The 57,548-nt window shown below is 57.3% G+C and carries 50 protein-coding genes and 7 pseudogenes (1 of these 57 only partly in view); 36 read left to right on the top strand and 21 right to left on the bottom strand.

Annotated elements, in window-relative coordinates; translation table 11 throughout:
• Positions 1-77 precede the first annotated feature (77 nt).
• Positions 78-668: pseudogene (locus AC6I8M_RS12830) on the top strand (LysR family transcriptional regulator); the annotation flags it as partial.
• 4 nt (positions 669-672) lie between these two features.
• On the opposite strand, the pseudogene AC6I8M_RS12825 reads toward AC6I8M_RS12830, so the two are convergent.
• The 3 genes and pseudogenes from AC6I8M_RS12825 to AC6I8M_RS12815 form a co-directional block, all read right to left on the bottom strand.
• A pseudogene (locus AC6I8M_RS12825) lies at positions 673-849 on the bottom strand (citrate-proton symporter); the annotation flags it as partial.
• Between the two features lie 9 nt (positions 850-858).
• Positions 859-1,143: pseudogene (locus AC6I8M_RS12820) on the bottom strand (autotransporter outer membrane beta-barrel domain-containing protein); the annotation flags it as partial.
• 447 nt (positions 1,144-1,590) lie between these two features.
• Entirely contained in the window at positions 1,591-1,929 is a 339-nt protein-coding gene (locus tag AC6I8M_RS12815) for an ESPR domain-containing protein (RefSeq protein ID WP_010617075.1), read from the bottom strand.
• A 515-nt stretch (positions 1,930-2,444) separates the two neighbouring features.
• Here AC6I8M_RS12815 and AC6I8M_RS12810 point away from each other — a divergent pair.
• Complete coding sequence (locus tag AC6I8M_RS12810) at positions 2,445-2,582, top strand: hypothetical protein (protein WP_010617074.1); 138 nt, start codon at positions 2,445-2,447, stop codon at positions 2,580-2,582.
• Between the two features lie 9 nt (positions 2,583-2,591).
• On the opposite strand, the gene AC6I8M_RS12805 is transcribed toward AC6I8M_RS12810, so the two are convergent.
• Positions 2,592-3,176 (bottom strand): TetR/AcrR family transcriptional regulator, encoded by a 585-nt coding sequence (locus tag AC6I8M_RS12805; RefSeq protein ID WP_010617073.1) that lies wholly within the window; start codon positions 3,174-3,176, stop codon positions 2,592-2,594.
• A 173-nt stretch (positions 3,177-3,349) separates the two neighbouring features.
• Here AC6I8M_RS12805 and AC6I8M_RS12800 point away from each other — a divergent pair, with 173 nt between their 5' ends.
• On the top strand, positions 3,350-3,796 hold the full coding sequence (locus tag AC6I8M_RS12800; protein WP_058948995.1) for a hypothetical protein: 447 nt from the start codon (positions 3,350-3,352) through the stop codon (positions 3,794-3,796).
• Positions 3,797-3,801: 5 nt separating this feature from the next.
• Positions 3,802-4,319 (top strand): annotated as a pseudogene (locus tag AC6I8M_RS12795) (RNA polymerase sigma factor).
• Between the two features lie 69 nt (positions 4,320-4,388).
• Here AC6I8M_RS12795 and AC6I8M_RS12790 read toward each other — a convergent pair.
• Positions 4,389-5,402 carry an MBL fold metallo-hydrolase gene (locus tag AC6I8M_RS12790; RefSeq protein WP_010617070.1) on the bottom strand — a complete coding sequence of 338 codons (1,014 nt, stop codon included), beginning with the start codon at positions 5,400-5,402 and terminating at the stop codon, positions 4,389-4,391.
• A gap of 215 nt (positions 5,403-5,617) precedes the next feature.
• On the opposite strand from AC6I8M_RS12790, the gene AC6I8M_RS12785 reads away from it, so the two are divergent.
• The 4 genes from AC6I8M_RS12785 to AC6I8M_RS12770 all read left to right on the top strand — a co-directional run bounded on the left by AC6I8M_RS12785 (position 5,618) and on the right by AC6I8M_RS12770 (position 8,877).
• The gene (locus tag AC6I8M_RS12785) at positions 5,618-5,959 is read left to right on the top strand and encodes a gamma-glutamylcyclotransferase family protein (RefSeq protein WP_010617069.1); all 342 of its coding nucleotides are present in this window, start codon (positions 5,618-5,620) and stop codon (positions 5,957-5,959) included.
• Positions 5,960-6,025: 66 nt separating this feature from the next.
• Positions 6,026-6,829 (top strand): MBL fold metallo-hydrolase, encoded by an 804-nt coding sequence (locus tag AC6I8M_RS12780; RefSeq protein WP_498013405.1) that lies wholly within the window; start codon positions 6,026-6,028, stop codon positions 6,827-6,829.
• 114 nt (positions 6,830-6,943) lie between these two features.
• A complete protein-coding gene (locus AC6I8M_RS12775; protein ID WP_022547128.1) occupies positions 6,944-7,753 on the top strand; it encodes a MetQ/NlpA family ABC transporter substrate-binding protein in 810 nt (269 codons plus the stop codon).
• 239 nt (positions 7,754-7,992) lie between these two features.
• Positions 7,993-8,877 carry an IS110 family RNA-guided transposase gene (locus AC6I8M_RS12770; protein ID WP_498013404.1) on the top strand — a complete coding sequence of 295 codons (885 nt, stop codon included), beginning with the start codon at positions 7,993-7,995 and terminating at the stop codon, positions 8,875-8,877.
• A gap of 115 nt (positions 8,878-8,992) precedes the next feature.
• Here AC6I8M_RS12770 and leuD read toward each other — a convergent pair whose 3' ends face one another.
• The 5 genes from leuD to leuL all read right to left on the bottom strand — a co-directional run bounded on the left by leuD (position 8,993) and on the right by leuL (position 13,845).
• A complete protein-coding gene (gene leuD / locus AC6I8M_RS12765; RefSeq protein ID WP_010615598.1) occupies positions 8,993-9,598 on the bottom strand; it encodes a 3-isopropylmalate dehydratase small subunit in 606 nt (201 codons plus the stop codon).
• 3 nt (positions 9,599-9,601) lie between these two features.
• On the bottom strand, positions 9,602-11,008 hold the full coding sequence (gene leuC, locus AC6I8M_RS12760; protein ID WP_010615599.1) for a 3-isopropylmalate dehydratase large subunit: 1,407 nt from the start codon (positions 11,006-11,008) through the stop codon (positions 9,602-9,604).
• Between the two features lie 4 nt (positions 11,009-11,012).
• A complete protein-coding gene (leuB, locus tag AC6I8M_RS12755) occupies positions 11,013-12,104 on the bottom strand; it encodes a 3-isopropylmalate dehydrogenase (RefSeq protein WP_010615600.1) in 1,092 nt (363 codons plus the stop codon).
• A 2-nt stretch (positions 12,105-12,106) separates the two neighbouring features.
• Complete coding sequence (gene leuA, locus AC6I8M_RS12750; protein WP_010615601.1) at positions 12,107-13,669, bottom strand: 2-isopropylmalate synthase; 1,563 nt, start codon at positions 13,667-13,669, stop codon at positions 12,107-12,109.
• Between the two features lie 92 nt (positions 13,670-13,761).
• On the bottom strand, positions 13,762-13,845 hold the full coding sequence (gene leuL / locus AC6I8M_RS12745; RefSeq protein WP_125308910.1) for a leu operon leader peptide: 84 nt from the start codon (positions 13,843-13,845) through the stop codon (positions 13,762-13,764).
• A 730-nt stretch (positions 13,846-14,575) separates the two neighbouring features.
• On the opposite strand from leuL, the gene ilvI reads away from it, so the two are divergent.
• The 21 genes from ilvI (at position 14,576) to secA (ending at position 39,849) form a co-directional block, all read left to right on the top strand.
• Positions 14,576-16,300, top strand: a complete 1,725-nt coding sequence (gene ilvI / locus AC6I8M_RS12740) for an acetolactate synthase 3 large subunit (protein ID WP_010615602.1) — start codon at positions 14,576-14,578, stop codon at positions 16,298-16,300.
• Positions 16,301-16,302: 2 nt separating this feature from the next.
• Positions 16,303-16,794 (top strand): acetolactate synthase small subunit, encoded by a 492-nt coding sequence (gene ilvN, locus AC6I8M_RS12735; protein WP_010615603.1) that lies wholly within the window; start codon positions 16,303-16,305, stop codon positions 16,792-16,794.
• A 197-nt stretch (positions 16,795-16,991) separates the two neighbouring features.
• On the top strand, positions 16,992-18,002 hold the full coding sequence (cra, locus tag AC6I8M_RS12730; protein WP_010615604.1) for a catabolite repressor/activator: 1,011 nt from the start codon (positions 16,992-16,994) through the stop codon (positions 18,000-18,002).
• Positions 18,003-18,494: 492 nt separating this feature from the next.
• Positions 18,495-18,953, top strand: coding sequence for a division/cell wall cluster transcriptional repressor MraZ (gene mraZ, locus AC6I8M_RS12725; RefSeq protein WP_010615605.1), 459 nt, complete (start codon positions 18,495-18,497; stop codon positions 18,951-18,953).
• A 2-nt stretch (positions 18,954-18,955) separates the two neighbouring features.
• A complete protein-coding gene (rsmH, locus tag AC6I8M_RS12720) occupies positions 18,956-19,897 on the top strand; it encodes a 16S rRNA (cytosine(1402)-N(4))-methyltransferase RsmH (protein WP_010615606.1) in 942 nt (313 codons plus the stop codon).
• Entirely contained in the window at positions 19,894-20,211 is a 318-nt protein-coding gene (ftsL, locus tag AC6I8M_RS12715) for a cell division protein FtsL (protein WP_010615607.1), read from the top strand. Before rsmH ends, ftsL begins: the two co-directional genes overlap by 4 nt.
• Positions 20,212-20,227: 16 nt before the next feature.
• A complete protein-coding gene (locus tag AC6I8M_RS12710) occupies positions 20,228-21,997 on the top strand; it encodes a peptidoglycan glycosyltransferase FtsI (protein ID WP_022547131.1) in 1,770 nt (589 codons plus the stop codon).
• Positions 21,984-23,471: a UDP-N-acetylmuramoyl-L-alanyl-D-glutamate--2,6-diaminopimelate ligase gene (gene murE / locus AC6I8M_RS12705; RefSeq protein ID WP_010618895.1), complete on the top strand. Its 1,488-nt coding sequence runs from the start codon at positions 21,984-21,986 to the stop codon at positions 23,469-23,471. The genes AC6I8M_RS12710 and murE overlap by 14 nt, the downstream gene beginning before the upstream one ends.
• Entirely contained in the window at positions 23,468-24,829 is a 1,362-nt protein-coding gene (gene murF / locus AC6I8M_RS12700; protein ID WP_010618896.1) for a UDP-N-acetylmuramoyl-tripeptide--D-alanyl-D-alanine ligase, read from the top strand. Before murE ends, murF begins: the two co-directional genes overlap by 4 nt.
• A complete protein-coding gene (gene mraY / locus AC6I8M_RS12695; protein ID WP_010618897.1) occupies positions 24,823-25,905 on the top strand; it encodes a phospho-N-acetylmuramoyl-pentapeptide-transferase in 1,083 nt (360 codons plus the stop codon). The genes murF and mraY overlap by 7 nt, the downstream gene beginning before the upstream one ends.
• A gap of 2 nt (positions 25,906-25,907) precedes the next feature.
• Complete coding sequence (gene murD / locus AC6I8M_RS12690; RefSeq protein ID WP_010618898.1) at positions 25,908-27,227, top strand: UDP-N-acetylmuramoyl-L-alanine--D-glutamate ligase; 1,320 nt, start codon at positions 25,908-25,910, stop codon at positions 27,225-27,227.
• Positions 27,227-28,441 (top strand): cell division protein FtsW, encoded by a 1,215-nt coding sequence (ftsW, locus tag AC6I8M_RS12685; RefSeq protein WP_010618899.1) that lies wholly within the window; start codon positions 27,227-27,229, stop codon positions 28,439-28,441. The genes murD and ftsW overlap by 1 nt, the downstream gene beginning before the upstream one ends.
• Positions 28,438-29,496 carry an undecaprenyldiphospho-muramoylpentapeptide beta-N-acetylglucosaminyltransferase gene (murG, locus tag AC6I8M_RS12680; protein WP_010618900.1) on the top strand — a complete coding sequence of 353 codons (1,059 nt, stop codon included), beginning with the start codon at positions 28,438-28,440 and terminating at the stop codon, positions 29,494-29,496. The genes ftsW and murG overlap by 4 nt, the downstream gene beginning before the upstream one ends.
• Positions 29,497-29,566: 70 nt before the next feature.
• Positions 29,567-31,042 (top strand): UDP-N-acetylmuramate--L-alanine ligase, encoded by a 1,476-nt coding sequence (gene murC / locus AC6I8M_RS12675; RefSeq protein ID WP_058948735.1) that lies wholly within the window; start codon positions 29,567-29,569, stop codon positions 31,040-31,042.
• Positions 31,035-31,955: a D-alanine--D-alanine ligase gene (locus AC6I8M_RS12670; protein WP_010618902.1), complete on the top strand. Its 921-nt coding sequence runs from the start codon at positions 31,035-31,037 to the stop codon at positions 31,953-31,955. Before murC ends, AC6I8M_RS12670 begins: the two co-directional genes overlap by 8 nt.
• 1 nt (position 31,956) lies before the next feature.
• Positions 31,957-32,796: a cell division protein FtsQ gene (ftsQ, locus tag AC6I8M_RS12665; protein WP_022547132.1), complete on the top strand. Its 840-nt coding sequence runs from the start codon at positions 31,957-31,959 to the stop codon at positions 32,794-32,796.
• The gene (gene ftsA, locus AC6I8M_RS12660; protein WP_010618130.1) at positions 32,793-34,049 is read left to right on the top strand and encodes a cell division protein FtsA; all 1,257 of its coding nucleotides are present in this window, start codon (positions 32,793-32,795) and stop codon (positions 34,047-34,049) included. The genes ftsQ and ftsA overlap by 4 nt, the downstream gene beginning before the upstream one ends.
• 71 nt (positions 34,050-34,120) lie before the next feature.
• On the top strand, positions 34,121-35,275 hold the full coding sequence (gene ftsZ, locus AC6I8M_RS12655; RefSeq protein WP_010618129.1) for a cell division protein FtsZ: 1,155 nt from the start codon (positions 34,121-34,123) through the stop codon (positions 35,273-35,275).
• Between the two features lie 101 nt (positions 35,276-35,376).
• On the top strand, positions 35,377-36,294 hold the full coding sequence (gene lpxC, locus AC6I8M_RS12650; protein ID WP_010618128.1) for a UDP-3-O-acyl-N-acetylglucosamine deacetylase: 918 nt from the start codon (positions 35,377-35,379) through the stop codon (positions 36,292-36,294).
• Between the two features lie 272 nt (positions 36,295-36,566).
• Entirely contained in the window at positions 36,567-37,067 is a 501-nt protein-coding gene (gene secM, locus AC6I8M_RS12645) for a secA translation cis-regulator SecM (RefSeq protein WP_041387019.1), read from the top strand.
• A gap of 76 nt (positions 37,068-37,143) precedes the next feature.
• Complete coding sequence (secA, locus tag AC6I8M_RS12640) at positions 37,144-39,849, top strand: preprotein translocase subunit SecA (RefSeq protein WP_010618126.1); 2,706 nt, start codon at positions 37,144-37,146, stop codon at positions 39,847-39,849.
• Positions 39,850-39,889: 40 nt separating this feature from the next.
• Here the strand turns inward: secA and AC6I8M_RS12635 are convergent, their stop codons facing one another.
• Positions 39,890-40,276: a winged helix-turn-helix domain-containing protein gene (locus AC6I8M_RS12635; protein ID WP_010618125.1), complete on the bottom strand. Its 387-nt coding sequence runs from the start codon at positions 40,274-40,276 to the stop codon at positions 39,890-39,892.
• Between the two features lie 185 nt (positions 40,277-40,461).
• Here AC6I8M_RS12635 and mutT point away from each other — a divergent pair, with 185 nt between their 5' ends.
• Positions 40,462-40,857, top strand: a complete 396-nt coding sequence (gene mutT / locus AC6I8M_RS12630) for an 8-oxo-dGTP diphosphatase MutT (RefSeq protein WP_010618124.1) — start codon at positions 40,462-40,464, stop codon at positions 40,855-40,857.
• A 26-nt stretch (positions 40,858-40,883) separates the two neighbouring features.
• On the opposite strand, the gene yacG is transcribed toward mutT, so the two are convergent.
• From yacG to coaE, 3 genes are read right to left on the bottom strand one after another with little or no spacing between them, the layout of a single operon-like run.
• The gene (gene yacG / locus AC6I8M_RS12625; protein ID WP_010618123.1) at positions 40,884-41,081 is read right to left on the bottom strand and encodes a DNA gyrase inhibitor YacG; all 198 of its coding nucleotides are present in this window, start codon (positions 41,079-41,081) and stop codon (positions 40,884-40,886) included.
• Positions 41,082-41,089: 8 nt separating this feature from the next.
• Positions 41,090-41,833 carry a cell division protein ZapD gene (gene zapD / locus AC6I8M_RS12620; protein WP_010618122.1) on the bottom strand — a complete coding sequence of 248 codons (744 nt, stop codon included), beginning with the start codon at positions 41,831-41,833 and terminating at the stop codon, positions 41,090-41,092.
• Between the two features lie 4 nt (positions 41,834-41,837).
• Complete coding sequence (gene coaE, locus AC6I8M_RS12615) at positions 41,838-42,446, bottom strand: dephospho-CoA kinase (protein WP_010618121.1); 609 nt, start codon at positions 42,444-42,446, stop codon at positions 41,838-41,840.
• 208 nt (positions 42,447-42,654) lie between these two features.
• Here coaE and AC6I8M_RS12610 point away from each other — a divergent pair.
• Positions 42,655-43,700 (top strand): annotated as a pseudogene (locus AC6I8M_RS12610) (GMP reductase).
• A 30-nt stretch (positions 43,701-43,730) separates the two neighbouring features.
• Here AC6I8M_RS12610 and hofC read toward each other — a convergent pair.
• The 4 genes and pseudogenes from hofC to nadC form a co-directional block, all read right to left on the bottom strand.
• Positions 43,731-44,928 (bottom strand): annotated as a pseudogene (gene hofC, locus AC6I8M_RS12605) (protein transport protein HofC).
• Positions 44,921-46,225, bottom strand: a pseudogene (locus AC6I8M_RS12600) (ATPase, T2SS/T4P/T4SS family). Before AC6I8M_RS12600 ends, hofC begins: the two co-directional pseudogenes overlap by 8 nt.
• The gene (ppdD, locus tag AC6I8M_RS12595) at positions 46,218-46,667 is read right to left on the bottom strand and encodes a prepilin peptidase-dependent pilin (RefSeq protein ID WP_010618116.1); all 450 of its coding nucleotides are present in this window, start codon (positions 46,665-46,667) and stop codon (positions 46,218-46,220) included. The pseudogene AC6I8M_RS12600 and the gene ppdD overlap by 8 nt, the downstream one beginning before the upstream one ends.
• 176 nt (positions 46,668-46,843) lie before the next feature.
• Positions 46,844-47,740, bottom strand: coding sequence for a carboxylating nicotinate-nucleotide diphosphorylase (gene nadC, locus AC6I8M_RS12590; RefSeq protein WP_498013403.1), 897 nt, complete (start codon positions 47,738-47,740; stop codon positions 46,844-46,846).
• Positions 47,741-47,922: 182 nt separating this feature from the next.
• Here nadC and ampD point away from each other — a divergent pair, with 182 nt between their 5' ends.
• Both ampD and ampE read left to right on the top strand, forming a co-directional pair.
• Positions 47,923-48,474 (top strand): 1,6-anhydro-N-acetylmuramyl-L-alanine amidase AmpD, encoded by a 552-nt coding sequence (gene ampD, locus AC6I8M_RS12585; RefSeq protein WP_010618114.1) that lies wholly within the window; start codon positions 47,923-47,925, stop codon positions 48,472-48,474.
• Positions 48,475-48,490: 16 nt separating this feature from the next.
• Positions 48,491-49,345, top strand: coding sequence for a beta-lactamase regulator AmpE (ampE, locus tag AC6I8M_RS12580; protein WP_010618113.1), 855 nt, complete (start codon positions 48,491-48,493; stop codon positions 49,343-49,345).
• Here ampE and AC6I8M_RS12575 read toward each other — a convergent pair.
• The 3 genes from AC6I8M_RS12575 to aroP form a co-directional block, all read right to left on the bottom strand.
• A complete protein-coding gene (locus tag AC6I8M_RS12575; RefSeq protein ID WP_010618112.1) occupies positions 49,327-50,280 on the bottom strand; it encodes a glycoside hydrolase family 43 protein in 954 nt (317 codons plus the stop codon). The two genes, ampE and AC6I8M_RS12575, sit on opposite strands and share 19 nt — an antisense overlap.
• Positions 50,277-51,683: a glycoside-pentoside-hexuronide (GPH):cation symporter gene (locus AC6I8M_RS12570; RefSeq protein ID WP_010618111.1), complete on the bottom strand. Its 1,407-nt coding sequence runs from the start codon at positions 51,681-51,683 to the stop codon at positions 50,277-50,279. The genes AC6I8M_RS12575 and AC6I8M_RS12570 overlap by 4 nt, the downstream gene beginning before the upstream one ends.
• A 154-nt stretch (positions 51,684-51,837) precedes the next feature.
• Positions 51,838-53,193 (bottom strand): aromatic amino acid transporter AroP, encoded by a 1,356-nt coding sequence (gene aroP / locus AC6I8M_RS12565; protein ID WP_010618110.1) that lies wholly within the window; start codon positions 53,191-53,193, stop codon positions 51,838-51,840.
• A gap of 513 nt (positions 53,194-53,706) precedes the next feature.
• Between aroP and pdhR the strand changes: the two genes are divergently transcribed.
• The 3 genes from pdhR to aceF form a co-directional block, all read left to right on the top strand.
• Complete coding sequence (gene pdhR / locus AC6I8M_RS12560) at positions 53,707-54,471, top strand: pyruvate dehydrogenase complex transcriptional repressor PdhR (RefSeq protein WP_498013813.1); 765 nt, start codon at positions 53,707-53,709, stop codon at positions 54,469-54,471.
• Positions 54,472-54,597: 126 nt separating this feature from the next.
• On the top strand, positions 54,598-57,264 hold the full coding sequence (aceE, locus tag AC6I8M_RS12555) for a pyruvate dehydrogenase (acetyl-transferring), homodimeric type (protein WP_010618108.1): 2,667 nt from the start codon (positions 54,598-54,600) through the stop codon (positions 57,262-57,264).
• 14 nt (positions 57,265-57,278) lie between these two features.
• Positions 57,279-57,548: the start of a pyruvate dehydrogenase complex dihydrolipoyllysine-residue acetyltransferase gene (gene aceF, locus AC6I8M_RS12550; RefSeq protein ID WP_498013402.1), read on the top strand. Its footprint extends 1,623 nt past the window's final position; 270 of the gene's 1,893 nt are visible here — the first part of the coding sequence; it begins with the start codon at positions 57,279-57,281; its stop codon lies off the right edge, out of view.

Below are 57,548 nucleotides of genomic sequence, written 5' to 3'. Positions count from 1 at the left end.
GAGGTGTGAAGGGCGAAACTGAAGGATTAAGATACGTGATTAGATATCTTATTTAACATAATAGACATTAAGCGAAGTTGCGGGGTAGAGGAGCTAATTTTGACCTCAACGATCTCTACGCCTTGCGCGCGCTGGTGGAGTACGGCAACTTTCGTCTGGCGGCGGAGTCGATCTGCCTGTCGCAGTCAGCGCTCAGCCGCAGAATTGAAAAGCTGGAAGCGGCGCTCGGCACTCGGCTGTTTGACCGCACCACGCGGCGCGTCACGCTAACGCTCTATGGCCAGAACTTTGCTCAGCGCTCGGAGCAGCTGCTGGATAATGTCGAATCGATGCTGGCCGACGTCGAGCGCGCCAGCCAGGATCGCACCGGCCTGATCACCGTCGCTACCGTGCCCTCGGGCGCTTACTATTTTATGCCGGAGGTGATCCGTCGCTTTCAGGCGCGCTACCTGCGCGTGCGCATCAAGCTGATTGATAGCAGCGTCGGCAACGTGATGGATGCGGTGAGCAGCGGACAGGCCGATTTCGGTATCTGCTTTGCGCGCAATTTACCGCCGGAGCTCGCCTTTACGCCGCTGGTGGAAGATGTCTACGTCGCCGCCTGTCGCCACGATCATCCGCTGGCAACGCGCCAGCAGCTGAGCTGGCAGGAGTATTTTGCGCTGGATAAGGGGTAGGCGCATAGACGGTAATGAGGTAGAACGCAGTGGTGGTCATCGCCACCATCAGCATCCCCGCAATTACCACCGGCCAGTTCTATAACAGCGTGCTAAATACCTGACGCATATCCAGATGATGACGGCGCGCGCTGAACTCCTGCGTTTCCTCCAGACGGCGACGCAGAATAAAGAAATCGCCGTTTACCGCACCGTCTACCTGAATCAATATCAATCCCTGAATAGTCTGTGCGCCGCTGCCGCCGACATTGTTGACCGCTACATCTGTGTTACCGTTGACATCGCCCACAATATGCAGCTTGTCGGTCGCGGAGGCATCCCCTTCAAGTGCCACATTCATCTTCAGCGTAGCGCTATCCGCGTTGTAATTGCCATTGATAGTCAATACGGTGAATTTTGCGGGGTTGTAAGCGATATTGATCTCGCTGTTGTTCACTGTCAGCGTATCTACGCTGCTATTATCCATCAGGTTCCATTGGCTGTTGTCGTTAAGCGTCAGCGTCAGCAAGCCGCTGGACGCCCCAATCCACACCGAGTTGCCGCTCAGGTTAATCTGACTGTCGGCAGTCTGGCTACGGTCAATGTCCACGTTGCCTGTAAACAGCGAGTGATTAGTACTATTCAGTACCACCGAGCCGGCGGCTGAGCCTTCGGTAGTGCTGTAGCCGGTTTTCAGCAGCGTCGTGCCGCTTAGCACTGCGTTGTCGGCTTCGATGTTGATGTCAGTGCCGGTCAGTACATTCACAGCAATGCCATCGGTGGCGACAATACCGGTATTCATCAGCTTTATATCTGCCAGCGTGGCTTGTTGTCTGATTAGACTGTGTCCCTTAATCACCTGAAATATAGTAACTACCTGTTTCCACAACACGTTAAACTATGGCTCGCTACGACCTTCCCGATGAAGCATGGACTATCCTTCGTCGCCATCGGCCAGTACCGTCACATCCGTAGCGCTCGCCTTGCCACCATTCTGCACCAGCAAACCATGATAATTGTCGCCATTAGCCTGCAGCGTCTGGTTACTTAGTACGAGTTTGTCGTCAGGACCTGCGACAATCGCGCCATGGTCGGCTAGCGCCTGGGGCGAAATGGCAAGTAGCAGTGCTGAAAAAAACGCACCGCCGATTGACAATGTATTATTGAGTGCAGAACCAGAACAGGAGGATTTTGCTTTACCACGCGCCAGTTCCGATGCGACGACATAGCCTTGCTGTGCATAATTCCAGATAACAAGATAATTCTTGTTCATGCTTTTTCCTTTATGGATCAGTCCATTCCGTAGAAGTCATGATGTAACAGAGCCGCAGAATCTTATTTCCTGCCACCCAACCTCATAAAATAAAACACCTCGGGAAAGTTAATAAAAACGGATTATTTACAAAAAATCCCTAATAAAAAATGGCCACAAAAGAACGCCACAGAAAACTCATTACCAGATAAAAAACAAAGGGAAATTTGATGCCTTTAAATAATAAAAGCTGTATTTCTCCAGACAAGCAGCAATGCAGTTTCGTTCAGGCTGTGTTTATTAACTGAGTTAATTTAATTCTATTGGCAGGGATTAATCAGGAAAAAATTTAATGTCGTTGACTCGCCAGTTAATTATTTTGAATATCAACCAATAATAAATTCAACAGACAAAAACGATAATAAAACACCAGAAAATGGATCAATATAACAAAATGAATAATTGACCCTGCTTAACCCGGTATGAGAAAAATTTATTGCGTCACCGGCATCCGTTAGCTGACGGAGCAGTGCGAGATGCTGGAAGAGCTGGCGAAGATGCAGGAAGACAGGGAAATTATCCTGCTGCATTTGCAGGAAGCGCTGACGCTGGTGGACAGGATGGAAGCCTTGTTGTGTCATCAAACCACACCCGCCCAGGCCGGCGCGCACTGATGCGCGCCGTCAGACGTTTTTGATCAGCTTATGCAGCAGCGGATAAGTAATCTGCTCAAACATCCCGGCGTTATTGAATGCCCGCGCCGCCAGCATCGCGCCGTGCACGCTGGCCATCAGCGTTTTGGCTTCGTTTTCGGCGCTGTCGCTGAGCTGGAAAACGCCGCTGGCGGCGCCTTTGCTCAGCTGGCGCGCTAACCAGCCGGAGAGATCGCTGAAGTGGCCGCTGACTTCCGTGGCGACATCCGGCGGCAGCGTGGGCATTTCCGCCGCCAGCATCGCGCAGATGCAGAAAGGCGAAGTTCCCTCTTTAATGCAGTGCGCCCAGTAATCGACGTAGGCTTTCACTTCGTTCAGCGGATCGTTGATCTGTTCATCCATCGCCTGCATGCCCGCCTGCGCCTCAGCACGATATTCCTCCACCACCGCTTTCACCAAATCGGCTTTGCCGGGAAAATGGTGATGAATGCTGGCCTTGCGGATATCCACCTGGGCGGCAATATCGGCATAGCTAAAGCTTTTATAGCCGCCGGCGGTGAGCAACTGGCGGGTGCAGGCCATGATTTCGCGGGCTTTAGAGGAACGGGCAGTCATAACGCAATCCGGTAGAACAACAGAGATCGGTCAACCTACTGGCAGGCAGGGAGGAAGTCAAGCCAGCGACCTGGCGCGCACCGCGCACTTTTTTCATTTTTTCAGCAATATTTTCGTCGCTGGTTCGTCTACCTCATCACTAACCCTGTTTGTCACTGTAATGAGGAACCCCAATGAGAGATTTTGACAGGCATCAGTATCCACGTGGTCACCGCTTTGGTCATCACCGCATGGCGAAACCGCTGCTGCTCGGCGTGGTGCTGTTTGCTGCCCTTGGCCTGCTGGTCATGTCGCTGTGGAATGCGCTGCTGCCGGAACTGACCGGCGTAAAAAGTATTGGCTTCTGGCAGGCGCTGGGACTGCTGGTGCTGTGTCGCATCCTGTTCGGCGGGCTGGGCTTCCATCCCGGTATGTTTGGCATGGCGCGTCGCCGCATGCATGAACGCTGGATGCAGATGACGCCGGAGCAGCGCGAAGCCTTTATACAGCAGTGGCGCGAGCGGTTTGGCGGCCGCGGTCATCATGGCGGACGCTGTGACTGGCACGATCGCCGCAGCCAGCGTGACGATCCGCGCCCGCCCGCAGACGATGCGCCCGCCAAATCCCCGGATGCAGAGTAAACGGCATGGCGCAGGATTCGCGGCTGCTGGCGGCCCTCAGCGCCTGCCGCACTAAGCTCAGCACCTTTATTCGCGGCCGCAGCGAGCGGCACGATGAGGCCGAAGATATCCTGCAGGAGATCAGCTGGAAACTGCTGCAGGTGGAACAGCCGGTGGAGAATGTCAGTGCCTGGCTGTTTCGCGCCGCACGCAACGAGATCACCGATCGATCGCGTAAAAAACGCGAACTCTCACTGTTTAACGCCGCCGGGGACGAGGATTTTCCCGAGGATGAAATTGCCGAAACGCTGTTTGGCGTGGCTCAGACGCCGGAGGATGAGTATCTGAAGACGCTGCTGTGGGGGAAGAGCTGGACGACGCCCTCGCGGAACTGCCTGCTGCGCAGCGCGAGGTATTTGAAAAGACCGAGCTGCTCGGCTTCAGCTATCAGGATCTGGCCGCCGAAAGCGGCGACAGCGTGCAGGCGCTGCTGTCGTGCAAACATAAAGCGGTTCTGTTTCTGCGCACCCGGCTGCGCAGCTAGTATGACGAACTCACGGCCTGACCTGCGCGACCCGATAGCCAAACGGCCATCGGGTTGCGTGCTTTACCACTAGGCCGCGGTGGGCTGCGGCTGTAACAGATCAATGCCCTCTCCCAGTATCGGCAGACACAGTGCAACCTGATGCTCTGCCGCCAGCTGGACGATCTGCGTAAACGGATCGTCCCAGCGGTGAAAAGCTAAATCAAAAGCCGCGTTGTGAATCGGAAACAGCCAGCGCGCGTTGAGGTCCTGAAACGCGAGCAGCGTGTCCTGCGGCAGCATATGAATGTCGGCCCAGCGCGCATCGTAAGCGCCGTTTTCCAGAAACGCCGCATCAAACGGACCGTATTTCCGGCCAATCGCTTTGAAACCGTCGAAGTAACCGGAGTCACCACCAAAAAACAGGCGGAACTGGTCAGAAATCAGCGTCCACGAACACCACAACCGTTTGTTGCTGTCGAACAGGCCACGTCCGGAAAAGTGCTGCGACGGCGTCGCGACAAAATGGATGCCGCCGATATCCTGCGACTGCCACCAGTCGAGCTGGATAACTTTCTCAGGCGCAACGCCCCACTTAATCAGCAAATCGCCGACGCCGAGCGGTGTGAGAAAGTGCTTCACCCGATCTTTCAGCTGCATGATGGTGTGGTAATCCAGATGATCGTAATGGTCGTGCGACAAGATAATACCTTCGATCGGCGGCAGATCGGCCACGGCAATCGGCGCTGGCTGAAAGCGCTTTGGCCCCAGTCGCTTAAAGGGTGACGCGCGCTCGGCGAACACCGGATCGGTCAGCCAGAACTGGCCATTGAGCTTCAGCAACAGCGAAGAGTGGCCGAGGCGAAAGACGCTGTTGGGCGCGGCCTGTGCCAGCGCGGAGGCCGTGATGGGCTGCACCGGCAGCGCGGCCGCCGGCTGGGTATCTTTCGGTTTATTGAACAGGAAATCCCACAGCATTTTGCGGTGGTCGCCAAAGCTCAGCGACTGACGCGGCTGGACATTGCGAAACTTTTTGCCATCAAACTGGGCGGAGTGCGGATACTCCCTGATTGCACCCCGGCAGAGGCTGGAACCCTTCAACATAGCGTGGATACCTCGAAAAAAGAGAAAGCTGGCTGGCAGCACCGGTAAACATCTGCGGCTACGTTAACCGTTTTATGCCGCGCGCGTCCTCACATTACGAGCCATCGCACAGACGGAAACGCAGAATTTCGCTGCCGGTGTGGCTTTTCCCTGGCGGATGACAGGGCGGCGGCAGGCAGGTAAAGTAACGCTTTTGCATGATTTTACGAGGGAAAATGAACACGCTTTTCGTCTACGGCACGCTGCAGCCGGGCCAGTGCAACGCGCATATCCTGGAAAATATTGGCGGTGAGTGGCTAGCAGGGACGGTCGCCGGCACTTACTATGCCAACGGCTGGGGCGCGGCGGCCGATTTTCCCGGCATTGTACTTGATGAGCACGGCGCGCGCGTGCCGGGTTATCTGTTCATCTCGGATCGGCTGGCGCTGCACTGGCCGATGCTGGATGAGTTTGAAGATGGCTACGACCGGGTGCCGGTTGAGGTCACCACGTCCGACGGCCAGCAGCGGACGGCGTGGATTTATCAGCTGCAGCCGCAGCAGGACGAGGCGCGCTAACGTTACCGGCGCGCGCGTTTGTCGCGCCTTGCCTAAACTGATCCTCACCGACTGTGAGGAGACGACATGATCACGATTTGTACCGCCTGCGGCACGTCTTATCAGCAGCAGCAACCTGCCCTTACGCAGTGTCGCATTTGTCAGGATGAACGCCAGTTTGTGCCGCCCGGTGGGCAGCAGTGGATCGATCAGTCTGCGCTGCGCGCCTCACATCAAAACCAGTGGCAACAGCTGGAGCCCGGGCTGCTCAGCCTGCAAACCGTACCGGATTTTGCCATCAACCAGCGCGCCTTTGTGCTGCAAACGCCCCACGGCAATATCCTGTGGGATTGCATCGCGCATCTGGATGACGCCACCGTCACGTTGCTGCGCGCGCTCGGCGGCCTGCATGCCATCGCCATCTCCCATCCCCACTATTACAGCACCATGCAGGACTGGGCCGACGCCTTCGACGCGCCGGTGTATCTGCACGCCAGCGACAGCGAGTGGATCATGCGCGCATCGCCCCGTCTGCAGCACTGGCACGGTGACAGCTGTGATCTGCTGCCGGGCGTGCGGTTGTTACGTCTGGGCGGCCACTTTGCCGGCGGCACGGTGCTGCACTGGACGCACGACGGCGGCGTGCTGCTGAGCGGCGATATTTTGCAGGTAACGCCCGGTGCCAGTGCGGTTTCGTTTATGTGGAGCTATCCCAATATGTTACCGCTGGCCGGCGCCACGGTGACGGCCATGCTGCAGCGGTTGCAGGGCGTGAAGTTTACGCGCCTGTACGGCGCGTTTGCCGGCCGCAAGATTCTCGCGCGTGCCGATGAGGCGGTGCAGCAGTCGGGCCGTCGCTATCTGGCCTGTCTGCACCCTCCGCAGCCGTAGCGCTTACACAGGCGCGCTGGATAAATATCAGGCGATCGCACCGCACACGGATGTTCAGACGTCTGGACGTATACTATAGTCGGTTTCCTGCAAACATAAGGAAACCTGCAAACAATGAAAAAAACATGGCTTACCGCCCTGCTGGCGGCCTCTGTCACCCTGCTCAGCGCCTGTGACAACCACAACGACAACAAAATCAAAGTGGCGATCAATACCGGACCGGATGAGGCGCTGTGGCAGACCGTGAAGCAGGTGGCACACGACAAATGTCAGCTCGATGTCGATGTGGTGGCGTTTAACGATTACGTGCAGCCGAACGAAGCGCTGTTCAATAAAGATGTGGACGCCAACGCGTTCCAGAGCCTGCCTTATCTGGAGATGCAGTCCAAAGAGCGCGGGTATAAATTCGCCGTCGTGACCAATACCTTCGTGTTCCCGATTGCCGGTTATTCACGCAAGATTAAATCACTGCGGGATCTGCCGGATGGCGCCACCGTGACCGTGTCTAACGAAGCGACCACCCTGGGGCTTAGCCTGCTGCTGTTGCAGGCGCAGGGCCTGCTGAAAGTGAAACCCGAAGCCGGTCTGCTGCCGACCACGCTGGACATTACCGACAACCCGAAAAAGCTGAAGATTGTGGAAGTGGATACGCCGCAGCTGGCGCGTACGCTGGACGATCCGCAGGTTTATCTGTCGATCATTAATAATAACTTTGCCGCGCTGGTGAATTTATCCGCCTCGCGTGACGGGATGTTTATGGAAGGCAAAGCGTCGCCGTACGTGAATGCGATTGTGGCGCGCGAAGATAATAAAGACAGCCCGAACGTGCAGAAGCTGAAAGAGGCGTTCCAGTCACAGCCGGTGCTGGATAAAGCCAACGAGATTTATAAAGGCGATATAAGTAAGTGTATGCGGTCGCCATAAATGGCGACCCTTATATCCCGATCATTCTCCTCCGGGTATGATGATCCCCGACTGATCATCGGGAAGTTGCTGGTGAGATGGGGGCGACCCCTGGGCATAAAGCCTGCTTTGTGGATTCATCCCCGGCAACTTAACTCCCGCCTTCAAGACCGGACGGTATCCTGTGCCCCGAGCACGCATCCATAAGGATGGTCATGGCGGTTTCCCTGTGCTGTTAAGGAGAATCTATACAAACCCGTATGCCTGTCGGCATTGATATTGCCTCCGGAAAGTTTGATGTGGCCGTCTGGAAAGGCGACACGTCTTACAAAACCAAAGTCTTTCCCAACACCCCTAAGGGCTTTATCGCCCTGAAAAAATGGCTGGAGCCGTTCGGCTGCTGCCATATCTGCATGGAGGCTACCGGCGCGTACAGTGAGCCGCTGGCCACCTTCCTGCACGACGAAGGCTATGATGTCAGCGTGGAAAATCCTGCGCGCATCAGGCGCTTCGGGCAGGCCGAGCTGAGCCGGAATAAGACGGATAAAGACGATGCGCGCATGATAGCGCGCTACTGTAAACTGCACGGTCCATCGCTGTGGCAGCCGGCGCCGCTGAATGAACGCAGGCTGAAAGCGCTGGTGAAGCGCCTGACGAATCTTCAGGAAATGCGGCAGATGGAAGAGAACCGGCTGGAGGTATCGGATGCGGTGGTGCAGCCCTCAATCCGCGTGGTCATTGCGGCGCTGGATGCGCAGATAGACGAAACGAAGCGGGCAATAAACGACCATATTGACAATGACCCGGGCCTTAAAAAGAACAGGGAACTGCTGGAGTCCATCCCGGGCGTGCTGGGCAGCACGATGCTGGCGTATATGGGGGACATGTCGAGGTTCAGCAGCAGCAAGGCTCTTGTGGCGTGGGTGGGGCTGAATCCGATGCGGCAGGAGTCCGGTGAGTGGAAGGGCAAAAGCAGGATATCGAAGATGGGCAACAGCGCGATGCGCAAGGCCCTGTACATGCCAGCGATAGTGGCGATGAAGTGGAATCCGGCGGTAAGTTTGCTGAAGAAGCTGCTGCAGCTGGCTTATGGTGTGCTGAAGTCGGGTCGTCCGTTCGATGCCGAAATATGTCTTGCCAGGTAACCGGCAAGACGGTATCTACAAAATATGGCCCGATGCGCATTCATGCGCATCGGATACAATCCCACAACCGTTGCCGTTTGTCATAGGGTGCGCATTTATGCGCACCGGGTAAACCTTAACGCAGAAACGCTGGCTGGCTGGATTCGTAGCGGGCGATAGACGCTTCATGCTGCAGCGTCAGGCCAATGCTGTCGAGGCCGTTGATCATGCAGTGACGACGGAAGCTGTCGATTTCAAAGCGGTAAACCTTGTCGCCGGCGGTGACGGTCTGCGCTTCGAGATCCACGGTGAAGCGGATGCCCGGCTGCGCGGCCACCAGCTTAAACATCTCATCGACCTGCTCTTCGCTCAGCTTCACCGGCAGCAGCTGGTTGTTAAAGCTGTTACCGTAGAAGATGTCGGCGAAACTCGGCGCAATCACCACGTGAAAACCGAAGTCGGTCAGCGCCCACGGCGCGTGTTCACGCGAGGAGCCGCAGCCAAAGTTCTCGCGCGCCAGCAGGATGCTGGTGCCTTTGAACTCCGGCTTATTCAGCACGAAGCTGGCGGTCGGCTGGGTGCCGGCATCATCATCAAAACGCCAGTCGTGGAACAGGTGCGCGCCAAAGCCGGTGCGCGTCACTTTCTGCAAAAACTGCTTCGGGATGATGGCATCGGTGTCGACGTTTGCTGCATCCAGCGGGGCCACAATCCCGGTGTGTTGGGTAAATTTGTTCACCATGGCTTAAGCTCCCTGAGTCAATTCACGAATGTCGGCAAAACGACCGGTTACCGCCGCCGCAGCAGCCATCGCCGGGCTCACCAGATGGGTGCGACCGCCGCGACCCTGGCGACCTTCAAAGTTACGGTTACTGGTTGAGGCACAGCGCTCGCCCGGATTCAGACGGTCGTTGTTCATCGCCAAGCACATTGAACAGCCCGGCAGACGCCACTCAAAACCGGCTTCGAGGAAGATTTTGTCCAGGCCTTCGGCTTCAGCCTGCGCTTTCACCGGACCGGAACCCGGCACCACCATCGCAACCACGCCCGGCGCCACTTTGCGGCCTTTGGCGATCGCGGCGGCCGCGCGCAGATCTTCGATACGTGAGTTGGTGCAGGAGCCAATAAACACTTTATCGATCGCCACCTCAGTCAGTTTGATGCCCGGCTGCAGGTCCATATAGGCCAGCGCTTTCTCGGCGGAAGCACGTTCAACCGGATCGGCAAACGAGGCCGGATTCGGGATGGCCTGATCCACGGCCATCACCTGGCCCGGATTGGTGCCCCAGGTGACCTGCGGCGCGATATCGGCAGCATTCAGCGTCACGACTGCATCAAACTGCGCGTCGCTGTCGGACTTCAGCGTGCGCCAGTAAGCCACCGCCTGCTCCCACTGCTCGCCCTTCGGCGCAAACTGCTTGTCTTTCAGATAGGCAAACGTAGTGTCATCCGGTGCCACCAGACCCGCTTTGGCGCCCATCTCAATCGCCATGTTGCACAGCGTCATGCGGCCTTCCATGCTCAGCGCTTCAATCGCCGGGCCACAGAATTCAACCACGTGACCGGTGCCGCCGGCGCTGCCGGTTTTACCGATGCTCGCCAGCACAATGTCTTTGGCGGTGATGCCTGGTGCAGCTTCGCCCAGCACTTCAATCTTCATGGTCTTCGCCCGACCCTGTTTCAGGGTCTGGGTGGCGAACACGTGTTCCACTTCGGAGGTACCGATACCGAACGCCAGGGAACCGAAGGCGCCGTGCGTTGCGGTGTGCGAGTCGCCGCAAACGATAGTCATGCCCGGCAGCGTCATGCCCTGCTCAGGACCGATAACGTGCACAATGCCCTGGAACGGGTGGTTCAGGTCATACAGCTGAATGCCGAACTCAGCACAGTTCTTCATCAGCTCCTGCATCTGAATACGCGCCATTTCACCCGAGGCGTTGATGTCTTTGGTCTGGGTTGAAACGTTGTGATCCATGGTGGCAAAGGTCTTCGACGGCTGGCGCACTTTACGGCCGTGCGCACGCAGACCGTCAAACGCCTGCGGCGAGGTGACTTCGTGAATCAGGTGACGATCGATATACAGCAACGGCGTTTCGTCTGGCGCTTCGTGAACGACATGTGCATCAAATAACTTCTGGTATAAGCTTTTCATTTTGTTATTTTTCCTCGCTGATGTAACCGGCAATGATGCTGCCCATTTCATCGGTGCTCACGGCAGGGCCGTCACCGGCCAAATCACGGGTGCGATGGCCCGCTTCCAGCGCACGGCTTACCGCGCGCTCAATGCTATCCGCAGCGGCGTCAGCGTTTAGGCTGAAACGCAGCAGCATCGCCAGCGACAGAATCTGCGCAATCGGGTTAGCTATATTCTGGCCGGCGATATCCGGTGCGGAACCGCCCGCCGGTTCGAACAGGCCGAATCCATCTTCATTCAGGCTGGCCGAAGGCAGCATGCCCATCGAGCCGGTAATCATCGCGCACTCGTCCGACAGAATGTCACCAAACAGATTCGAGCAGAGTAAGACGTCAAACTGCGACGGATCCTTAATCAGCTGCATGGTGGCGTTGTCGATGTACATATGGCTCAGCTGTACGTCCGGGTAATCCTTCGCTACTTCGTTGACGATTTCACGCCACATCACCGACGTCGCCAGCACGTTAGCTTTATCTACCGAGGTCACTTTGTTACGACGCTTGCGCGCGGCTTCAAAGGCGTTGCGGGCAATACGCTCAATTTCGAAACGGTGATAGACTTCAGTATCAAAAGCGCGTTTATGCGCGCCGCTGCCTTCGCGGCCTTTCGGCTGGCCAAAATAGATGCCGCCGGTCAGCTCACGCACGCACAGGATATCGAAGCCGCGGGCGGCGATGTCGCTGCGCAGCGGGCAAAATGCTTCCAGACCTTTATACAGCGCCGCCGGACGCAGGTTGCTGAACAGCCTGAAGTGTTTACGCAGCGGCAACAGCGCACCGCGCTCAGGCTGGCCGGCCGGCGGCAGGTGTTCCCACTTTGGACCGCCCACCGAGCCAAACAGAACGGCATCAGCCTGCTCAGCACCGGCCACGGTGGCGGCGGGTAAAGGTTCACCGTGACGATCGATGGCGATACCGCCGACATCATATTCGCTGGTGGTGATGCGCATATCGAAGCGCGCGCGAATCGCGTCGAGTACTTTCATGGCCTGCGCCATCACTTCCGGACCGATTCCGTCGCCTGGCATTACCGCAATATGATAAGACTGAGTCATAGTTACACCGTTTCCTTCTGATCTTTAAATTTACGCTGCAATTCTTTTTCGACCTGCTTTGCCCGCCAGATGTTGTTCAGGGCATTCACCATCGCTTTCGCCGAGGATTCGACGATATCGGTCGCCAGGCCCACGCCGTGGAATTTACGCCCGTTGTAATTGACGACGATATCGACCTGACCCAGTGCGTTTTCGCCGTGGCCTTTCGCGGTCAGCTTGTAGTTCACCAGCTCAGCATCGAAGCCGGTGATACGGTTAATAGCCTGATAGACGGCATCAACCGGACCGTTGCCGGTGGCGGCGTCGGCTTTGGCCTCTTCGCCGCAGCCCAGCTGCACCGACGCCGTCGCGGTGACGCTGGAGCCGGTCTGCACGTTGAATTCGTTCAGCTGGAAGTACTCCGGCTCTTCATTCTGCTTATTAATGAAGGCCAGCGCTTCCAGGTCGTAATCGAACACCTGGCCTTTTTTGTCCGCCAGCTTGAGGAAGGCGTCGTACAGCGTATCTAGGTTGTAATCGGACTCTTTGTAACCCATATCTTCCATACGGTGCTTCACGGCGGCACGGCCGGAGCGGGACGTCAGGTTCAGCTGAATTTTGTGCAGGCCAATCGATTCTGGCGTCAGGATTTCGTAGTTTTCGCGGTTCTTCAGCACGCCATCCTGATGAATGCCGGAAGAGTGAGCGAAGGCGTTGGAACCGACCACCGCTTTGTTGGCCAGGATCGGCATGTTGCAGATCTGGCTGACAATCTGGCTGGTGCGGTAGATTTCCTGATGATTGATATTGGTGTGCACGTTCATGATCTGCTGGCGGGTTTTGATCGCCATGATCACCTCTTCCAGCGCACAGTTGCCGGCGCGCTCGCCCAGGCCGTTCAGCGTGCCTTCGACCTGACGCGCACCGGCCAGCACCGCCGCAATGGCGTTACCGGTCGCCATGCCCAGATCGTCATGGGTGTGTACGGACAGAATCGCTTTGTCGATGTTGGGTACGCGCTGTACCAGCTGACCAATAATATTGGCGTACTCGCCCGGCAGGGTATAGCCTACAGTGTCCGGAATATTGATGGTGGTGGCGCCGGCGTTGATCGCGGCTTCTACCATGCGGCACAGGTCGTCAATCGGCGTACGGCCGCCGTCTTCGCAGGAGAACTCAACGTCATCGGTATAGTTGCGCGCCCGCTTAATCATGTGCACCGCGCGTTCAATCACTTCCGGCAGCGTGCTGCGCAGTTTAGTGGCGATGTGCATCGGCGAAGTGGCGATAAAGGTGTGAATACGGAACGCGTCGGCCACGCGCAGCGATTCGTAAGCCGCGTCGATATCTTTCTCTACACAGCGCGCTAGGCCACACACGCGGCTGTTTTTGATGGTCCGGGCAATGGTCTGCACGGATTCGAAATCACCCGGCGAAGAGACCGGAAAACCGACTTCCATTACATCCACGCCCATCCTTTCCAGTGCCAGGGCGATCTGCAGTTTTTCTTTAACACTCAGGCTGGCCTGTAATGCCTGTTCGCCGTCGCGCAGAGTGGTATCGAAAATTATTACTTGCTGGCTCATGGTCATCTTCCTTTTGCATTGACTTCGCCGGTGCTACGAGCATAAAAAACCCGCGCAGTGGCGCGGGTTTTTTAACTTTCAGCAGGTTCGAATCAGTTGTTGATTTCGCCCACGAGTCTACCGCGCAAACTGGATGCGTTAAGTAGTAGACCGAGTAGACGAAAAGAACGTGACATTAATCAAACCTCGTAAAATGAGTGCTGCGCATATTGGTACTGGATTCGCCTAGCGATGTCAACCCTAAGTGAAAGGGTATTTATCTGGCCGGAAAAGGGCGATGTGCTGGGATTATCGGTCATCACAGAGCATTGCCATTAATTAACGGTGGCTTAGCGCGTTATGCCACTTTAAAAAATCTTCTAAAAAAGGTGGGTAATTTTAAGTTGCTGAATTATATGTTTTTAGTAAGGATTATTCGTCAGGTTGAAAAACAAGATAAAGCTTGTTGCTTAGCAGATTGTGATGTGGAAGAGGGATTTAAGAGTTAATCACGCCAGAAACGCGGTAACGGAAAAATTGTGGGCTAAACACGCTGGCAATATGAGAATCATATTTCTTACAACACGCTGTAAATAATCTGCAAACCAGCATTTTCCTCTGTCCATATGCTATCGCATTAGTTTATTCCTCCCGGGCGATAATCACGCGTCAGTGCCTTTTTTGCCACTGACAGCGCCGTGCCGCCTTATGACGTTTGCAGGCCGGGTTTTCTGCGGTTATGGTAATCGACCTACTCTCAAAAGAATCCACGCAGGTAGATTCCCTGTACCTGGAAGACGAAATGAATGGCGTCTTCTGAGCATAAACAGAAGGTTTTGATCTTAATTGGCAATAAAGGGACAGATGCGAGCGGCACGCAGGATAGCGTTTGCTGGCGCAGCTGGCTCTCAAGCCTGGAGGCAGAAAATGGAGATGTTGTCAGGAGCCGAAATGGTCGTCCGTTCGTTAATCGATCAGGGCGTTAAGCAGGTATTCGGTTATCCGGGCGGTGCGGTGCTCGATATTTATGATGCGCTGCAAACGGTCGGTGGTATTGACCACGTGCTGGTGCGCCACGAGCAGGGCGCCGTACATATGGCGGATGGCCTAGCGCGCGCGACCGGCGAAGTCGGCGTGGTGCTGGTCACCTCTGGTCCTGGCGCCACCAACGCCATCACCGGTATTGCGACCGCTTATATGGATTCCATTCCGCTGGTGATCCTCTCCGGTCAGGTGCTGTCCTCGCTGATTGGCTATGACGCCTTCCAGGAGTGCGACATGGTGGGGATTTCGCGTCCGGTGGTGAAGCACAGCTTCCTGGTGAAAAGCACCGAAGAGATCCCCACGGTGCTGAAAAAAGCCTTCTGGCTGGCGGCCAGTGGTCGTCCGGGACCGGTGGTGATCGATCTGCCAAAAGATATTCTGAATCCGGCTAACAAGCTGCCGTACGTGTGGCCGGAAACCGTCAGCATGCGTTCTTACAATCCGACGCTGCAGGGCCACAAAGGCCAGATCAAGCGCGCGCTGCAGACGCTGCTGGCGGCGCACAAGCCGGTAATTTACGTCGGCGGCGGGGCCATTACTTCTGGCTGCGAGGCGGAACTGCTGCAGCTGGCAGAGCAGCTGAATATTCCGGTTACCACCTCGCTGATGGGGCTGGGCGCGTTCCCGGGCACGCATCGCCAGTGTGTGGGCATGCTCGGTATGCACGGCACGTATGAAGCTAACATGACCATGCATAATGCCGATCTGATCTTTGGTATCGGCGTACGCTTTGACGATCGCACCACCAACAATCTGGCTAAGTATTGCCCGAATGCCACCGTGATGCACATTGACGTCGATCCGACCTCGATCTCCAAAACCGTCAGCGCCGATATTCCGATTGTCGGCGATGCCAGACAGACTCTGACGCAGATGCTGGAGCTGCTGGCACAGAGCGAGGCGAAGCAGGAGCTCGACAGCCTGCGTGACTGGTGGCAAAGCATTGAAGGCTGGCGCAGCCGCAAGTGCCTGGAATTTGACCGTACCAGCGACAAAATCAAACCGCAGGCGGTGATCGAAACCATTCGTCGTCTGACGCACGGCGAGGCGTATGTGACCTCGGACGTCGGCCAGCACCAGATGTTCGCCGCGCTTTACTACCAGTTCGATAAACCGCGTCGTTGGATCAACTCCGGCGGCCTCGGCACCATGGGCTTTGGCCTGCCGGCGGCACTCGGCGTGAAGATGGCGCTGCCGCAGGAAACCGTGATTTGCGTGACCGGCGACGGCAGTATTCAGATGAACATTCAGGAGCTGTCGACCGCGCTGCAGTACGATCTGCCGGTGCTGGTGCTGAACCTGAACAACCGCTTCCTCGGCATGGTGAAACAGTGGCAGGACATGATTTACTCCGGCCGCCATTCACAATCCTATATGGAATCGCTGCCGGACTTCGTGCGCTTGGCGGAAGCCTATGGCCACGTGGGCATCGCGATTAAGCATCCGGCTGAGCTGGAAGAGAAGCTGCAGCTGGCGCTCGATACGCTGGCGAAAGGGCGTCTGGTCTTTGTGGATGTCACGGTGGATGGCAGCGAGCACGTCTACCCGATGCAGATTCGCGGTGGCGCGATGGATGAGATGTGGTTGAGCAAAACGGAGAGGACTTAATTATGCGTCGTATTTTATCAGTTCTGCTGGAGAACGAATCCGGCGCATTGTCGCGCGTGGTGGGGCTGTTTTCCCAGCGCGGCTATAACATTGAGAGCCTGACCGTCGCGCCGACCGACGATCCTACACTGTCGCGCATGACCATTCAGACCGTGGGCGACCAGAAAGTGCTGGAGCAGATCGAAAAGCAGCTGCACAAGCTGGTGGACGTGTTGCGCGTCAGCGAACTGGGGCAGGGCGCTTACGTCGAGCGTGAAATCATGCTGGTGAAGATTCAGGCCAGCGGGTACGGTCGTGAAGAGGTTAAACGCAGCGCGGAAATTTTCCGTGGGCAGATTATCGATGTGACACCGACGCTGTACACGGTTCAGCTGGCCGGCACCAGCGATAAACTTGACGCGTTCCTGAACACCGTACGCGAAGTGGCGGAAATCGTTGAAGTGGCGCGTTCCGGCATCGTCGGGGTATCACGAGGCGATCGCGTAATGCGTTAATACCGCAAAGTTATCATCGGTTTTCAAGCTAACCCGGCGGAATGCCGGGTTTTTTTATTTTATGCGCTTCGGCCGCTTGTGCATGAAAAGCGGTTGCTCAGCGTACTGTTCTGCGGTTAGATGTTACAAATGTTTTACCCTTAGCTACTCTGCGGACATTTTCGCCAGCCCTGGCTTATCAGAATTAAGGTGTCATCGTGAAACTGGATGAAATTGCGCGCCTGGCGGGCGTGTCGCGCACCACGGCGAGCTATGTCATTAATGGCAAAGCGCGGCAATATCGTGTCAGCGACAAAACCGTTGAGAAAGTAATGGCGGTGGTGCGTGAATACAACTATCACCCCAACGCGGTGGCTGCGGGTCTGCGCGCCGGACGCACCCGTTCGATTGGTCTGGTGATCCCCGATCTGGAAAACACCAGTTATACCCGCATCGCGAACTATCTTGAACGCCAGGCGCGTCAGCGCGGCTATCAGCTGCTGATTGCCTGTTCCGAAGATCAGCCGGATAACGAAATGCGCTGCATTGAGCACCTGCTGCAGCGTCAGGTGGATGCGATCATCGTCTCCACGTCGCTGCCGCCGGAACACCCGTTCTATCAGCGCTGGGTCAACGATCCGCTGCCGATTATCGCGCTGGACCGCGCGCTGGATCGTGAACACTTCACCAGCGTGGTTGGTGCCGATCAGGATGACGCTCAGGCGCTGGCGGCTGAATTGCGTCAGCTGCCGGTGAAAAACGTGTTGTTTCTCGGCGCGCTGCCGGAGCTGTCGGTCAGCTTCCTGCGTGAAATGGGTTTCCGCGAGGCGTGGCAGGGCGATGAACGCCCGATCGATTTCATCTATTGCAACAGCTTTGACCGCGCCGCTGCGGCGACGCTGTTTGAAAAATACCTCGAAGACCACGCGATGCCCGAAGCGCTGTTTACCACGTCGTTTGGCCTGTTGCAGGGGGTGATGGACGTGACGCTGAAGCGTGACGGCCGCTTGCCGACAGACCTGGCTATTGCGACTTTCGGCGACCACGAATTATTAGACTTTCTGGAGTGCCCGGTGCTGGCGGTAGGGCAGCGCCATCGCGATGTTGCTGAGCGTGTGCTGGAGTTGGTGCTGGCTTCGCTGGATGAGCCACGCAAACCGAAGCCAGGGTTAACCCGTATCCGCCGTAATTTATTCCGCCGCGGACAATTAAGTCGTCGCGCTAAATGAAGCGTCGGGCGAGACGTCGCCCGCGCTAATTTCTCCTTCCCATATTTAACCAGGCGCACACGGGCGTAAAAAAGCGTAAATTATCATAGCCCCGGCTAACGAATTATCGGCGCTGGATTTTCTTATTTGTTTACATCATTCAGCAATCGCGCATAGCAGAGCTGACGCGATGGTGCTGGGCTTTCTTTCAGAAATCCCCTAAAATGCCGCCGCCGTCGCAGATTGGGGCAGAATAATCGCAGCGGTAAAATTGCGCTAATTTTCACCGATAAATCTGACGCAAATTTTTTTATACTGTTATTCATCAGGTTAATTTTAAATTGACCATTCATTCTCCTCTTATTCTTCTCTCCGGTTAATTTCATTCGGTGTAAAGAGTGATATTCACTTGCCGTTGCGGCTTGACAAGGATTTCATCGGCTCCGTAAACTCGTTTCGTGGTAAAAAGTGGGATAAAGTGGTGAAAACGGGTAACTGAGGGGTAGGGCTGGCATGTTCCGTGGAGCAACGTTAGTCAATCTCGACAGCAAAGGGCGCCTGGCGGTGCCGACGCGTTATCGCGAATTGCTGCTCGCAGAGTCTCAGGGTCAAATGGTTTGCACCATTGACCTCCATCAGCCCTGCCTGCTGCTTTATACCCTGCCCGAATGGGAAATTATTGAGAAAAAACTGGCCCAGTTATCCAGTATGAATCCGAACGAGCGTCGCGTGCAGCGTCTGCTGTTAGGACATGCCAGCGAGTGCCAGATGGATAACGCAGGCCGTTTACTGCTGGCGAATACGTTGCGCCAGCATGCGAGCCTGACCAAAGAAGTGATGCTGGTTGGACAGTTCAACAAGTTTGAGCTGTGGGATGAACAGACTTGGTATCAACAAGTTAAGGACGATATTGACGCAGAACAGTCAGCTCAGGAGCCTTTATCTGAGCGGTTGCAGGACTTGTCGCTATAGCTATGCAGGAAAATTTTAAACACACCACGGTGCTGCTGGATGAGGCGGTTAACGGCCTTAATATCAGGGAAGACGGCATTTATATTGACGGCACCTTTGGTCGCGGTGGTCACTCACGCCTGATCCTGTCGCAGCTTGGCGCGCACGGGCAGTTACTGGCGATTGACCGCGATCCGCAAGCCATAGCCGCAGCCGCTGAGATAAAGGATCCACGTTTTTCGATTGTGCACGGGCCGTTTTCAGCGCTGGCTGAGTATGTCGAAGAGCGCGGGCTGACCGGCAAAATCGACGGCGTACTGCTGGATTTGGGCGTCTCTTCGCCTCAGCTGGATGACGCCGAGCGCGGTTTCTCCTTTATGCGCGACGGGCCGCTGGATATGCGTATGGACCCCAGGCGCGGTCAGTCGGCAGCTGAGTGGTTGCAGAGCGCGGAAGAGGCAGACATTGCGTTTGTGCTGAAAACCTACGGGGAAGAGCGCTTCGCGAAACGCATCGCCCGCGCCATCGTCGAGCGCAACCGGGAACAGCCGATGACGCGCACCAAAGAGCTGGCCGATCTGATTGCGGCGGCAACGCCGGTCAAAGATAAGTTCAAGCATCCGGCGACGCGCAGCTTCCAGGCGATACGCATCTGGCTCAACAGTGAGCTGGAAGAGATCGATATCGCGCTAAAAGGGGCATTGACGGTGCTGGCACCGGGCGGGCGTTTATCCATCATCAGCTTCCACTCGCTGGAGGATCGGCTGGTGAAGCGCTTTATGCGTGACCAGAGCCGCGGTCCGCAGGTGCCGGCCGGGATTCCGATGACCGAGAGCCAGCTGAAAGCGCTGGGTGGACGTGAACTGAAAACCCTCGGCAAGCTGATTCTTGGCGAGGCCGAAGTCAAAGACAACCCGCGCGCGCGCAGTTCGGTCCTGCGTATCGCTGAGAGAACCGCATCGTGATTGGCAATGAGCGTCACAGCCTGCCCGGCGTCATTGGTGGCGATCTGCTGCGTTTTGGCAAGATCCCGCTGCTGCTGATCGCCGTACTGGTTTCTTCGGTGCTGGTGGTGACCACCACGCATAAGACCCGTCTGCTGACGGCGCAGCGTGAGCAGCTGGTGCTGGAGCGTGATGCGCTGGATATCGAATGGCGCAACCTGATCCTCGAAGAGAATGCGCTGGGCGATCATAGCCGGGTAGAACGGATAGCAACCGATAAGCTGCAGTTGCAGCATGTTGATCCTTCACAGGAAAATATTGTGGTGCAGAAATAAGGAATCGCAGACCCCAATGAGCGGCGCAGGCAAAACGCTGAAGTTAAGAAAAAAGGAAGATAAGGCCAGCTTTGTAAGCTGGCGTTTTGCGTTGCTGTGCGGCTGTATTCTTCTGGCGCTGGGCGGATTGCTGTCGCGCGTGGCGTGGCTGCAGGTCATCAGCCCGGATATGCTGGTCAAAGAGGGCGATTTACGTTCGCTGCGCGTGCAGGAAGTGCCTACCGCACGCGGCATGATCAGCGATCGCGCCGGACGCCCGCTGGCGGTAAGCGTGCCGGTTAACGCCATCTGGGCCGATCCCAAAGAGCTGACCGAGCACGGCGGCGTCACCGTTGATAGCCGCTGGAAAGCCTTGTCGGATGCGCTGTCGATCCCGCTCGATCAGCTGGCGGCGCGCGTCAACGCCAATCCAAAAGGACGCTTTATTTACCTCGCCCGTCAGGTTAACCCGGCGATTGGCGAATACGTGAAAAAGCTCAAGCTGCCCGGTATTTACCTGCGTCAGGAGTCGCGCCGCTACTATCCGGCCGGCCAGGTCACCGCCCACCTGATTGGCTTCACTAACATTGACGGCCAGGGCATTGAAGGCATTGAAAAAAGCTTTGATAAATGGCTGACCGGCGAGCCGGGCGAACGTACCGTGCGTAAAGACCGCTACGGGCGGGTGATTGAAGATATCTCCTCGGTCGACAGCCGCGCCGCACACAACCTGACGCTGAGCATCGACGAGCGCCTGCAGGCGCTGGTGTATCGCGAACTGAACAATGCCGTTGCCTTCAACAAAGCCGAATCGGGCACTGCGGTGCTGGTGGACGTGAACACCGGCGAAGTGCTGGCGATGGCCAACAGCCCGGCTTACAACCCCAATAATCTCAGCAACACGCCGAAAGACGTCATGCGTAACCGCGCCATTACTGACATCTTCGAGCCGGGTTCCACCGTAAAACCAATGGTGGTGATGACCGCACTGCAGCGCGGCGTGGTGAAAGAGAACAGCGTTCTGAACACCGTGCCGTATCGCATCAATGGTCATGAGATCAAAGACGTGGCGCGCTATAACGAATTGACCCTTACCGGGGTTCTGCAGAAGTCGAGTAACGTCGGGGTTTCGCGCCTCGCGTTAGCGATGCCCTCCTCAGCGCTGGTAGAAACTTACGCGCGCTTTGGCTTGGGTAAACCGACCAATTTGGGGCTGGTCGGGGAAAGTAGTGGCTTATACCCTCAAAAACAACGGTGGTCTGACATAGAGAGGGCCACCTTCTCTTTCGGCTACGGGCTAATGGTAACGCCGTTACAGTTAGCGCGAGTCTACGCAACCATTGGCAGCTACGGCATCAATCGCCCGCTGTCGATTACCAAAGTTGACCCGCCGGTGGCGGGCGAGCGCGTTTTCCCGGAAGACCTGGTGAAAACCGTGGTGCACATGATGGAAAGCGTGGCGCTGCCGGGTGGCGGTGGCGTTAAAGCCGCCATCAAGGGCTATCGCATCGCGATCAAAACCGGTACCGCGAAAAAAGTCGGGCCGGACGGACGCTACGTTAATAAATACATTGCTTACACCGCAGGCGTTGCGCCTGCCAGTCGCCCGCGTTTTGCGCTGGTGGTGGTGATCAACGATCCCCAGGCCGGTAAATATTATGGTGGTGCGGTTTCTGCACCGGTGTTTGGCGCCATCATGGGCGGTGTTCTGCGCACCATGAACATTGAACCGGATGCGCTGCCAACGATGGATAAAAACGAGTTGGTGAAGAATAAGAGAAGTGAGGAGTCAAGTGACAGATCGTAACCTGCGCGACTTGCTGGCCCCGTGGGTGCCTGGCGCGCTGGCGCGTCCACTCCGTGACATGACACTGGACAGCCGCGCTGCGGCTGCTGGCGATCTGTTTATCGCCGTGGCGGGTCATCATGCTGATGGACGTCGATTTATTCCACAGGCCATCGCCCAGGGTGTGGCGGCGGTCATTGCCGAGGCTGAAGGCGAAGCCAGCGATGGTGATATCCGCGAGATGCACGGCGTCCCGGTCATCTATCTGGCCCAGCTGCCGCAGCGCCTTTCCGCGCTGGCCGGGCGTTTCTACCAGCAGCCGGCTGACAAACTGAAGCTGATTGGTGTGACCGGCACTAACGGCAAAACCACCACCACGCAGCTGATTGCGCAGTGGGCCAACCTGCTGGGCGAAACCGGCGCGGTGATGGGCACGGTGGGCAATGGCCTGTACGGTCAGCTGGTGCCGAGTGAAAACACCACCGGCTCGGCGGTGGATGTACAGCATATTCTGCACGACCTAGTCGGGCAGGGGGCTACCGTCGCCGCGATGGAAGTCTCCTCGCACGGTCTGGTGCAGCATCGCGTGGCCGCGCTGCCGTTTGCCGCCGCGGTATTTACCAATCTGAGCCGCGATCACCTTGATTATCACGGTGACATGCAGGGCTACGAATCAGCCAAGTGGCTGCTGTTCTCTGAGCATCAGGTAGGCGAGGCCATCATCAACGCCGACGATGAAGTGGGCCGCCGCTGGCTGGAAAAATTACCGGATGCCGTGGCTGTCACGCTGAGCAACAACCTACAGCCCGGCTGTCGTGGCCGCTGGCTGCAGGCGACGGTGATTGATTATCACGACGGCGGCGCACACGTGCAGTTCAGTTCGAGCTGGGGCAATGGCGAGTTTGACAGCCGCCTGATGGGTGCCTTTAACGTCAGCAATCTGCTGCTGGCGCTGGCGACACTGCTGACGCTGGATTATCCGCTCGACACGCTGGTAGCCAGTGCCAGCCAGCTACAGCCGGTGTGCGGTCGTATGGAAGTGTTCACCGCCGTGCACAAGCCGACGGTAGTGGTGGATTACGCACATACGCCAGACGCGCTGGAAAAAGCGCTGGAAGCGGCCCGGCTGCACTGCAAGGGCCAGCTGTGGTGCGTATTTGGCTGCGGTGGCGACCGTGACAAAGGCAAACGTCCGCTGATGGGCGCGATTGCCGAACAGTTTGCCGATATCGTGGTGATCACCGATGACAATCCGCGGAGCGAAGAGCCGACGGCGATTATTAACGACATTCTCACCGGCCTGCTCGATCCGGGCCGGGCCTGCGTCATTGCAGGACGAGCGCAGGCGGTCACCCATGCGGTGATGCAGGCCAGCGCCGACGACATCGTGCTGGTGGCCGGTAAAGGCCACGAAGATTATCAAATCATCGGCAACCGCCGCCTTGACTACTCTGACCGCGACACCGTCGCCCGTTTGCTGGGGGTAATGGCATGATTCCGGTTACGCTACAGATCCTGGCAGAGATTAGCGGTGGGCAACTGCACGGCAGCGATCTCACTATTGCGGATGTCACCACGGATACCCGTAAAGTCACCCTAGGCAGCCTGTTTGTCGCGCTGGTGGGCGAACGTTTTGATGCGTACGATTTTGCCGCAGACGCTATCGCCAGTGGCGCACAGGCGCTGCTGGTGAATCGTCGTTTAGCGGTTGACGTGCCGCAGGTGGTGGTCGCTGACACGCGTATCGCTTTTGGTCAGCTCGGCGCTTGGGTGCGTCAGCAGGCGAAAGCGCGCGTGGTGGGGCTGACCGGCTCCTCCGGTAAAACTTCCGTGAAAGAGATGACCGCGGCGATTCTGCGCCAGTGCGGTGAAACGCTGTACACCGCGGGCAATCTCAACAACGATTACGGCGTGCCGATGACGCTGCTGCGTCTTACCCCGCAACACGCGTATGCCGTGATTGAAATGGGCGCGAACCATCAGGGTGAAATCGCCTACACCACCAATCTGGTGCGTCCGGAAACCGCGCTGGTCAACAATCTGGCGGCGGCGCATCTGGAAGGCTTCGGTTCACTGGCGGGCGTGGCAAAAGCCAAAGGCGAAATCTTTGGCGGCTTACCGGTGCACGGCACCGCAATCATCAACGCTGACAGCAACGATCTGCCCAACTGGCAGTCGCAGTTCGCTGACAAAATCCTGTGGCGCTTTTCGCCGCAGCCGATGGCAGACGCGGAGTTCCGCGCCAGCGATATCGTACTGCGCGCTGACGCCACGCTGTTTACCCTGCACACGCCGCGCGGCGACATCGCCGTCGAGCTGCCGCTGCCGGGTCGGCACAATATCGCTAATGCGCTGGCTGCTGCCGCGCTGGCGCTGTCGGTTGACGCGCCGTTAACCGCTATCCAGTCTGGCCTTAAAACCTTACAGCCCGTTCCTGGGCGCCTGTTCCCGATTCGCCTCGCCGGTAATCAGCTGCTGCTGGATGACAGCTACAACGCTAACGTTGGCTCGATGACCGCCGCTGCACAGGTACTGGGCGACATGCCGGGCTTCCGCGTCATGGTGGTCGGCGACATGGGCGAGCTGGGCGACGAAGCCGAAGCCTGTCATCGTCAGGTGGGCGAAGCGGCGAAAGCCGCCGGTATTGATTGTGTGCTGAGCACCGGCAGCTTCAGCCATTTGATTAGTGAAAGCAGCGGCCGGGGCGAACATTTCGCCAGTAAAGCTGAACTGACTGAACGTTTACGCACGCTGCTGTCCCAACATGCGGACATCACTATTTTGGTTAAAGGTTCACGTAGTGCCGCCATGGAGCAGGTAGTACAGAGCTTACAGGAGAAAGGAACATGCTAGTCTGGCTGGCCGAACATCTGGTCGCATTTTATTCCGGCTTTAACGTCTTTTCCTATCTGACGTTTCGCGCCATTGTCAGCCTGCTGACCGCTCTGTTCATCTCTTTATGGATGGGCCCGCGCCTGATCGCCTGGCTGCAGAAACTGCAGATTGGCCAAGTGGTACGTAACGATGGTCCGGAGTCGCACTTCAGCAAGCGCGGCACGCCGACCATGGGCGGCATAATGATTCTGACCTCCATCACGGTTTCGGTGCTGATGTGGGCTTATCCCTCCAATCCTTACGTCTGGTGCGTGCTGGTGGTGCTGGTCGGTTTTGGCGTGATTGGCTTCGTTGATGACTATCGCAAAGTGGTGCGTAAAGACACTAAGGGCCTGATCGCGCGCTGGAAATATTTCTGGATGTCGGTGATTTCGCTCGGCGTGGCGTTCGCGCTGTTCATTGCCGGTAAGGATACGCCTGCCACACAGCTGGTGGTGCCGTTCTTCAAAGATGTTATGCCGCAGCTCGGCCTGTTCTACATGGTGCTGGCCTACTTTGTGATTGTCGGTACCGGTAATGCGGTAAACCTGACAGACGGTCTGGATGGTCTGGCCATCATGCCAACGGTCTTTGTCGCGGCGGGATTTGCACTGGTGGCCTGGGCGACCGGTAACGTGAAATTTGCCGAGTATCTGCACATCCCGTATCTGCGCCACGCCGGTGAGCTGGTGATTGTCTGTACCGCAATTGTCGGGGCCGGTCTGGGCTTCCTGTGGTTCAACACCTATCCGGCGCAGGTCTTCATGGGCGACGTGGGTTCGCTGGCGCTGGGGGGCGCACTGGGCACGCTGGCAGTGCTGCTGCGTCAGGAATTTTTGCTGGTGATCATGGGCGGCGTATTTGTGGTTGAGACGCTGTCGGTGATTCTGCAGGTGGGTTCGTTCAAGCTGCGCGGTCAGCGTATTTTCCGCATGGCGCCGATTCACCATCACTATGAACTGAAAGGCTGGCCGGAGCCGCGCGTGATCGTGCGCTTCTGGATTATTTCGCTGATGCTGGTGCTGATTGGCCTGGCAACGCTCAAGGTACGTTAATCATGGCTGACTATCGGGGCAGAAAAGTCGTCATCATTGGATTAGGCATTACCGGCCTTTCCTGTGTTGATTTCTTCCTCGCGCAGGGCGTGACGCCCCGCGTGATGGATACCCGTGTGTCACCGCCGGGGCTGGACAAACTGCCAGAGCAGGTGGAGCGCCACGTTGGCGGTATCAACAGCGACTGGCTGCTGGCATGCGATTTGATCATCGCCAGCCCGGGCATCGCGCTGGCGCACCCGGCGCTGAGCGAAGCGGCCGACGCCGGCATTGAAATTGTCGGCGATATCGAACTGTTCTGCCGTGAAGCGCAGGCGCCGATTGTGGCGATCACCGGTTCCAATGGCAAAAGTACCGTCACCACGCTGGTGGGCGAAATGGCGCGCGCCGCGGGCTGGCAGGTGGGCGTAGGCGGCAACATTGGGCTGCCGGCGCTGACGCTGCTCAAATCGCCGGCGCAGCTGTATGTGGTGCTGGAGCTCTCCAGCTTCCAGCTGGAAACCACCTACAGCCTGAAAGCGGCGGCGGCAACCATCCTCAACGTCACTGAGGATCATATGGATCGCTATCCGCTCGGCATGCAGCAGTACCGCGCCGCTAAATTACGCATCTATGAAAACGCGGATATCTGCGTGGTGAATGCCGACGATGGCATGACCATGCCGGTGCGCGGTGCCGATCGCCGCTGCGTCAGCTTTGGTATCGACGTTGGCGATTATCACCTCAACCAGCAGCAGGGCAGTACCTGGCTGCGGGTGAAGGGCGAGAAAGTCCTTAATACCGACGAGATGAAGCTGGTCGGGCAGCACAACTACACCAATGCGCTGGCCGCGCTGGCGCTGGCCGATGCGGTGAATATCCCGTTAGCCTCCAGCCTGAAAGCGTTAACCACATACAGCGGCCTGCCGCATCGCTTCCAGCTGGTGCACGAAGCGCATGGCGTGCGCTGGATTAATGATTCGAAAGCCACCAACGTGGGCAGCACCGAAGCCGCGCTTAACGGCCTGCAGGTGAAAGGTACGCTGTGGCTGCTGCTGGGTGGCGATGGCAAAGGGGCTGACTTTACGCCGCTGGCGCGCTATCTGCAGGGCGACAACGTGCGCCTGTTCTGCTTTGGCCGCCACGGCGACGCGCTGGCCGCGCTGCGTCCGGCGGTGGCGACGTGCACCGACACGCTCGAACAGGGGATGACGCAGATTGCCGCTCAGGTACAGGCGGGCGACATGGTGCTGCTGTCACCGGCGTGCGCCAGCCTTGACCAGTTCCGTAATTTTGAACAGCGTGGCGATCGCTTCGCGCAACTGGCGAAGGAGCTGAGCTGATGCGTATTCCCGGAGCCAGTATCGCCAGTTTTATTTCGCTGCGCCTGCGTGATTGGGTGATGGGCGCGCGCGACAACGACGACGCGCCGGTGGTGCTATATGACCGCACGCTGCTGTGGCTGACATTTGGCCTGGCGATTATCGGTTTTGTCATGGTCACCTCGGCGTCGATGCCGGTTGGACAGCGTCTTAACGACGATCCGTTCTACTTTGCCAAGCGTGATGCCTTTTATATCGCACTGGCGCTGGGTATGGCGTTAGTGACGCTGCGCGTACCGATGGATTTCTGGCAACGCTACAGTAACGCGATGCTGATGGCTTCGGTGGCGATGCTGCTGATCGTACTGGTGGTCGGTAGCTCGGTTAACGGCGCATCGCGCTGGATCGCGCTCGGGCCGCTGCGTATTCAGCCGGCGGAGTTATCCAAGCTGTCGCTGTTCTGCTATCTCGCCAGCTATCTGGTGCGCAAAGTGGAAGAGGTGCGGAACAACTTCTGGGGCTTCTGTAAGCCGATGGGCGTGATGGTGGTGCTGGCGGTGCTACTGCTGGCCCAGCCAGACCTCGGCACCGTGGTGGTGCTGTTTGTTACCACGCTGGCGATGCTGTTCCTGGCGGGCGCCAAACTGTGGCAGTTACTAGCGATTATCGGCTCCGGCATTTTCGCCGTGGTGCTGCTGATTATCGCGGAACCTTACCGTATGCGCCGCGTGACCTCCTTCTGGAACCCGTGGGAAGATCCGTTCGGCAGCGGCTACCAGCTGACCCAGTCGCTGATGGCGTTTGGCCGCGGTGAGTTCTGGGGGCAGGGCCTGGGCAACTCGGTGCAGAAACTGGAGTATCTGCCGGAAGCACATACCGACTTTATCTTCTCAATTATCGGTGAAGAGTTGGGTTATGTCGGTGTGGTTTTGGCGCTGTTGATGGTATTCTTCGTCGCTTTTCGCGCAATGTCGATTGGTCGTCGCGCGCTGGAGATCGACCAGCGTTTTTCCGGCTTCCTCGCCTGTTCCATTGGCGTGTGGTTTAGCTTCCAGGCGCTGGTTAACGTTGGTGCGGCGGCGGGTATGCTGCCGACCAAAGGCCTGACGCTGCCGCTGATCAGTTACGGTGGATCGAGTCTGATCATTGTGTCGACCGCCATCGTATTTTTATTGCGCATTGATTATGAAACGCGTCTGGCAAAAGCCCAAGCGTTTACCCGAGGTGCCCGATGAGTGGTAAACGGCTGATGGTCATGGCAGGGGGTACCGGCGGACATGTGTTCCCCGGACTGGCCGTGGCGCATCATCTGATCGAACAAGGCTGGCAGGTGCGCTGGCTGGGAGCTGCAGACCGGATGGAAGCCGATCTGGTGCCAAAGCATGGCATCGATATCGACTTCATTCGGATCAGCGGACTGCGCGGTAAAGGCGTAAAGGCCCTGCTGCTGGCACCGGTGCGCATTTTCAATGCGTGGCACCAGGCGCGCCGCATCATGAAAAACTGGCAGCCGGATGTGGTGCTGGGCATGGGCGGTTATGTTTCCGGTCCGGGCGGCCTTGCGGCGTGGAGTTGCGGCATCCCGGTGGTGCTGCACGAGCAGAACGGTATTGCCGGGCTGACCAATAAGTGGCTGGCGAAAATCGCCACCAAAGTGATGCAGGCCTTTCCGGGCGCGTTCCCCACTGCCGAGGTGGTGGGCAACCCGGTGCGTAATGATGTACTGGCGCTGCCGCTTCCGGCGCAGCGTCTGGCACACCGCAGCGGGCCGATTCGCGTGCTGGTGATTGGCGGCAGTCAGGGCGCGCGCATCCTCAATCAGGTCGTGCCGCAGGTCGCTGCCGAACTAGGGGACGCCATCACGCTGTGGCATCAGACCGGCAAAGGCGCACGGGAGACCGTGCAGCAGGCGTATCAGGCCGCTGGCCAGCCACAGCACAAGGTCACCGAGTTTATCGATGACATGGCGCAAGCCTATGCGTGGGCCGATGTGGTGGTGTGCCGCTCCGGTGCGCTGACCGTCAGTGAAGTGGCGGCAGCGGGTTTACCGGCGATTTTCGTGCCGTTCCAGCACAAAGATCGTCAGCAGTACTGGAATGCGCTGCCGCTGAAAAAAGCCGGCGCGGCCAAAATTTTCGAGCAGCCGCAGTTTACTGCTGCGGCCGTCGCAGACATGCTGCGCCACTGGGATCGCGCCACGCTGCTGGCGATGGCGGAAAAAGCTCGCCAGGTCGCGATTCCTGATGCGACCGAACGGGTGGCACAAGAGGTTGCGCGCGTCGCGAAGTAAGTTAACCGGTCAGTTTGACTGGCCTGCATCTGAATGCAGGTGCAAACGGGAAAACAGGTAACAGAGACAGATGAATACACAACAATTGGCAAAACTGCGTTCTATTGTGCCCGAGATGCGTCGCATCCGGCACATCCACTTTGTCGGCATCGGCGGTGCCGGCATGGGCGGTATTGCCGAGGTGTTGGCGAACGAAGGCTATCACATTAGCGGCTCGGATCTGGCGCCCAATCCGGTTACGCAGCATCTGGCCTCGCTGGGCGCGACCATTAACTTCAACCATCGCCCGGAAAATGTTACCGACGCCAGCGTCGTCGTGGTTTCCACCGCCGTGGCGCAGGACAACCCGGAGCTGGTGACGGCGCGTGAGCAGCGTATCCCGGTGATCCGCCGGGCGGAGATGCTGGCTGAGCTGATGCGTTTCCGTCATGGCATCGCGATTGCCGGCACGCACGGTAAAACCACCACCACCGCGATGGTGACCAGTATTTATGCGGAAGGCGGCCTCGATCCGACGTTCGTCAATGGCGGTCTGGTCAAAGCGGCGGGCACGCACGCGCGCCTCGGCAGCAGCCGTTATCTGATTGCGGAAGCGGACGAAAGCGACGCGTCTTTCCTGCATCTGCAACCGATGGTGGCGATTGTCACTAACATCGAAGCGGATCACATGGATACCTATCAGGGCGATTTTGAGAACCTGAAGCAGACGTTTATTAACTTCCTGCACAACCTGCCGTTCTACGGGCGCGCGGTGATGTGCGTGGACGATGTGGTGATTCGCGATCTGATTCCGCGCGTGGGCCGTCAGGTCACCACCTATGGTTTCAGTGACGATGCGGATGTGCGGGTCGAAAACTACGAACAGCGCGGCGCACAGAGCCACTTTACCCTGATTCGTCAGGACAAGCCGGTGCTGCACGTGACGCTGAATGCGCCGGGTCGCCATAACGCGCTGAACGCCGCGGCAGCCGTGGCGGTTGCCAGTGAAGAGGGCATTGACGACAACGCCATTCTGGCGGCGCTGGAGAGTTTCCAGGGCACCGGTCGACGTTTCGACGTGCTGGGCGAGTTTGACACCGCTGCCGTTAACGGTAAGCCAGGCAGCGCGATGCTGGTCGACGATTATGGCCATCATCCCACCGAAGTGGATGTCACCATCAAAGCGGCGCGCGCCGGCTGGCCAGAGAAAAAGCTGGTGATGGTGTTTCAGCCGCATCGCTACACGCGCACCCGCGACCTGTTCGATGATTTCGCCAATGTGCTGTCGCAGGTGGATGTGTTACTGATGCTGGATGTCTACCCGGCGGGCGAAGCCGCTATTCCGGGCGCGGACAGCCGTTCACTGTGCCGTGCCATCCGCAATCGCGGCAAGGTCGATCCGATTCTGGTCTCCGAGCACGAAGCGCTGCCGGATGCGCTGGCGCCGCTGCTGTCCGGCGACGATCTGGTGATTGTGCAGGGCGCCGGCAACATCGGCAAAATTGCCCGCAAGCTGGCTGAGATTCAGCTGCAGCCGGCTCTGAACACGGAGGCGCGCCATGGCTGAGAAAGTCGCGGTATTGATGGGCGGTACCTCCGCCGAGCGCGAGGTGTCACTGATGTCCGGCAGCGCGGTGCTGGCGGGACTGCGCGAGATGGGCATTGATGCGCACGGTGTCGACACCCGTGACGTCTCGGTGCTGGATCTCTGGCAGCAGGGCTTTGCCAAAGCGTTTATCGCGCTGCACGGTCGCGGTGGCGAAGACGGCACGCTGCAGGCGCTGCTGGAGTTTCTGCAACTGCCCTACACCGGCAGCGGCGTCATGGCGTCGGCCATCACCATGGATAAACTGCGCAGCAAACTGCTGTGGCAGGGCAGGGGATTGCCGGCGGGCAAATTTGTCTGGCTGACGCGCCAGCAGTATGAGCAGGGGCTGGATGCTTCAGCGCAGGCGTCGATCGCCGCGCTCGGACTGCCGCTGTTTGTGAAGCCGAGCTGTGAAGGTTCCAGCGTCGGCATCAGTCGCGTGAACCAGGCGGAAGCGCTGCCAGCCGCGCTGCAGGAGGCGTTTCGCCATGATGATGACGTGCTGGTGGAAGCCTTTCTCAGCGGCGCCGAATACACCGTGGGCATTGTCGGCGACGAAATTCTGCCGTCAATCAGAATTCAGACCGCCAGCGAGTTCTATGACTATGAAGCAAAATACATTTCTGACGATACTCAATACTTCTGCCCGAGCGGCCTGAGTGCGGAGAAAGAGGCTGAACTGCAGACATTAGTGCTCGCCGCGTGGCGCGCGTTAGGCTGCAGCGGCTGGGGACGGGTTGATGTGATGGTCGACGGTGACGGCAATTTCCAGCTGCTGGAAGTGAACACCTCGCCAGGCATGACCAGCCACAGCCTGGTGCCGATGGCGGCAAAGCAGGCGGGATACAGCTTCCCGCAACTGGTGGCGCGCATTCTGGAGCTGGCTGACTGATATGTCTCAGGTGGCACTGGGCGTTAGAAATCGCGAACCTCAGGAGCGTGCGCGCTCCGGACGGAGCAACGGAGCACGGCTGTTTGGCATAGTGTTCCTGCTGCTGGTGATGGGCATCATGGTGGCTGGCGGCTTGGTGGTGCTGAAGTGGATGAATGATGCGTCGCGTCTGCCGCTGTCGAAGCTGGTGGTGACGGGCGAAACCTACTACACCACGCACGATGATATTCGTCAGGCGATTTTATCGCTCGGCGCGCCGGGAACGTTCATGTCGCAGAACGTGGATATTATCCAGCAGCAGATAGAGCGTTTACCGTGGATTAAGCAGGTTAGCGTGCGCAAGCAGTGGCCTGATAAGCTGAACATAAACCTGGTGGAGTTTGTCCCGGTGGCACGCTGGAATGACTCGCACATGGTGGACGCCGATGGCGTCTCCTTCAGCGTCCCGGCCAGCCACATCGGCAAAGAGACGTTGCCGATGCTGTATGGTCCGGAAGGCAGTGAGAAAGAGGTATTGGCCGGCTATCACACCATGAGTGATGTGCTGCGGGCCAGTAAGTTTACCCTGAAGGTCGCGTCGATGACGGCGCGGCGCTCGTGGCAGCTGGTGACCAGCGACGATGTGCGCATCGAACTGGGGCGCAGCGACACCATGAAGCGTCTGAACCGTTTTATTGAGCTCTATCCGGAGTTGCAGCAGCAGGGCCAGAGTCAGAACCAGCGCATCAGCTATGTTGATCTACGCTATGACTCCGGCGCCGCAGTAGGCTGGGCACCGGCACCGATTGAGCCACAGGACAGTAATCAGCAACAAAACCAGGCACAGGCTAAACCACAATGATCAAGGCAACGGACAGAAAACTGGTAGTAGGACTTGAAATCGGCACTGCGAAGGTCGCCGCCTTGGTTGGGGAAATTCTGCCCGATGGTATGGTCAACATTATTGGCGTCGGCAGCTGCCCGTCCCGCGGTATGGACAAAGGCGGCGTGAACGATCTGGAGTCGGTGGTGAAGTGCGTTCAGCGCGCCATCGACCAGGCGGAATTGATGGCAGACTGCCAGATTTCGTCGGTATACCTTGCTTTATCGGGCAAACATATTAGTTGTCAGAACGAAGTCGGGATGGTTCCGATTTCCGAAGAGGAAGTCACTCAGGATGATGTGGAAAACGTGGTGCATACGGCGAAATCCGTTCGTGTGCGCGATGAACATCGGATTCTGCATGTGATTCCACAGGAATACGCCATCGATTATCAGGAAGGCATCAAAAACCCGGCTGGCCTTTCCGGCGTGCGTATGCAGGCCAAGGTGCATCTCATCACCTGCCACAACGATATGGCAAAAAATATCGAGAAAGCCGTTGAACGTTGTGGCCTGAAAGTTGACCAACTGATTTTTGCCGGACTGGCATCCAGTTTTTCGGTGCTGACCGAAGATGAACGTGAGCTGGGAGTCTGTGTTGTTGACATCGGTGGCGGTACAATGGATATCGCAGTGTACACCGGCGGCGCGCTGCGTCATACCAAAGTGATTCCCTATGCCGGGAACGTGGTGACCAGCGATATCACTTATGCCTTTGGCACACCGCCAACCGACGCCGAAGCGATTAAAGTGCGTCACGGTTGTGCGCTGGGTTCGATTGTCGGCAAAGACGAAAACGTCGAGGTGCCGAGCGTGGGTGGGCGTCCACCGCGCAGCCTGCAGCGCCAGACGCTGGCAGAAGTGATTGAGCCGCGTTACACCGAACTGCTGAATCTGGTGAACGACGAGATTCTGCAACTGCAGGAGCAACTGCGCCGGCAGGGCGTGAAGCACCATCTGGCAGCCGGTATTGTGCTGACCGGCGGTGCGGCGCAGATTGAAGGTCTGGCGGCCTGTGCACAGCGGGTGTTCCACACCCAGGTACGCATCGGTCAGCCGCTTAACATCACCGGCCTGACGGATTATGCGCAGGAGCCGTACTACTCGACGGCGGTTGGCCTGCTGCATTACGGCAAAGAGTTACACATGAACGGTGATGCAGAAACGGAAAAACGTGCTTCAGTGGGCAATTGGTTTAAACGCATTAACAGCTGGCTGAAGAAAGAGTTTTAATTTTTTGAAAAAGGAGATCATCAGGCAATGTTTATGATTTCCAGGCGACAGGCACATAACGGAGAGAAATCATGTTTGAACCTATGGAATTAACCAATGACGCGGTGATTAAAGTCATCGGCGTCGGCGGTGGCGGTGGCAACGCCGTAGAGCACATGGTACGCGAGCGTATCGAAGGTGTGGAATTCTTCGCTGTGAATACCGACGCGCAGGCGTTGCGTAAAACGGCGGTCGGCCAGACGATTCAGATCGGGACCAATGTCACCAAAGGTCTCGGTGCGGGTGCTAACCCGGAAGTCGGCCGTACCTCGGCGGAAGAGGATCGCGAAGCACTGCGTTCTGCGCTAGAAGGGGCAGACATGGTGTTTATCGCCGCGGGCATGGGTGGCGGTACCGGTACCGGTGCAGCTCCTGTGGTGGCTGAAGTGGCCAAAGATTTAGGTATCCTGACGGTTGCGGTGGTGACGAAGCCCTTCAACTTCGAAGGGAAAAAACGCATGGCATTTGCAGAGCAGGGTATCGCTGAGCTGTCTAAGCATGTTGATTCACTGATCACCATTCCTAACGACAAGCTGCTGAAAGTGCTGGGCCGTGGTATCTCTCTGCTGGATGCCTTCGGTGCGGCTAACGACGTGCTGAAAGGTGCGGTGCAAGGTATCGCAGAACTGATTACCCGTCCGGGTCTGATGAACGTCGACTTCGCCGACGTGCGTACCGTGATGTCAGAAATGGGTTACGCGATGATGGGTTCTGGCGTTGCCTGTGGTGAAGACCGTGCTGAAGAAGCGGCCGAAATGGCGATCTCTAGCCCGCTGCTGGAAGATATCGATCTGTCGGGTGCGCGTGGCGTGCTGGTCAACATCACGGCGGGCTTCGACCTGCGCCTGGATGAGTTCGAAACCGTGGGTAACACCATCCGTGCCTTCGCCTCTGACAACGCGACCGTGGTTATCGGTACTTCGCTGGATCCAGAGATGAACGACGAGCTGCGCGTCACCGTGGTGGCGACCGGTATCGGCATGGACAAGCGTCCGGAAATCACCCTGGTGACCAACAAGCCTGCGACTCAGCCGGTCATGGATCATCGCTACCAGCAGCACGGCATGGCGCCGCTGCCGCAGGAGCAGAAGCCGGCCGCGAAAGTGGTAAATGACCAGCCAGCGTCATCCAGCAAAGAGCCTGACTATCTTGATATTCCAGCCTTCCTGCGTAAACAGGCAGACTAAGAATATCTTGATAATTGGAATTATCCGCTCTTTGTACTAAAGTATTCGTCTGTCGGTAATTTATACTGGCGTTCAGATGGGTAATATTTCGAGATAATGCGATGATCAAACAAAAGACATTAAAACGTATTGTTCAGGCGACTGGCGTCGGTTTGCATACCGGCAAAAAAGTCACGCTGACTTTACGCCCTGCGTCGGCTAATACCGGGGTCATCTATCGTCGCACTGACTTGAATCAACCGGTTGATTTCCCGGTTGATGCAAAATACGTGCGCGACACGATGCTGAGTACCTGCCTGGTGAATGATGAAGGCGTACGTATTTCGACGGTTGAACACCTGAATGCTGCATTAGCAGGTCTGAGTATCAACAACATTATTGTTGAAGTCGATGCGCCAGAAATTCCGATCATGGATGGCAGTGCCGCGCCTTTTGTTTATTTGCTGATGGATGCCGGTGTCGAAGAGCTGAACAGTGCGAAGAAATTCGTGCGCGTGAAGCAAACGGTACGGGTAGAAGATGGCGATAAGTGGGCCGAGATCAAACCGTACAACGGTTTTTCACTCGACTTCACCATCGACTTCAAACATCCGGCGATCGACTCAAGCTCGCAGCGTTACCAGCTCAATTTCTCGGCTGAATCCTTTGTGCGTCAGATTAGCCGTGCGCGCACCTTCGGCTTTATGCGTGAAATCGAATATCTGCAGTCTAAAGGCCTGTGCTTGGGCGGTAGTTTAGATTGTGCGATTGGCCTCGATGACTTCCGCGTATTGAATAAGGATGGCCTGCGCTTTGAAGATGAGTTCGTGCGTCACAAAATGCTGGACGCCATCGGCGATCTGTTCATGTGTGGTCATAACGTGATTGGCGCATTCTCTGCGTTTAAGTCCGGCCATGCGCTGAACAACAAGCTGTTGCAGGCGGTGCTGGCGAAACAGGAAGCCTGGGAATGGGCGACCTTCGAAGACGAAGCTGAACTGCCACTGGCCTTCAAAGCGCCAAATTTAGTGCTGACTTAATAAGTCAGCCATCAAACGGCGGACTTCCCTGACACCCTCTCCGGTCAGTGGAACCCGCCGTTTTTTATTGCCTGCCGCTGAGGCTGTAATCCCGCTCGCAAAACCCTGTTGTCAGCGACCAAACCCTGCGCAAAAAAACGTGAAATCCGCCGTAAGCCCTTTAATCCCTGATGTCGAAGCCCCACATAAGTGCTATTATCTGGCGCTCATGTAAGCAGGGTGCGTAATGCAACTCTGGCTTATCGCTTAATGACTGGCATGATGGAGGAAAGGTGATCGGGATTTTCTCACGCTGGCGACAACTCGGCAGACGCTATTTCTGGCCTCATCTCCTGTTGGGAATGGTGGCGGCCAGTCTCGGCCTGCCTGCCTGTGCACAAAGCGCAGAGCCCACCAGCAGCGATTCGCCGGTCAGCAGCCTGTTTACCGGCAAGGTGGTGCGGTTTGATCACCTGATTCGACTGCAGGAAAGCGCGCGCCGCCCCAGTTTCAACGTTGATTACTGGCATCAGCACGCCATCCGCACCGTCATTCGCCATCTCTCTTTTAGCATGACGCCGCCCGCGACAGCGGAAGCGGAACATGCATTGCCGCTGGCGGCGCAAAAGCTGGCGCTGATTGACTCGCTGCAGGCGCTGCTGACTTCACCCGCGCAACCTTTAGCCGCGATGGCACCGCCGTCGCGAGCGCATCATGTTTTGCCCAACGTTCACTCTTCTGCTGACTGGCAGGCTGCTATTCATGGCATCCGCGCCGGACCTTTCATTGCTTAAAGCTAACGTTATTTTCCTTTTTCTGTTTTTGCCTTTGCAGCCCGTATTGTCACGGCTGAGTTGAGATAAATTTATTATGTTAATCAATTTGTTAACGAAAGTTTTTGGTAGCAGCAATGATCGTACTCTGCGCCGCATGCGTAAAGTGGTCGATGTCATCAACAAGATGGAGCCGGAGTTCGTCAAACTGACTGACGACGAGCTTAAAGCGAAAACCGATCAATTCCGCGAGTGCCTGAAAAAAGGTGACACGCTGGAGAGCTTGATTCCTGAAGCCTTCGCCACCGTGCGTGAAGCCAGTAAGCGCGTGTTTGGCATGCGCCACTTTGACGTGCAGCTGATCGGCGGCATGGTGCTCAACGAACGCTGCATCGCGGAGATGCGTACCGGTGAGGGTAAAACCCTGACTGCGACGCTGCCGGCTTACCTGAATGCGCTGAGCGGCAAGGGCGTGCACGTTGTGACCGTCAACGACTATCTGGCGCAGCGTGACGCCGAAAACAACCGTCCGCTGTTTGAATTCCTTGGTCTGACGGTCGGTATCAACCTGCCGGGCATGCCGGCGGTGGCCAAGCGCGCTGCCTATGCAGCCGATATCACCTACGGCACCAACAACGAATACGGCTTCGATTATCTGCGCGATAATATGGCCTTCAGTCCGGAAGAGCGTGTACAGCGTAAACTGCACTATGCGCTGGTGGATGAGGTGGACTCGATCCTGATCGATGAAGCGCGTACCCCGCTGATTATCTCGGGTCCGGCCGAAGACAGCTCTGATCTCTACATCAAGGTTAACAAAATCATCCCGCACCTGGTGCGCCAGGAGAAAGAAGACTCGGATAACTTCCAGGGCGAAGGTGACTTCTGGGTGGATGAAAAAGCCCGTCAGGCGCACATGACCGAACGCGGTCTGGTGAAAGTGGAAGAGCTGCTGGTCAGCCAGGGCATTATGGATGAGGGCGAGTCACTCTACTCGCCGACCAACATCATGCTGATGCACCACGTGACGGCAGCACTGCGCGCCCATGCGCTGTTCACCCACGACGTTGACTACATCGTGAAGGGCGGCGAGGTGATCATCGTTGATGAACACACCGGCCGTACCATGCAGGGACGTCGCTGGTCTGATGGCCTGCACCAGGCGGTCGAAGCCAAAGAAGGTGTGGAGATCCAGAATGAAAACCAGACGCTGGCTTCCATCACCTTCCAGAACTACTTCCGTATCTATGAGAAACTGGCCGGTATGACCGGTACCGCCGATACTGAAGCGTTTGAATTCAGCTCCATCTACAAACTCGATACCATCGTGGTGCCGACCAACCGTCCGATGGTGCGTAAAGATATGGCCGATCTGGTCTACATGACTGAGAAAGAGAAGATTGATGCCATTATCGAAGATATTCGTACCTGTACGGCTAACGGTCAGCCGGTACTGGTGGGTACCATCTCGATTGAGAAATCGGAAGTGGTATCCCAGGAGCTGACGCGCGCGGGTATCAAGCACAGTGTACTGAACGCCAAGTTCCACGCCAGCGAAGCGGATATCGTGGCGCAGGCAGGTCAGCCAGCCGCGGTAACCATCGCGACCAACATGGCCGGTCGTGGTACGGACATTATGCTCGGCGGTAGCTGGCAGGCGGAAGTGGCCGCGCTGGAAAACCCGACGGAAGAGCAGATTGAAGCCATCAAGGCGGCGTGGAAACTGCGCCATGATGCGGTGCTGGCGGCAGGGGGTCTGCACATTATCGGTACCGAACGCCACGAATCACGCCGTATCGATAACCAGCTGCGCGGCCGTGCGGGCCGTCAGGGTGACGCCGGTTCCTCGCGCTTCTATCTGTCGATGGAAGATGCGCTGATGCGTATATTTGCCTCCGATCGTGTGTCCAACATGATGCGTAAGCTGGGTATGAAGCCGGGTGAAGCGATTGAGCATCCGTGGGTAACCAAAGCGATTGCTAATGCGCAGCGCAAAGTGGAAAGCAGCAACTTCGATATCCGTAAACAGCTGCTGGAATATGATGACGTCGCTAACGATCAGCGCCGCGCCATTTACAGCCAGCGTAACGAACTGCTGGATGTCTCTGACGTTTCGGACACCATCAACAGCATCCGTGAAGATGTGTTCAAAGCCACTATCGACACTTACATTCCGCCGCAGTCGCTGGAAGAGATGTGGGACGTCCCGGGGCTGGAAGAGCGTCTGTGCAATGATTTCGATCTGGATCTGCCGATTGCCGAGTGGCTGGATAAAGAGCCGGATCTGCATGAAGAGACGCTGCGTGAGCGCATCATGAGCCGCGCTAGCGAAAACTATGCAGCGAAAGAAGAAGTGGTCGGTGCAGAAATGATGCGCAACTTCGAAAAAGGCGTGATGCTGCAAACGCTCGACTCGCTGTGGAAAGAGCATCTGGCGGCGATGGACTATCTGCGTCAGGGTATCCATCTGCGTGGCTATGCGCAGAAGGATCCGAAGCAGGAGTACAAACGTGAATCTTTCGCCATGTTTGCCGCGATGCTGGAGTCGCTGAAGTACGAAGTGATCAGCACCCTGAGCAAAGTGCAGGTGCGGATGCCGGAAGAAGTGGAAGCGATGGAGCAGCAGCGTCGTGAAGAAGCAGAGCGTCTGGCACAGCAGCAGCAGCTCAGTCACGTCGATGACGACACCGCAGCGGCCGCTGCACTGGCGGCACAGGGCGGTGAGCGGAAAGTGGGACGTAACCATCCGTGCCCATGCGGCTCAGGTAAAAAATACAAACAGTGTCACGGTCGTCTGGCCTGATAACAAAAAGGAGCCCGCAGGCTCCTTTTTCTTTGGCTGATTAGCGGGTGATCGCCATCAGCTTCTCTTCATTCAGCCGCACGCCATGATAGGGCAGCGTGACCAGCAGCCCATCCGGCAAACCATAGCGTTTCAGCAACGCCCGGCTTTGAAACAGCAGCTGGTGATAGTTGTTGTCGCTGATCCCCGGATAGCTCTCATTCCATACCGTGGCAATGATCTGCCGTTTGGACGTGATGCGCAGCAGCAGGCAGGAGAAGAAGCGCTTCTGCGCTTCATTAAGCGGGATAGTCTTCTGTTCTGGCCACCAGGTTAAGGTGTTCTGCGCGCTGTCGAGCGTCAGGATGTTGTGAAAAACCAAATGGCGTAAGGTATTCATCTGTTTCTGTGCGTCTTGCGCCAGAAACGTTGTTAGTTTGCGTTCCATGTGTAGTCGGCCTGGCTAGAGTAAAGTGGCTGCGAGTATTCCCAACATGGCGCCGTGCGATCATTACGACCTGTCTTAATAACTGGAATCTGTGCGACAGGATCGCGGTGAAGCCGACAGCAGTTAACATCGTCCGGCGTCTGCTTTAAAATCAGCGCTCACTAACTACAAGCGGAATCCAGCTTATGAAACACCTGCAGGTTGCGGTGGGCATCATTCGCAATGCCAGTCGTCAGATCTTTCTTGCCCAGCGTGCAGCAAGCTCGCACATGGCCAACAAATGGGAGTTCCCGGGCGGAAAAATTGAACAGCACGAAAGCGCAGAACAGGCGTTAAAACGTGAGCTGATGGAAGAAACCGGTATTGAAGTGACGGCGGCGAAAGCGATTGGTCAGGCCGACCACAGTTACGATGACCTGCGCGTTACGCTGCATTTCTTCCTGGTGGAGGGCTGGCAGGGTGAGCCGTGGGGACGCGAAGGTCAGCCGCAGCGTTGGGTCGAGCAGCGTGATTTGGTGGCCGATGAATTTCCACCTGCCAACCACGCACTGATTGCCCGCTTAGTGGCGGGCGAGATTTAAACTCAGAGGCTGCGTGCCCCTGCCGATCACGACTGCTCTTCACTCCAGTCGTCACTTTCCGTCATGTCACCGCTGCTGGGAATGCGTTTCTCTTCAGCGGCCCACTCGCCCAGATCGATCAACTGACAGCGTTTGCTGCAAAACGGGCGCCACGGGCTGAGTTCATCCCATATCACGGCTTTACCGCAGTTGGGGCAAGGTACGGTAATCATCTCTTCCTGCATAACATCCTCTAACAACAGGCTAATTCAAAACTCAGTCGCGCCGGCACTTCGCCGTGTTCGCTATCGAGCGGTAAAAAGCGGATGGCATAGCGGCTTTTATGACCAGAGACCTGCGGATAGAGCGCATCTTCCAGCGTCAGCTGCAGGCGCAGCAGGTCGGCCCCCTCGGCGTTATCCTGATAAAAGCCGTTGAGGCTGGTCTGATGGCGAAACACGCCCGACTGACGAATCAGGTTGAGGATCATCGTCAGGCTGTTGCGCAGCGGATCGAGCGAGGCCAGCCAGCTATTCACCAAGGTATCGCGCAGCGCCTGTGGCTGGTGCAGCCAGATGTGTAAACCCGGCAGGTCAAAACTGCAACAGCCGCCGGGAATGCTCAGGCGCTGACGCACTGAGGCAATCAGTCGGTCTTCGCGCAGCTGCTGACCCATGCGCGGCGCGGCCATCAGCTCGCTGGATTGCTGCTTCAGCTGTTCGCGCAGCTGGCTGACGGTGTGTTCATCGACACCCGGCACATCCAGCCAAGCACGCAGTTTTTGCTGCTGACGCTCCAGCTCTTTTAACAGCTCGGTGCGCATATCGCCGCGTTCAAAGATATCCAGCAGGTCGCCAATAATACGAAACACACCTAGTGCGGCAACCGAGCTGTTGACCGGCAGCGTTTCGTGCAGCTGGTTGATCAAAAACTCCACGCGCAGCCAGGTGCGCATTTTCTCATTCAATGGGTGTTCAAACAGAACCACTGTACTCATGATATTAATCCCGTCCGGTTGCTGCTAGGCGTAAATAGCGCTGGTGAAGTTCAGCAACGCGCGGCAAAGCCTGTTCCGGCGTGCCGCTGTTATCAATGATGTCATCCGCGCAGGCTAAACGCTGCTGACGGCTGGCCTGCGCGGCAAGAATCCGTTGCGCTTGGCTGAGAGAGATACCATCACGCTGGCGGGTGCGCTGCAGCTGCGTGGCCTCATCGACATCCACGACTAATACCCGGTCGGCCTGATGCTGCAGACCATTTTCGACCAGCAGCGGCACTACCCACATGACGTAAGGCGAAGCCGCCTGCGCCTTCAGCTGCTGGGTACGGGCGTTAATCAGCGGATGCAGCAGTTGATTGAGCCAGTTTTTCTCTTGCGGCTGCTGGAAAATAATTTCCCGCAGACGCGCGCGATAAAGCGTGCCTTCTGCGGTCAGAATCGATTCTCCGTGGCGTTTCACAATCGCATTGAGCGCAGGTGTGCCCGGTTCAACCACCTCGCGGGCAATCACATCGGCATCAATGATGTCGACGTTCAGCGCGGCAAAAGTGTTAGCAATGGTGCTTTTACCACTACCAATGCCGCCGGTCAGTGCAACGGTAAAAGGCATAGCGTTCTCTCAACATTTTTCTCATCTGCCGCAGCGTGATGAGAGCCCGATCACAATCGGTTTTCTCAGCTAAATTTAACGGATTGTAGCTTAAATAAAGTGAAATTCGCAGTCTTGTCGCGGAACGAATGGCGCGTATGATAACGACACTGGAGCCGTGAGCGCTACCCGAACTGCGGTTCGTCGTCACTAACCAGGACACTCTGCTATGCGTATCGAAGAAGATGTTAAACTGGGCTTTAAAGATGTATTAATCCGCCCGAAACGCTCCACGCTGAAAAGCCGTTCTGAGGTTGAGCTGGAACGCACGTTCACCTTCAAACATTCAGGCCTCGCCTGGTCCGGCGTTCCGGTGATTGCCGCCAACATGGATACCGTCGGCACCTTTACCATGGCCGAAGCGCTGGCTGGCTTTAATAACGTGCTGACCGCCGTTCACAAGCACTACAGTGTTGAAGCGTGGCAGACCTTTATCCAGCGCGTACCGGCCACGGTGCTCAGTCACGTGATGGTCTCCACCGGGACCTCAGAAGCAGATTTCACAAAGTTAAGCGCGATCCTCGCGCTGTCGCCCCAGCTCAATTTTATCTGTATTGATGTGGCAAACGACTACTCCGAGCATTTTGTTGCCTTCCTGGAGCGCACGCGGGAAAGCTTCCCGGGGAAAACCATTTGTGCCGGGAATGTAGTGACCGGTGAAATGGTCGAAGAGCTGATTCTGTCCGGTGCTGATATCGTGAAGGTGGGAATCGGTCCGGGTTCGGTATGCACCACGCGCGTCAAAACCGGCGTTGGCTACCCGCAACTCTCCGCGGTGATTGAGTGTGCTGATGCGGCACATGGCCTCGGTGGGCAGATTGTCAGTGACGGCGGTTGCGCCATGCCGGGCGATATCGCCAAGGCGTTCGGCGGCGGCGCCGATTTCGTGATGCTCGGCGGCATGCTGGCGGCACACGATGAGTGCGAAGGCACTATTGTTGAAGAGCAGGGCGAGCAGTTTATACTGTTCTACGGCATGAGCTCCGAATCCGCGATGAAACGTCATGTGGGGGGGAGTGGCGGGTTACCGCGCCGCAGAAGATAAAACCGTTCGTCTGCCGCTGCGTGGTCCGGTAGCGGAGACGGTGAAAGATATCCTCGGCGGGCTGCGTTCGGCCTGTACTTACGTCGGCGCAGAGCGCCTGAAAGAGCTGACCAAACGCACGACCTTTATTCGTGTGGCAGAGCAGGAATAACCGCGTCTTTAACCGCTGATGTGCCGCAACGGGCGCCGCGTGCGCCCGTTTAACGTATGGCGTCTCCCAGACCAAATACCGGCAGATACATGGCAATACCAGCGTGCCGGCAATGCCGCCAATCACCACCATCATCAACGGCTCCAGCGAAGCGGCCAGGCTGTCTGCGCGCGTCAGCGTTTGTGCTTCATGCCATTCCGCCAGCCGCGCCAGCATCACATCCAGCGCACCGGCCTCTTCACCGACGCGGATCCACTGAGCGCACAGCGGCGTAAACAGCGGATGTCCCTGTAGCGCCTGATGCAGCGGCGCGCCAGCAGCAATGTGTTGCTGTAACGCCACGATGGCATCACGCTACAGTCGTGCGGCCAGCGTCACTTCCACCGCCTGCAGGCTTTGCAGCAGCGTCAGTCCGGCCTGCTGCGTCAGTTGCAGAATCGCGTATATCTGGCTCAGCTGACCGCCGCGCCACAACGGGGCCAGCAGCGGAAGCCGCAGCAGCCACTGCTGGCTGCGCTTTTGCCACGCAACGGATCGCCGGTAGGCCAGACGCGCCAGCTACCCGGACGCCACACCGAACAACAGCAGCGGCAGCGCCGCCTGCTGCAGGAGTGCCGACAGCGTCATCACGCCGGCGGTAAATGCCGGCAGCGGTGCGTCAAAGCTGGCGTACACCGCAACAAATTCCGGCAGCACAAACAGCAGCATCCCGGCGCTGACCGCCAGCGCCACCAGCAGGATGAACAGCGGATAGCGCAACGTTTTCACTACCTTCTGGCGCAGAAACTGTTGTCTGCTCTGCTGTAATGCCAGCTGGCGGCAGCACTCGTCCAGTTGTCCGGTCAGCTCACCTACCTGCATCAGCGCCGGAAACCGCGGCGGGAAGATATCCGGCCAGGCGCGCAGCGCTTGTGAAAACGGCTCTCCGGCCATGACCCGCTGTTGCAGAAGGCTCAGCAGCACGCGCCAGCCTGCATGGGGATGGCCGCTGGCCAGCAATGTCAGACTCTCCGCCAGCGGCAGCCCGGCTTTCAGCAACGTCGCCAGCTGGCGCATCAGGTCAATTTTCTGCTGCCACTTCCAGTCGCGCGCGCCAGCATTTCCCGCGCTGCCAGCTCACCACCAGCATGCCGCGATCGCTAAGCTGGCCTAGCAGGGCATCCTGAGTGGGCTGCAGCGACTTGCCGTCCTGCAAGCAGGCCCATGCTGTCCAGTGCCTGCCAGTGAAACTGGTAGCGATTAGCCATTGCCAAGGCCCACCACGCGCTGCATCTCCTCGAAAGAAGTATCGCCGCGGCTCACCGCTTCCAGCCCGGCGGTGAGCAGCGTTTTCATTCTCTGCTCCGCGGCCAGCGTCAGCAGGTGCTCCAGCGGCATATCAGCCGAGATAGCGTTCTGCAACTTGCTGCTCATCGGCAGGATTTCAAACAGCGCCAGGCGGCCGTAGTAACCTGAGAAGCAGTGATCGCAGCCGGGCGCACGCCAGGTTTGCAGCGTGCCGGGCCACATGTCGCCGGGCAGATGGGCAATCGCCTGGCCCGGCTGACGGCAGTGCACGCACAAACGGCGCACCAGCCGCTGCGCTACCACCAGCTGTAGCGCCGGGCCAAGCAGATAGCCGGGAATGTCCATCTGCCGTAAGCGGGTCAGGGTTTCGGCCGTCGAGTTGGTGTGCAAAGTCGAGAGCAACAGATGTCCGGTCTGCGCCGCTTTTACGGCGATGCTGGCGGTTTCAGCATCACGGATTTCGCCGATCATTATGACGTCCGGATCCTGCCGCAGCAGCGCGCGCAGTACGCGGTTAAAGTCGAGACCGCTCCGTGGCTGTACCTGTGTCTGGTTAATCCCCTGTAGCGGAATTTCCAGCGGGTCCTCCACGCTGCAGACGTTTTTCTCTGGCACGTTGAGGGCGCTCAGACTGCTGTACAGCGTAAAGGTTTTGCCGCTGCCGGTTGGGCCGGTGACCAGAATCAGCCCCTGCGGTTTGGCCAGCGCGTTTTTCAGCAGGCGCAGCTGTGGCGCCGGCATGCCCAGCTTATCGAGCGCAATGGCGCTGTTTTCGCTTTGCAGCAGGCGCACCACCGCTTTTTCACCCTAGCTGACCGGCAGGGTCGACAGGCGGAACGCCGCCGGTTTGTCATCCATTTCCAGACTGAACTGGCCATCCTGCGGCAGCGGATGCAGCACGCCGTTAATCCGCAGTCGCACGCGCAGCCCGTGACGCTGCGGTTCAAAGTGCACATCGGAGGCGCGTCGCTGTATGGCCTGGCGCAGGATCTGATCCACCGCGTGGATGGCGGACTCGGCGCTGGCCTGTTCGCGCGGTGGCGCACTGCTTTCTGGCTGGTGCAGCAACTGCTCCAGCCGTGCGGCGGGCCAGCACTCGACCTCGACTGCGCACTGGCTGGCAAACTGCAGTGCCTCTAACAAAAGCGGGTCTGGCGCGTCCGCGACCGCTACACGCAATTGCGTGGCGTCATGGTGCAGTATCACGGCCTGATAGCGGGCACACAGTGCCTGCAGGGCGCTATTCGGCTTATCCATTGTTTTCTTCCTTGTCGGCAAAGCGGAACTGCTCGAGACAGCTGTCGCGCAGGCTGGCGTTGTCGCTGGTGCAGCTGCGTTGCCAGCTGAGTGCGCCTTCCGCCGCATTCCATATTGGCAACATTGCAACGGTTAACCCCGTCAGGCTCTCCTGGCCGGTCAGCGTAATGGCACCATTAACCACGCTCAGGCTCGCCACATAGCGTGAGCCTTTGGCGGCGGGAATACCGCGCTCGCCGGGCTGACACTGCGCCGGTCCGCCGCGCTCAATGGCGCATAGCTCCACGGCAGTTTTATAAGGCACTATGGTTTGCAGCATGTCGGTCAGCGCGGCACGTTGCAGGTAATTTTGGTAAGCGGGCAGGCCAATGGCGCTGAGGATGGCGACGATACCGATGACAATCATCAGCTCGATCAGGGTAAAACCGCGTTGTTTATCCATAATGAGGCTCCTTGTTGTGGAGCCGCAACGGTAAGAAAGGGCGGGGAAAAGCGGAAGGGGGCGCGTTTCAATCCCGGAAAGGGGCGCGCAGACAATGTAGCGCGTTACAGGCGAAGCCACATGATGATGGAAGCCTGCTAGCACTTTGCCGCCAGCACCGGCGGCACGGGCAGACGTCAGACTTCGCGAAAACGCATCGACAGATCCAGCGCCTGCACGTGCTTAGTCAGCGCGCCCACCGAGACATAATCCACTCCGGTGGCGGCGATCTGCGGCAGCGTCGTCTCCGTCACGTTGCCGGACACCTCCAGCAGCGCACGCTTGGCCGTCAGGGTGACCGCCTGCTGCATTATCGCCAGCGTGAAGTTATCCAGCATGATGATGTCGGCACCCGCCGCCAGCGCCTGCTGCAGTTCGCTGAGATTTTCCACTTCCACCTCGACCGGCACATCCGGGTGCAGCCACAGGGCTTTCTCCACCGCTTTACTGACCGAACCGCTGGCAATGATGTGGTTTTCTTTGATCAGGAAAGCGTCGGACAGGCCCAGGCGATGATTCTGCCCGCCGCCGCACAGCACCGCATACTTGAGCGCAGTGCGCAGGCCGGGCAGGGTTTTACGCGTATCCAGCAGCTGGGTATTGCTGCCAGACAATAGCACCACATAGCGGTTCACGGCTGTCGCCACGCCGGAGAGCGTCTGCACAAAGTTTAACGCGGTGCGCTCTGCGGTCAGCAGTAACCGCGCCGGTCCCTGTAATTCAAATAGCAGCTGATCGGCCACCAGCGGTTGGCCGTCTTCGACGTGCCAAGTAATGGAAACGTTATTGCCCAGCTGGATAAACACTTCTTCCACCCAGCGTTTACCACAGAAAACACCGGCTTCGCGGGTGATAATGCGTGCTTCAGCCTGCGCTGCCTGCGGCAACAGCTGGGCGGTGATGTCGCGGTCAGCGTCAACTTCACCGCCTAAATCCTCTTGGAGCGCACGCGCCACGGTTTCCGGGATATCCAGCTGAATACGTTTAAGCAATTCCTGACGACGATGTTCGGGATTATAACGACGCGACACCATGATTTTACGGCTCCACCCTGCGGATTACGTGTGCTCACCTTAGCCTGATTTCGTGGCTATTGCCAGACACGCCAGGTGAAATGTTTAGTATCCTTAACTTGCTGATGCCATAACGCATTAAGTCACAAGCAGCGAGGTGGAATCATGGTATTCTCAGCCAGATTTTGTTCAGGATAACAGGCATGAAACTGGAACACGGCTGGATCACGAGCGCACGCAAGGTGCCGTCGCCGCACTTCAATGCGCGGCCGGATAACGAAGCGCCGTCGCTGCTGATCATTCATAACATCAGTCTGCCGCCGGGCGAATTTGGCGGTCCGTGGATCGACCGGCTGTTCACCGGTACGCTACCGGCTGATGCGCATCCCTATTTTGCGGATATCGCACAGTTACGCGTGGCGGCGCACTGTCTGATTCGCCGTGACGGTGAGCTGGTGCAGTATGTTTCCTTTGACCAGCGCGCCTGGCATGCCGGCATTTCGCAGTTTGCCGGACGGGAAAACTGCAACGATTTTTCCATGGGCATTGAGCTGGAAGGCACTGACACGCTGCCCTACACCGATGCCCAGTACGCTACGCTGCAGCAGGTTACCCGCCTGCTGATGCAGCATTATCCGCTGACGCCGCAGCGTATCACCGGTCACAGCGATGTTGCGCCGGAACGCAAGACCGATCCCGGTCCGGCATTTGACTGGATACGCTATAAACAGGCTATCGGGCAGGAGCACCCCTGACACCGCAGGAGCAGCTATGACGTTGTTTAGTTTGTTGTTAGTTTTGGGTTGGGAACGCCTTTTTAAATTAGGTGAACATTGGCAGCTGGATCATCGGCTTGAGCCGCTGTTTCGCGGTCGCCAACGCTTCTCGTTGCTGCGTACGCTGCTGATGACCGTGATCGCCATGCTGCTGGTCTGGCTGGTGGTGTGGAGCCTGAAGGGTATTCTGTTTGGCGTGGCGCAGCTGCTGTTCTGGATTGTGGTCGGTTTGCTGTGCATTGGTGCCGGCTCGGTACGGCTGCATTACCACCAGTATCTTAAAGCGGCGAGCCACGATGATGAAGCGGCCCATCAGGCGATGGCGGCAGAACTGACGCTGATTCACGGCGTGCCGGTTGACTGTAGCGAGCGCGAATTTCTGCAGGCGCTGCAAAACGCGCTGATCTGGATTAACTTCCGCTTCTATCTTGCGCCGCTGTTCTGGTTTGTTGTGGGCGGCCCGTATGGGCCGGTGCTGCTGGTGGGGTATGCGTTTCTGCGCGCCTGGCAAAGCTGGCTGGCGAAACACCGTTCACCGCTTGAACGCGCGCAGTCCGGCATCGATCGCATTCTGCACGTGATGGACTGGATTCCGGTGCGGCTGGCCGGTGTGGCTTATGCGCTGCTCGGCCACGGCGAGCTTGCGCTGCCGGCATGGTTTGCCGCGCTCAGCGATATACATCGTCCACAGTATCAGGTGCTGACCAGCTTGGCGCAGTTCTCGCTGGCGCGCGATCCGCATCTGGATAAAGTGGAAACGCCACGGGTCGCCGTGGCGCTGGCCAAACGCGTTTCGCTGATGCTGGTAGTGGTAGTGGCGCTGCTGACCATCTACGGCACGTTAGTGTGATCGGCAGGCGGCACGCCGAAATCCGGTGTGCCGTCTTCGCGCCAGGCAAAATATTTAAGCCGCGTATGGCGGTTGGGATCCCACAGCGGATCGCCCTCAATTTCGGTGTAATTCCGCGCGTGATACACCAGCACATCGCGTCCTTGTTCATCCACGGTAAAACTGTTATGCCCCGGACCGTACTGGTGATTATCCCAGCTGGTGGCAAATACCGGCCGCGCCGATTTCTGCCATGCGCTGATGTCGAGCGGATCGGCCTGCGCGTCAATACTCAGTATGCCGAGGCAGTAATTTTCATCCGTGGCGCTGGCTGAGTAGGTGACAAACAGCCGTTCACCATGGTGAATCACCGCCGGCCCCTCATTGACGCTAAAGCCGGCACACTCCCACTCATACTCCGGCAGGCTGAGCATCAGCGGCTGGGTTTTCAGCGTCCACGGATTCAGTAATTCCTCCAGATAAAGGTTGGAGTTACCGGGAATAGCCGGATCTTTTTGCGCCCACAGATACCAGTTTTTACCCTGATGCACGAAGTGGGTGGCATCAAGGGCGAAGGTATCGAGGTGCGTTTGCACGCGGCGGCACGGCTGCCAGTGACCGCTGAGCGGATCGGCATCATCACATACCAGCGCGTACATACGGTGCTGAAACAGCCCCTCTTTGATTTCGCGGGACGGCGCTGCGGCGAAGTAAAGCACCCACTGGCCATTAATTACGTGCAGTTCCGGTGCCCAGATCAGGGCGCTGCAGGGACCGCTGTCCGGTTTACGCCACACGGTAGTGGCCGGGGCGGTAATCAGACCGTTAAGCGTGCTGGCATAGCGCAGCTCCAGTCGATCGTACTCGGGCACCGAAGCGATAAAGTAGTAGCCATCGCCGTGGCGCAAAATAAACGGATCGGCACGTTGCATAATAAACGGGTTAGGCCAGCTCATTTAATTTCTCTTGGTTGTGAGGTCGCGCGGCGAACGGGGACGGACAGGTCATGGAAGTTGGCGCGACGCAGGGCGAGATCCTGCTGAATGGTGCGCATCAGCGCGCGGTCCACTTTCAGCAGGCGCACCACGCCGGCGGTGATCAGATAGCCGACGCCGGGGATCAGCGTAAACAGCAGCACAATGCCGTTGAGCGCGCTGGCAGACTGCTGCTTCGCCGCTGCGTCATAGCCATACATCGACAATAAAAACCCGACCATGGCACCCGCTACCGCCAGTCCAACCTTGAGGAAAAACAGGTTGCCGGAGAAGCTGATCCCGGTGATGCGTTTACCGGTTTTCCATTCGCCGTAGTCATCAACATCGGCCATCAGCGACCAGTGCAGCGGCGACGGGATTTGGTGCAGGATGTTCAGCAGGAAATAAGCAATTACCACGGTGACAGTGGCGTGCGGATCGATCCAGTAAAAGCCGCTGGAGAACAGCGCCAGCGCAATGTTGGTCCAGAAAAATACCTTGAGCTTGCACCAGCGATCGGTGAGGACTTTCGCCAGTGTGCTGCCCGGCATCATGCCGATGACGCCCAAGCTGATAAACAGCGTCGCAAAGTGCGTCGATTGGCCCATTACCCAGGTGACGTAATACATTGTAGCGGCCATGCGAATAAATCCGGGACAGACGTTACAGAACGTCAGCAGCAGAATGCGCACCCATTGATCGTTCTTCCATACATCGCGCAAACCTTTTTTCAGATCATCGTTGCTCGGTACCGCCGGGCGAATACGCTCGCGCACCGTGGCAAAACAGAACAGAAACATCACTAGGCCGATCAGTGCCAGCACGCTCATTGCCAGCTGATAGCCGCGCGCTTTGTTGTCGCCGCCAAACCACTCGGCCATCGGCAGCAGCGACAGCGAGAGGATCAGCGTGGCGATGACCACCATGACAAAGCGGTATGACTGGCAGGAGACGCGCTCACCGGGATCGTTGGTGATGACGCCGCCCAGCGAGCAGTAAGGAATATTGATAGCGGTGTAGGTCAGCGACATCAGGAAATAGGTGACAAATGCCCAGATCACCTTGTTGTCGTAGCTCCAGTCCGGGGTGGTAAACATCAGCACGCTGAACAGCACGTAGGGCAGCGATATCCACAGCAGCCACGGGCGAAAGCGTTCCCAGCGGCTCTGCGTGCGGTCGGCAATCGCGCCCATTATCGGGTCGGTCACCGCATCCAGCACCCGTACCGACAGCAACAGCGTGCCGACCAGCGCCGGAGCAAGGCCAAATACGTCGGTGTAGAAGTAGTTGAGGAACAGCATGATGGCACCGCCGATCATGTTGCATCCGGCGTCACCCATGCCGTATCCCAGTTTTTCTCTGAACGAGAGGGCTGCTCCTTTCATCAGTCGTCTCCTGCGACAAGTGGAGCAAAAATTATCAGCGTTAAATCAGTAACCTGGTGGGGAACAATCGGTCAGGATGATGGACAAAATACGCGGGCGGGGAAAAGTGTGAAGCGGATCGGCCCGGCAGCAGCGTGCCGGGCCCGGTGAAGCATCAGGCTTTCTGTACCCGATTTTTAACGGTATAACCAACGGCCAGCACCAGCAGCCACACCGGAATCAGCCACACCGAAATCGCCATGCCTGGCGTCATCAGCATAATCACCAGAATGGCCGCCAGGAACAGCAGGCAGATCCAGTTACCCAGCGGATACAGCACCGCCCTGAAACGGGTGGTCACGCCCTGCTGGTCTTTTTTCTTGCGGAATTTCAGGTGCGCGAGGCTGATTATCGCCCAGTTGATGACCAGCGCGGAGACCACCAGCGACATCAGCAGACCGAAGGCTTCGCCCGGCATCAGATAGTTAATCAACACACACAGCGCAGTCGCCACCGCCGATACCAGAATGGTCGCTACCGGCACGCCACGACGGTCCACTTTCAGCAGCGCTTTTGGCGCGTTGCCCTGCTGCGCGAGGCCGAACAGCATGCGGCTGTTACAGTAAACACAGCTGTTATACACCGACAGCGCGGCGGTCAGGATCACCACGTTGAGCGCATTCGTCACCAGCGCATCACCCAGTTCGTGGAAGATCAGCACAAACGGGCTGGTCTCTTCGGTGACGCGCGTCCATGGCAGCAGGGAAAGCAGCACCGCCAGTGAGCCGATGTAGAAAATCATGATACGCCACAGCACTTGGTTGGTGGCTCTAGGGATGCTCTCTTGCGGATTGTCGGCTTCTGCGGCAGTGATACCCACCAGTTCGAGGCCGCCGAAGGAGAACATGATGATTGCCATCATCATCACCAGCCCGCTAACGCCGTGCGGCAGGAAACCGCCCTGGTTCCACAGGTTGCTGACGCTGGCCTGTGGGCCGCCGTTGCCGCTAAACAGCAGCCAGCCGCCAAACAGGAGCATGCCGATGACCACCACCACTTTGATAATCGCGAACCAGAACTCCATCTCACCGAACACTTTGACGTTGGTCAGGTTGATGGCGTTGATCACCACAAAGAAGATGGCCGCGGTGGCCCAGGTGGGGAATTCCGGCCACCAGAACTGAATATATTTGCCGACGGCGGTGAGTTCAGCCATCGCCACCAGCACATACAGCACCCAGTAGTTCCAGCCGGAGGCAAAGCCGGCAAAGTTGCCCCAGTATTTATAGGCGAAGTGGCTAAAGCTGCCGGCCACCGGCTCTTCCACCACCATTTCGCCGAGCTGGCGCATGATCAGGAAGGCAATAAAACCGGCGATGGCATAGCCGATAATCACGGCCGGACCGGCCGATTTAATCACTGATGCGCTGCCCAGAAACAGACCGGTACCGACGGCACCGCCCAGCGCAATCAGCTGAATATGGCGATTTTTCAGGCCGCGATGCAGCGTTTCGCCATGCTGTTGTTCCATACAAACCTCGTGATGTTGTTATTGTGCACCTGCAGTGCGCGCACTGTAAGGCTGTTCTATCTGTGTACGTTTTTCTTTACGGTATCCGGCGGGCTGTGTGCAAGCCTGAGCTACTCTAGCGACCAGAATAGTGATAAGCGCGACGCTTTGCACCTGCTTTTGCTTTTTGTGCTGAGAGATGGCTAAAAAAGCAGCAGCATCCTCTGCGCTTCCCTTGCGCTATTTCTGCCATGAATAACGCGTAAACACGAATAGCATTCGCTTATGGCTACGCTGCCCGGTCCGCGCTAACGCAGTGTAAGGTTTGGTAAAAGTGAAATCTGTTAACATTTGCCGGGCTGAGACTATTTTCTGCCAGATCCCGGTAAGTTAGCGCACGGTAACCGGTGTCTGCGGTGAAAGTGTGCGGGGGGCCATATAGACACAAGGTGAATACTTTGTTACTTTTACGGGCACCAATTTTCAATTGGTATTACCAATTTACTCCCGACGTTTAGCTCATAAGAAGGGATGATGACCTACAGTAAAATTCGCCAACCCAAGCTCTCCGATGCAATCGAGCAGCAGCTGGAATCCCTGATTATGGAAGGGACGCTCCAGCCGGGTGCAAAACTGCTTCCCGAGCGTGAACTGGCCAAACAGTTTGATGTCTCACGTCCATCGCTGCGCGAAGCGATCCAAAGGCTGGAAGCCAAAGGCCTGCTGCTGCGCCGTCAGGGTGGTGGCACCTTCGTACAGCAGAATCTCTGGCAAAGTCTGAGCGACCCGCTGGTCGGCCTGCTTGCTGAACATCCTGAATCCCAGTTTGACCTGCTGGAAACCCGCCACGCGCTGGAAGGCGTTGCGGCCTACTACGCTGCGCTGCGCGGCACCGACGAAGACCTGCAGCGTATTCGCGACTGTCACGTCAACATCCAGCAGGCGCAGGACAGCGGCGATTTAGATGCTGAGGCCGATGCGGTCATGAAGTATCAGATCGCTGTCACAGAGGCCGCCCATAATGTGGTGCTGCTGCATTTGCTGCGTTCGATGGGCCCTATGCTGGAACAGAACGTCCGTCAGAATTTCGAATTGCTCTACGCTCGCCGCGAAATGCTGGCGAAAGTGAGCGGTCACCGCGCCAGTATCTTTGAGGCGATTGTGGCTCGTGAGCCAGAACAAGCACGCGAGGCATCCCATCGTCACCTGGCGTTCATTGAGGAAATCTTGCTGGACAGAAGTCGGGAGCAGAGCCGTCGTGAACGCTCCCTGCGTCGTTTACAGCAACGTAAGGAATAAGGCACGGCAATGAACGTGCGACATAAACGACGGGCCTGTCTTCTTGTGCTGTGAATCAGAAGCAAAGCACAAGCAGACAGGCTCCTGATAATTCAACGTATTAGACACAGATAAGGAATACACCCCATGTCAGAACGTTTACAGAATGACGTGGATCCGATCGAAACTCGTGACTGGCTACAGGCGATCGAATCGGTCATCCGTGAAGAAGGTGTTGAGCGCGCGCAGTATCTGATTGATCAGGTATTGAGTGCTGCACGCAAAGGCGGTGTGAAAGTGGCAGCGGGCGGCAATGCCGTCAGCAACTACATCAACTCCATTGCGGTCGAAGATGAGCCGGAATATCCGGGGAACACCTCTCTTGAACGTCGTATCCGTTCCGCAATCCGCTGGAATGCCATTATGTCGGTTCTGCGTGCGTCGAAGAAAGATCTGGAGCTGGGTGGTCACCTGTCGTCTTTCCAGTCTTCTGCCACCATTTATGAAGTGTGCTTCAACCACTTCTTCCGCGCGCGTAGCAAGCAGGATGGCGGCGATCTGGTCTATTTCCAGGGCCACATTTCTCCGGGCATCTACTCCCGTGCGTTCCTTGAAGGACGCCTGACTGAAGAGCAGATGAACAAATTCCGTCAGGAAGTCCACGGCAACGGTCTCTCTTCCTATCCGCATCCAAAACTGATGCCGGACTTCTGGCAGTTCCCGACCGTGTCGATGGGTCTCGGCCCACTGAACGCCATCTATCAGGCGAAGTTCCTGAAATATCTTGAACACCGCGGCCTGAAAGATACCTCTAAGCAGACTGTTTACGCCTTCCTTGGCGATGGCGAGATGGACGAACCAGAATCCAAAGGTGCGATCACCATCGCTACCCGTGAGAAGCTGGATAACCTGGTGTTCATCATCAACTGTAACCTGCAGCGTCTCGACGGTCCGGTCACCGGTAACGGTAAGATCATCAACGAGCTGGAAGGCATCTTTGCCGGTGCTGGCTGGAACGTGATCAAAGTGATCTGGGGCGGACGCTGGGACGAGCTGCTGAAGAAAGACACCAGCGGCAAGCTGATTCAGCTGATGAACGAAACCGTTGACGGCGACTATCAGACCTTCAAATCACGCGACGGTGCGTACGTGCGCGAGCACTTCTTCGGTAAATACCCGGAGACCGCAGCGCTGGTGAAAGACTGGTCAGACGAAGAGATCTTCGCCCTGAACCGTGGTGGTCACGATCCGAAGAAAATCTACGCGGCACTGAAGAAAGCGCAGGAGACCAAAGGTCAGCCAACGCTGATCCTGGCGCATACCATCAAAGGCTATGGTATGGGTGACACCGCGGAAGGCAAGAACATCGCGCACCAGGTTAAGAAGATGAACATGGATGGCGTTCGCTACATCCGCGATCGCTTCAACGTGCCAGTGGCTGACGACAAGATCGAACAGCTGCCGTATGTGACCTTCGAAAAAGGCTCAGAAGAGTACAACTACCTGCACGGCCAGCGCGAGAAGCTGGGTGGCTATCTGCCAACCCGTCAGGCTGAGTTCAGCGAAAAGCTGGAAATGCCGGCGCTGGAAGAGTTCAGTGCGCTGCTGGAAGAGCAGAGCAAAGAGATCTCTACCACCATCGCCTTCGTGCGTGCGCTCAACGTGATGCTGAAGAACAAGTCGATCAAAGATCGTCTGGTGCCGATCCTCGCGGACGAAGCGCGTACCTTTGGTATGGAAGGTCTGTTCCGTCAGATTGGTATCTACAGCCCGAACGGTCAGCAGTATACGCCGCAGGACCGTGAGCAGGTTGCTTACTATAAAGAAGACGAGAAAGGCCAGATTCTGCAGGAAGGGATCAACGAGCTGGGCGCAGGTTCTTCCTGGCTGGCGGCGGCGACCTCTTACAGCACCAACAACCTGCCGATGATTCCGTTCTACATCTATTATTCGATGTTTGGTTTCCAGCGCATCGGCGATCTGATGTGGCTGGCAGGCGACCAGCAGGCGCGCGGCTTCCTGGCGGGCGGCACGTCCGGTCGTACCACGCTGAACGGTGAAGGTCTGCAGCACGAAGATGGTCACAGCCACATTCAGTCGCTGACTATCCCGAACTGTATCTCTTACGATCCGTCGTACGCGTACGAAGTGGCAGTCATCATGTATGACGGTCTGGTACGTATGTACGGCGAAGCGCAGGAAAATATTTACTACTACATCACCACGCTGAACGAAAACTACCACATGCCTGCGATGCCGCAGGGTGCGGAAGAGGGTATCCGTAAGGGTATCTACAAGCTGGAGACGGTAGAAGGCAGCAAAGGCAAAGTGCAGCTGTTGGGCTCAGGTTCCATCCTGCGTCACGTGCGCGAAGCGGCACAGATCCTGGCGAAGGATTACGGCATCGGTTCTGACGTCTACAGCGTGACCTCGTTCACCGAGCTGGCACGCGACGGTCAGGATTGTGAGCGCTGGAACATGCTGCACCCAACGGAAACTCCACGCGTACCGTACATCGCTCAGGTGATGAACGACGCGGCGGCGGTGGCATCTACCGACTACATGAAGCTGTTCGCAGAGCAGGTTCGCAGCTACGTGCCAGCCAGCGATTATCGCGTGCTGGGTACCGATGGTTTCGGCCGTTCAGACAGCCGCGAAAACCTGCGTCACCACTTCGAAGTAGATGCGTCATACGTAGTGGTTGCAGCCCTGGGTGAACTGGCTAAACGCGGCGAAATCGAGAAGAAAGTGGTGGCGGATGCGATCGCGAAATTCAACATCGATGCCGATAAAGTTAACCCGCGTCTGGCTTAAGAGGTAATAGAGTAATGGCTATCGAAATTAACGTACCGGATATCGGGTCAGACGAAGTTGAAGTCACCGAGATTCTGGTCAAGGTGGGCGACAAGGTTGAAGCCGAACAGTCGCTGATCACCGTGGAAGGCGATAAAGCCTCGATGGAAGTGCCTTCGCCGCAGGCCGGCGTGGTTAAAGAGATCAAAATCGCGACCGGTGACAAAGTGAATACCGGTTCACTGATTATGATTTTCGACGCCGAAGGTGCAGCTGCTGCGGCACCGGCCGCCGAAGAGAAGCCA

The organism is Type-A symbiont of Plautia stali (assembly GCF_059731155.1).
This window is presented reverse-complemented; position numbering and strand designations above follow the sequence as displayed.

Coding starts and splice junctions, on each gene's coding strand:
- AC6I8M_RS12815 (WP_010617075.1), bottom strand. CDS start 1,929: ATGAACAAGAATTATCTTGTTATCTGGAATTATGCACAGCAAGGCTAT.
- AC6I8M_RS12810 (WP_010617074.1), top strand. CDS start 2,445: ATGCTGGAAGAGCTGGCGAAGATGCAGGAAGACAGGGAAATTATCCTG.
- AC6I8M_RS12805 (WP_010617073.1), bottom strand. CDS start 3,176: ATGACTGCCCGTTCCTCTAAAGCCCGCGAAATCATGGCCTGCACCCGC.
- AC6I8M_RS12800 (WP_058948995.1), top strand. CDS start 3,350: ATGAGAGATTTTGACAGGCATCAGTATCCACGTGGTCACCGCTTTGGT.
- AC6I8M_RS12790 (WP_010617070.1), bottom strand. CDS start 5,402: ATGTTGAAGGGTTCCAGCCTCTGCCGGGGTGCAATCAGGGAGTATCCG.
- AC6I8M_RS12785 (WP_010617069.1), top strand. CDS start 5,618: ATGAACACGCTTTTCGTCTACGGCACGCTGCAGCCGGGCCAGTGCAAC.
- AC6I8M_RS12780 (WP_498013405.1), top strand. CDS start 6,026: ATGATCACGATTTGTACCGCCTGCGGCACGTCTTATCAGCAGCAGCAA.
- AC6I8M_RS12775 (WP_022547128.1), top strand. CDS start 6,944: ATGAAAAAAACATGGCTTACCGCCCTGCTGGCGGCCTCTGTCACCCTG.
- AC6I8M_RS12770 (WP_498013404.1), top strand. CDS start 7,993: ATGCCTGTCGGCATTGATATTGCCTCCGGAAAGTTTGATGTGGCCGTC.
- leuD (WP_010615598.1), bottom strand. CDS start 9,598: ATGGTGAACAAATTTACCCAACACACCGGGATTGTGGCCCCGCTGGAT.
- leuC (WP_010615599.1), bottom strand. CDS start 11,008: ATGAAAAGCTTATACCAGAAGTTATTTGATGCACATGTCGTTCACGAA.
- leuB (WP_010615600.1), bottom strand. CDS start 12,104: ATGACTCAGTCTTATCATATTGCGGTAATGCCAGGCGACGGAATCGGT.
- leuA (WP_010615601.1), bottom strand. CDS start 13,669: ATGAGCCAGCAAGTAATAATTTTCGATACCACTCTGCGCGACGGCGAA.
- leuL (WP_125308910.1), bottom strand. CDS start 13,845: ATGTCACGTTCTTTTCGTCTACTCGGTCTACTACTTAACGCATCCAGT.
- ilvI (WP_010615602.1), top strand. CDS start 14,576: ATGGAGATGTTGTCAGGAGCCGAAATGGTCGTCCGTTCGTTAATCGAT.
- ilvN (WP_010615603.1), top strand. CDS start 16,303: ATGCGTCGTATTTTATCAGTTCTGCTGGAGAACGAATCCGGCGCATTG.
- mraZ (WP_010615605.1), top strand. CDS start 18,495: ATGTTCCGTGGAGCAACGTTAGTCAATCTCGACAGCAAAGGGCGCCTG.
- rsmH (WP_010615606.1), top strand. CDS start 18,956: ATGCAGGAAAATTTTAAACACACCACGGTGCTGCTGGATGAGGCGGTT.
- AC6I8M_RS12710 (WP_022547131.1), top strand. CDS start 20,228: ATGAGCGGCGCAGGCAAAACGCTGAAGTTAAGAAAAAAGGAAGATAAG.
- murF (WP_010618896.1), top strand. CDS start 23,468: ATGATTCCGGTTACGCTACAGATCCTGGCAGAGATTAGCGGTGGGCAA.
- mraY (WP_010618897.1), top strand. CDS start 24,823: ATGCTAGTCTGGCTGGCCGAACATCTGGTCGCATTTTATTCCGGCTTT.
- murD (WP_010618898.1), top strand. CDS start 25,908: ATGGCTGACTATCGGGGCAGAAAAGTCGTCATCATTGGATTAGGCATT.
- ftsW (WP_010618899.1), top strand. CDS start 27,227: ATGCGTATTCCCGGAGCCAGTATCGCCAGTTTTATTTCGCTGCGCCTG.
- murG (WP_010618900.1), top strand. CDS start 28,438: ATGAGTGGTAAACGGCTGATGGTCATGGCAGGGGGTACCGGCGGACAT.
- murC (WP_058948735.1), top strand. CDS start 29,567: ATGAATACACAACAATTGGCAAAACTGCGTTCTATTGTGCCCGAGATG.
- AC6I8M_RS12670 (WP_010618902.1), top strand. CDS start 31,035: ATGGCTGAGAAAGTCGCGGTATTGATGGGCGGTACCTCCGCCGAGCGC.
- ftsQ (WP_022547132.1), top strand. CDS start 31,957: ATGTCTCAGGTGGCACTGGGCGTTAGAAATCGCGAACCTCAGGAGCGT.
- ftsA (WP_010618130.1), top strand. CDS start 32,793: ATGATCAAGGCAACGGACAGAAAACTGGTAGTAGGACTTGAAATCGGC.
- ftsZ (WP_010618129.1), top strand. CDS start 34,121: ATGTTTGAACCTATGGAATTAACCAATGACGCGGTGATTAAAGTCATC.
- lpxC (WP_010618128.1), top strand. CDS start 35,377: ATGATCAAACAAAAGACATTAAAACGTATTGTTCAGGCGACTGGCGTC.
- secA (WP_010618126.1), top strand. CDS start 37,144: ATGTTAATCAATTTGTTAACGAAAGTTTTTGGTAGCAGCAATGATCGT.
- AC6I8M_RS12635 (WP_010618125.1), bottom strand. CDS start 40,276: ATGGAACGCAAACTAACAACGTTTCTGGCGCAAGACGCACAGAAACAG.
- mutT (WP_010618124.1), top strand. CDS start 40,462: ATGAAACACCTGCAGGTTGCGGTGGGCATCATTCGCAATGCCAGTCGT.
- yacG (WP_010618123.1), bottom strand. CDS start 41,081: ATGCAGGAAGAGATGATTACCGTACCTTGCCCCAACTGCGGTAAAGCC.
- zapD (WP_010618122.1), bottom strand. CDS start 41,833: ATGAGTACAGTGGTTCTGTTTGAACACCCATTGAATGAGAAAATGCGC.
- coaE (WP_010618121.1), bottom strand. CDS start 42,446: ATGCCTTTTACCGTTGCACTGACCGGCGGCATTGGTAGTGGTAAAAGC.
- ppdD (WP_010618116.1), bottom strand. CDS start 46,667: ATGGATAAACAACGCGGTTTTACCCTGATCGAGCTGATGATTGTCATC.
- nadC (WP_498013403.1), bottom strand. CDS start 47,740: ATGGTGTCGCGTCGTTATAATCCCGAACATCGTCGTCAGGAATTGCTT.
- ampD (WP_010618114.1), top strand. CDS start 47,923: ATGAAACTGGAACACGGCTGGATCACGAGCGCACGCAAGGTGCCGTCG.
- ampE (WP_010618113.1), top strand. CDS start 48,491: ATGACGTTGTTTAGTTTGTTGTTAGTTTTGGGTTGGGAACGCCTTTTT.
- AC6I8M_RS12575 (WP_010618112.1), bottom strand. CDS start 50,280: ATGAGCTGGCCTAACCCGTTTATTATGCAACGTGCCGATCCGTTTATT.
- AC6I8M_RS12570 (WP_010618111.1), bottom strand. CDS start 51,683: ATGAAAGGAGCAGCCCTCTCGTTCAGAGAAAAACTGGGATACGGCATG.
- aroP (WP_010618110.1), bottom strand. CDS start 53,193: ATGGAACAACAGCATGGCGAAACGCTGCATCGCGGCCTGAAAAATCGC.
- pdhR (WP_498013813.1), top strand. CDS start 53,707: ATGACCTACAGTAAAATTCGCCAACCCAAGCTCTCCGATGCAATCGAG.
- aceE (WP_010618108.1), top strand. CDS start 54,598: ATGTCAGAACGTTTACAGAATGACGTGGATCCGATCGAAACTCGTGAC.